Source organism: Enterobacter sp. Tr-810 (genome assembly GCF_011752765.1).
GTDB classification, from domain to species: Bacteria; Pseudomonadota; Gammaproteobacteria; order Enterobacterales; family Enterobacteriaceae; genus Enterobacter; species Enterobacter soli.
The window spans coordinates 284,635-340,117 of record NZ_VWWW01000002.1; the positions used below are offsets into that span (position 1 = coordinate 284,635).

The 55,483-nt window shown below is 53.6% G+C and carries 59 protein-coding genes and 1 pseudogene (2 of these 60 running past the window's edge); 27 read left to right on the forward strand and 33 right to left on the reverse strand.

What is annotated here, in order from left to right; genetic code table 11:
• From chbR to osmE, 5 genes and pseudogenes are all read right to left on the reverse strand, one after another.
• A pseudogene (gene chbR / locus F3J30_RS07910) lies at positions 1-530 on the reverse strand (transcriptional regulator ChbR) (its annotated part extends 307 nt beyond the left edge of the window); the annotation flags it as partial.
• An 11-nt stretch (positions 531-541) separates the two neighbouring features.
• On the reverse strand, positions 542-889 hold the full coding sequence (gene chbA, locus F3J30_RS07915) for a PTS N,N'-diacetylchitobiose transporter subunit IIA (RefSeq protein ID WP_166716889.1): 348 nt from the start codon (positions 887-889) through the stop codon (positions 542-544).
• A 47-nt stretch (positions 890-936) separates the two neighbouring features.
• Complete coding sequence (chbC, locus tag F3J30_RS07920; protein ID WP_014069883.1) at positions 937-2,295, reverse strand: PTS N,N'-diacetylchitobiose transporter subunit IIC; 1,359 nt, start codon at positions 2,293-2,295, stop codon at positions 937-939.
• A gap of 79 nt (positions 2,296-2,374) precedes the next feature.
• Entirely contained in the window at positions 2,375-2,692 is a 318-nt protein-coding gene (gene chbB / locus F3J30_RS07925; RefSeq protein ID WP_014069882.1) for a PTS N,N'-diacetylchitobiose transporter subunit IIB, read from the reverse strand.
• Positions 2,693-2,973: 281 nt separating this feature from the next.
• Positions 2,974-3,318: an osmotically-inducible lipoprotein OsmE gene (gene osmE / locus F3J30_RS07930; protein ID WP_014069881.1), complete on the reverse strand. Its 345-nt coding sequence runs from the start codon at positions 3,316-3,318 to the stop codon at positions 2,974-2,976.
• A 231-nt stretch (positions 3,319-3,549) separates the two neighbouring features.
• Here osmE and nadE point away from each other — a divergent pair, with 231 nt between their 5' ends.
• Both nadE and cho read left to right on the forward strand, forming a co-directional pair.
• The gene (nadE, locus tag F3J30_RS07935) at positions 3,550-4,377 is read left to right on the forward strand and encodes an ammonia-dependent NAD(+) synthetase (RefSeq protein WP_166716890.1); all 828 of its coding nucleotides are present in this window, start codon (positions 3,550-3,552) and stop codon (positions 4,375-4,377) included.
• A 117-nt stretch (positions 4,378-4,494) separates the two neighbouring features.
• The gene (gene cho / locus F3J30_RS07940; protein ID WP_166716891.1) at positions 4,495-5,373 is read left to right on the forward strand and encodes an excinuclease Cho; all 879 of its coding nucleotides are present in this window, start codon (positions 4,495-4,497) and stop codon (positions 5,371-5,373) included.
• Here cho and ves read toward each other — a convergent pair.
• The 7 genes from ves to F3J30_RS07975 form a co-directional block, all read right to left on the reverse strand.
• The gene (gene ves, locus F3J30_RS07945; RefSeq protein ID WP_014069878.1) at positions 5,351-5,908 is read right to left on the reverse strand and encodes an environmental stress-induced protein Ves; all 558 of its coding nucleotides are present in this window, start codon (positions 5,906-5,908) and stop codon (positions 5,351-5,353) included. The two genes, cho and ves, sit on opposite strands and share 23 nt — an antisense overlap.
• A gap of 298 nt (positions 5,909-6,206) precedes the next feature.
• Positions 6,207-6,701 carry an ATP-independent periplasmic protein-refolding chaperone Spy gene (gene spy / locus F3J30_RS07950; protein ID WP_166716892.1) on the reverse strand — a complete coding sequence of 165 codons (495 nt, stop codon included), beginning with the start codon at positions 6,699-6,701 and terminating at the stop codon, positions 6,207-6,209.
• 371 nt (positions 6,702-7,072) lie between these two features.
• Positions 7,073-8,038 carry a succinylglutamate desuccinylase gene (astE, locus tag F3J30_RS07955; protein ID WP_166716893.1) on the reverse strand — a complete coding sequence of 322 codons (966 nt, stop codon included), beginning with the start codon at positions 8,036-8,038 and terminating at the stop codon, positions 7,073-7,075.
• Positions 8,039-8,048: 10 nt separating this feature from the next.
• Positions 8,049-9,374: an N-succinylarginine dihydrolase gene (astB, locus tag F3J30_RS07960; protein WP_166716894.1), complete on the reverse strand. Its 1,326-nt coding sequence runs from the start codon at positions 9,372-9,374 to the stop codon at positions 8,049-8,051.
• Positions 9,361-10,848: a succinylglutamate-semialdehyde dehydrogenase gene (gene astD, locus F3J30_RS07965; RefSeq protein WP_166716895.1), complete on the reverse strand. Its 1,488-nt coding sequence runs from the start codon at positions 10,846-10,848 to the stop codon at positions 9,361-9,363. The genes astB and astD overlap by 14 nt, the downstream gene beginning before the upstream one ends.
• Complete coding sequence (gene astA, locus F3J30_RS07970; protein ID WP_014069872.1) at positions 10,845-11,879, reverse strand: arginine N-succinyltransferase; 1,035 nt, start codon at positions 11,877-11,879, stop codon at positions 10,845-10,847. The genes astD and astA overlap by 4 nt, the downstream gene beginning before the upstream one ends.
• Positions 11,876-13,096, reverse strand: coding sequence for an aspartate aminotransferase family protein (locus F3J30_RS07975; RefSeq protein WP_166716896.1), 1,221 nt, complete (start codon positions 13,094-13,096; stop codon positions 11,876-11,878). The genes astA and F3J30_RS07975 overlap by 4 nt, the downstream gene beginning before the upstream one ends.
• Positions 13,097-13,529: 433 nt before the next feature.
• Here F3J30_RS07975 and xthA point away from each other — a divergent pair, with 433 nt between their 5' ends.
• From xthA to F3J30_RS08005, 6 genes are all read left to right on the forward strand, one after another.
• A complete protein-coding gene (xthA, locus tag F3J30_RS07980; protein ID WP_014069870.1) occupies positions 13,530-14,336 on the forward strand; it encodes an exodeoxyribonuclease III in 807 nt (268 codons plus the stop codon).
• Between the two features lie 6 nt (positions 14,337-14,342).
• The gene (locus F3J30_RS07985) at positions 14,343-15,023 is read left to right on the forward strand and encodes a TVP38/TMEM64 family protein (protein ID WP_166716897.1); all 681 of its coding nucleotides are present in this window, start codon (positions 14,343-14,345) and stop codon (positions 15,021-15,023) included.
• Positions 15,024-15,045: 22 nt separating this feature from the next.
• Positions 15,046-16,209, forward strand: coding sequence for an ABC transporter substrate-binding protein (locus F3J30_RS07990; protein ID WP_166717144.1), 1,164 nt, complete (start codon positions 15,046-15,048; stop codon positions 16,207-16,209).
• The gene (locus tag F3J30_RS07995) at positions 16,182-17,717 is read left to right on the forward strand and encodes a thiamine ABC transporter permease (RefSeq protein WP_166716898.1); all 1,536 of its coding nucleotides are present in this window, start codon (positions 16,182-16,184) and stop codon (positions 17,715-17,717) included. The genes F3J30_RS07990 and F3J30_RS07995 overlap by 28 nt, the downstream gene beginning before the upstream one ends.
• Positions 17,717-18,337 (forward strand): ATP-binding cassette domain-containing protein, encoded by a 621-nt coding sequence (locus F3J30_RS08000; RefSeq protein WP_166716899.1) that lies wholly within the window; start codon positions 17,717-17,719, stop codon positions 18,335-18,337. The genes F3J30_RS07995 and F3J30_RS08000 overlap by 1 nt, the downstream gene beginning before the upstream one ends.
• Before the next feature lie 85 nt (positions 18,338-18,422).
• The gene (locus F3J30_RS08005) at positions 18,423-19,730 is read left to right on the forward strand and encodes a sulfurtransferase (protein ID WP_166716900.1); all 1,308 of its coding nucleotides are present in this window, start codon (positions 18,423-18,425) and stop codon (positions 19,728-19,730) included.
• Here F3J30_RS08005 and F3J30_RS08010 read toward each other — a convergent pair.
• Positions 19,727-20,344, reverse strand: coding sequence for a CDP-alcohol phosphatidyltransferase family protein (locus F3J30_RS08010; RefSeq protein ID WP_166716901.1), 618 nt, complete (start codon positions 20,342-20,344; stop codon positions 19,727-19,729). The two genes, F3J30_RS08005 and F3J30_RS08010, sit on opposite strands and share 4 nt — an antisense overlap.
• Complete coding sequence (locus tag F3J30_RS08015) at positions 20,337-20,906, reverse strand: carboxymuconolactone decarboxylase family protein (RefSeq protein ID WP_166716902.1); 570 nt, start codon at positions 20,904-20,906, stop codon at positions 20,337-20,339. Before F3J30_RS08015 ends, F3J30_RS08010 begins: the two co-directional genes overlap by 8 nt.
• Positions 20,907-20,981: 75 nt before the next feature.
• On the opposite strand from F3J30_RS08015, the gene F3J30_RS08020 reads away from it, so the two are divergent.
• Positions 20,982-21,398 (forward strand): pyrimidine (deoxy)nucleoside triphosphate diphosphatase, encoded by a 417-nt coding sequence (locus F3J30_RS08020; RefSeq protein WP_166716903.1) that lies wholly within the window; start codon positions 20,982-20,984, stop codon positions 21,396-21,398.
• Here F3J30_RS08020 and F3J30_RS08025 read toward each other — a convergent pair.
• Positions 21,358-21,630 (reverse strand): YnjH family protein, encoded by a 273-nt coding sequence (locus F3J30_RS08025; protein WP_166716904.1) that lies wholly within the window; start codon positions 21,628-21,630, stop codon positions 21,358-21,360. The two genes, F3J30_RS08020 and F3J30_RS08025, sit on opposite strands and share 41 nt — an antisense overlap.
• Before the next feature lie 227 nt (positions 21,631-21,857).
• Here F3J30_RS08025 and gdhA point away from each other — a divergent pair, with 227 nt between their 5' ends.
• Entirely contained in the window at positions 21,858-23,201 is a 1,344-nt protein-coding gene (gene gdhA / locus F3J30_RS08030) for an NADP-specific glutamate dehydrogenase (protein ID WP_166716905.1), read from the forward strand.
• Positions 23,202-23,270: 69 nt separating this feature from the next.
• Here the strand turns inward: gdhA and F3J30_RS08035 are convergent, their stop codons facing one another.
• The 3 genes from F3J30_RS08035 to F3J30_RS08045 all read right to left on the reverse strand — a co-directional run bounded on the left by F3J30_RS08035 (position 23,271) and on the right by F3J30_RS08045 (position 26,894).
• The gene (locus F3J30_RS08035) at positions 23,271-25,178 is read right to left on the reverse strand and encodes a DNA topoisomerase III (RefSeq protein WP_166716906.1); all 1,908 of its coding nucleotides are present in this window, start codon (positions 25,176-25,178) and stop codon (positions 23,271-23,273) included.
• Between the two features lie 4 nt (positions 25,179-25,182).
• Positions 25,183-26,226 (reverse strand): selenide, water dikinase SelD, encoded by a 1,044-nt coding sequence (gene selD / locus F3J30_RS08040; protein ID WP_166716907.1) that lies wholly within the window; start codon positions 26,224-26,226, stop codon positions 25,183-25,185.
• Positions 26,227-26,342: 116 nt separating this feature from the next.
• Positions 26,343-26,894 (reverse strand): NAD(P)H nitroreductase, encoded by a 552-nt coding sequence (locus tag F3J30_RS08045; protein WP_166716908.1) that lies wholly within the window; start codon positions 26,892-26,894, stop codon positions 26,343-26,345.
• A gap of 167 nt (positions 26,895-27,061) precedes the next feature.
• On the opposite strand from F3J30_RS08045, the gene sppA reads away from it, so the two are divergent.
• From sppA to F3J30_RS08065, 4 genes are all read left to right on the forward strand, one after another.
• On the forward strand, positions 27,062-28,918 hold the full coding sequence (sppA, locus tag F3J30_RS08050; RefSeq protein WP_014069856.1) for a signal peptide peptidase SppA: 1,857 nt from the start codon (positions 27,062-27,064) through the stop codon (positions 28,916-28,918).
• A gap of 60 nt (positions 28,919-28,978) precedes the next feature.
• On the forward strand, positions 28,979-29,995 hold the full coding sequence (gene ansA, locus F3J30_RS08055) for an asparaginase (RefSeq protein ID WP_014069855.1): 1,017 nt from the start codon (positions 28,979-28,981) through the stop codon (positions 29,993-29,995).
• A gap of 9 nt (positions 29,996-30,004) precedes the next feature.
• On the forward strand, positions 30,005-30,646 hold the full coding sequence (gene pncA, locus F3J30_RS08060; protein WP_166716909.1) for a bifunctional nicotinamidase/pyrazinamidase: 642 nt from the start codon (positions 30,005-30,007) through the stop codon (positions 30,644-30,646).
• A 198-nt stretch (positions 30,647-30,844) separates the two neighbouring features.
• Entirely contained in the window at positions 30,845-32,101 is a 1,257-nt protein-coding gene (locus tag F3J30_RS08065) for a glycoside hydrolase family 18 protein (protein ID WP_166716910.1), read from the forward strand.
• 59 nt (positions 32,102-32,160) lie between these two features.
• Here F3J30_RS08065 and F3J30_RS08070 read toward each other — a convergent pair whose 3' ends face one another.
• Complete coding sequence (locus F3J30_RS08070) at positions 32,161-32,439, reverse strand: YeaC family protein (protein ID WP_014069852.1); 279 nt, start codon at positions 32,437-32,439, stop codon at positions 32,161-32,163.
• A 41-nt stretch (positions 32,440-32,480) separates the two neighbouring features.
• Positions 32,481-32,894 carry a peptide-methionine (R)-S-oxide reductase MsrB gene (gene msrB, locus F3J30_RS08075; protein ID WP_014069851.1) on the reverse strand — a complete coding sequence of 138 codons (414 nt, stop codon included), beginning with the start codon at positions 32,892-32,894 and terminating at the stop codon, positions 32,481-32,483.
• A gap of 341 nt (positions 32,895-33,235) precedes the next feature.
• On the opposite strand from msrB, the gene gapA reads away from it, so the two are divergent.
• Together gapA and F3J30_RS08085 are read left to right on the forward strand one after the other, a co-directional pair.
• Positions 33,236-34,231, forward strand: a complete 996-nt coding sequence (gapA, locus tag F3J30_RS08080; protein ID WP_010430074.1) for a glyceraldehyde-3-phosphate dehydrogenase — start codon at positions 33,236-33,238, stop codon at positions 34,229-34,231.
• A gap of 75 nt (positions 34,232-34,306) precedes the next feature.
• Positions 34,307-35,191: a D-hexose-6-phosphate mutarotase gene (locus F3J30_RS08085; protein WP_166716911.1), complete on the forward strand. Its 885-nt coding sequence runs from the start codon at positions 34,307-34,309 to the stop codon at positions 35,189-35,191.
• 51 nt (positions 35,192-35,242) lie between these two features.
• Here the strand turns inward: F3J30_RS08085 and F3J30_RS08090 are convergent, their stop codons facing one another.
• Together F3J30_RS08090 and F3J30_RS08095 are read right to left on the reverse strand one after the other, a co-directional pair.
• Positions 35,243-36,097, reverse strand: coding sequence for an aldo/keto reductase (locus F3J30_RS08090; protein ID WP_166716912.1), 855 nt, complete (start codon positions 36,095-36,097; stop codon positions 35,243-35,245).
• 89 nt (positions 36,098-36,186) lie between these two features.
• The gene (locus tag F3J30_RS08095; RefSeq protein ID WP_166716913.1) at positions 36,187-36,933 is read right to left on the reverse strand and encodes a MipA/OmpV family protein; all 747 of its coding nucleotides are present in this window, start codon (positions 36,931-36,933) and stop codon (positions 36,187-36,189) included.
• Positions 36,934-37,365: 432 nt separating this feature from the next.
• On the opposite strand from F3J30_RS08095, the gene yeaG reads away from it, so the two are divergent.
• A complete protein-coding gene (gene yeaG, locus F3J30_RS08100; RefSeq protein ID WP_014069847.1) occupies positions 37,366-39,300 on the forward strand; it encodes a protein kinase YeaG in 1,935 nt (644 codons plus the stop codon).
• Positions 39,301-39,395: 95 nt separating this feature from the next.
• On the forward strand, positions 39,396-40,679 hold the full coding sequence (locus F3J30_RS08105) for a YeaH/YhbH family protein (protein ID WP_166716914.1): 1,284 nt from the start codon (positions 39,396-39,398) through the stop codon (positions 40,677-40,679).
• A 33-nt stretch (positions 40,680-40,712) separates the two neighbouring features.
• Here the strand turns inward: F3J30_RS08105 and F3J30_RS08110 are convergent, their stop codons facing one another.
• Positions 40,713-41,609: a diguanylate cyclase gene (locus F3J30_RS08110; RefSeq protein ID WP_166716915.1), complete on the reverse strand. Its 897-nt coding sequence runs from the start codon at positions 41,607-41,609 to the stop codon at positions 40,713-40,715.
• 161 nt (positions 41,610-41,770) lie between these two features.
• On the opposite strand from F3J30_RS08110, the gene F3J30_RS08115 reads away from it, so the two are divergent.
• Entirely contained in the window at positions 41,771-42,271 is a 501-nt protein-coding gene (locus tag F3J30_RS08115) for a YbaK/prolyl-tRNA synthetase associated domain-containing protein (protein WP_166716916.1), read from the forward strand.
• A 21-nt stretch (positions 42,272-42,292) separates the two neighbouring features.
• Here F3J30_RS08115 and yoaI read toward each other — a convergent pair whose 3' ends face one another.
• Complete coding sequence (yoaI, locus tag F3J30_RS22615; protein ID WP_088201837.1) at positions 42,293-42,397, reverse strand: small membrane protein YoaI; 105 nt, start codon at positions 42,395-42,397, stop codon at positions 42,293-42,295.
• Positions 42,398-42,545: 148 nt separating this feature from the next.
• On the opposite strand from yoaI, the gene F3J30_RS08120 reads away from it, so the two are divergent.
• On the forward strand, positions 42,546-42,992 hold the full coding sequence (locus tag F3J30_RS08120; RefSeq protein WP_014069842.1) for a DUF441 domain-containing protein: 447 nt from the start codon (positions 42,546-42,548) through the stop codon (positions 42,990-42,992).
• Here F3J30_RS08120 and F3J30_RS08125 read toward each other — a convergent pair.
• Positions 42,976-43,767 carry a helix-turn-helix transcriptional regulator gene (locus F3J30_RS08125; protein WP_166716917.1) on the reverse strand — a complete coding sequence of 264 codons (792 nt, stop codon included), beginning with the start codon at positions 43,765-43,767 and terminating at the stop codon, positions 42,976-42,978. The genes F3J30_RS08120 and F3J30_RS08125 overlap by 17 nt on opposite strands.
• Before the next feature lie 99 nt (positions 43,768-43,866).
• On the opposite strand from F3J30_RS08125, the gene F3J30_RS08130 reads away from it, so the two are divergent.
• Positions 43,867-45,057 carry a CynX/NimT family MFS transporter gene (locus tag F3J30_RS08130; RefSeq protein ID WP_166716918.1) on the forward strand — a complete coding sequence of 397 codons (1,191 nt, stop codon included), beginning with the start codon at positions 43,867-43,869 and terminating at the stop codon, positions 45,055-45,057.
• A gap of 31 nt (positions 45,058-45,088) precedes the next feature.
• Here the strand turns inward: F3J30_RS08130 and F3J30_RS08135 are convergent, their stop codons facing one another.
• Entirely contained in the window at positions 45,089-45,796 is a 708-nt protein-coding gene (locus tag F3J30_RS08135; RefSeq protein WP_014069839.1) for a CTP synthase, read from the reverse strand.
• A gap of 145 nt (positions 45,797-45,941) precedes the next feature.
• On the opposite strand from F3J30_RS08135, the gene F3J30_RS08140 reads away from it, so the two are divergent.
• Complete coding sequence (locus tag F3J30_RS08140; protein WP_166716919.1) at positions 45,942-46,295, forward strand: DUF488 domain-containing protein; 354 nt, start codon at positions 45,942-45,944, stop codon at positions 46,293-46,295.
• Here F3J30_RS08140 and F3J30_RS08145 read toward each other — a convergent pair.
• Complete coding sequence (locus tag F3J30_RS08145; RefSeq protein ID WP_014069837.1) at positions 46,288-46,593, reverse strand: hypothetical protein; 306 nt, start codon at positions 46,591-46,593, stop codon at positions 46,288-46,290. The two genes, F3J30_RS08140 and F3J30_RS08145, sit on opposite strands and share 8 nt — an antisense overlap.
• 73 nt (positions 46,594-46,666) lie before the next feature.
• Entirely contained in the window at positions 46,667-46,915 is a 249-nt protein-coding gene (locus F3J30_RS08150; protein WP_014069836.1) for a DUF333 domain-containing protein, read from the reverse strand.
• 316 nt (positions 46,916-47,231) lie between these two features.
• Here F3J30_RS08150 and F3J30_RS08155 point away from each other — a divergent pair, with 316 nt between their 5' ends.
• Together F3J30_RS08155 and F3J30_RS08160 are read left to right on the forward strand one after the other, a co-directional pair.
• Positions 47,232-48,260: a sensor domain-containing diguanylate cyclase gene (locus F3J30_RS08155; protein WP_166717145.1), complete on the forward strand. Its 1,029-nt coding sequence runs from the start codon at positions 47,232-47,234 to the stop codon at positions 48,258-48,260.
• Between the two features lie 45 nt (positions 48,261-48,305).
• Positions 48,306-48,404, forward strand: coding sequence for a YoaK family small membrane protein (locus F3J30_RS08160; RefSeq protein ID WP_014883431.1), 99 nt, complete (start codon positions 48,306-48,308; stop codon positions 48,402-48,404).
• Positions 48,405-48,533: 129 nt separating this feature from the next.
• Here F3J30_RS08160 and F3J30_RS08170 read toward each other — a convergent pair whose 3' ends face one another.
• Complete coding sequence (locus F3J30_RS08170; RefSeq protein ID WP_014069834.1) at positions 48,534-48,782, reverse strand: GlsB/YeaQ/YmgE family stress response membrane protein; 249 nt, start codon at positions 48,780-48,782, stop codon at positions 48,534-48,536.
• A gap of 435 nt (positions 48,783-49,217) precedes the next feature.
• Here F3J30_RS08170 and yncL point away from each other — a divergent pair, with 435 nt between their 5' ends.
• Complete coding sequence (gene yncL, locus F3J30_RS08175) at positions 49,218-49,310, forward strand: stress response membrane protein YncL (protein ID WP_071881227.1); 93 nt, start codon at positions 49,218-49,220, stop codon at positions 49,308-49,310.
• Between the two features lie 35 nt (positions 49,311-49,345).
• Here yncL and F3J30_RS08180 read toward each other — a convergent pair whose 3' ends face one another.
• A complete protein-coding gene (locus tag F3J30_RS08180; protein ID WP_166716920.1) occupies positions 49,346-50,878 on the reverse strand; it encodes an EAL domain-containing protein in 1,533 nt (510 codons plus the stop codon).
• Between the two features lie 260 nt (positions 50,879-51,138).
• Here F3J30_RS08180 and F3J30_RS08185 point away from each other — a divergent pair, with 260 nt between their 5' ends.
• On the forward strand, positions 51,139-52,650 hold the full coding sequence (locus F3J30_RS08185) for a cyclic diguanylate phosphodiesterase (RefSeq protein WP_166716921.1): 1,512 nt from the start codon (positions 51,139-51,141) through the stop codon (positions 52,648-52,650).
• On the opposite strand, the gene F3J30_RS08190 is transcribed toward F3J30_RS08185, so the two are convergent.
• The 3 genes from F3J30_RS08190 to icd all read right to left on the reverse strand — a co-directional run bounded on the left by F3J30_RS08190 (position 52,627) and on the right by icd (position 55,216).
• Complete coding sequence (locus F3J30_RS08190; RefSeq protein WP_166716922.1) at positions 52,627-53,325, reverse strand: hypothetical protein; 699 nt, start codon at positions 53,323-53,325, stop codon at positions 52,627-52,629. The two genes, F3J30_RS08185 and F3J30_RS08190, sit on opposite strands and share 24 nt — an antisense overlap.
• A gap of 260 nt (positions 53,326-53,585) precedes the next feature.
• A complete protein-coding gene (locus F3J30_RS08195) occupies positions 53,586-53,831 on the reverse strand; it encodes a YmjA family protein (RefSeq protein WP_166717146.1) in 246 nt (81 codons plus the stop codon).
• Between the two features lie 134 nt (positions 53,832-53,965).
• Positions 53,966-55,216, reverse strand: a complete 1,251-nt coding sequence (gene icd / locus F3J30_RS08200; protein ID WP_014069829.1) for an NADP-dependent isocitrate dehydrogenase — start codon at positions 55,214-55,216, stop codon at positions 53,966-53,968.
• Positions 55,217-55,333: 117 nt separating this feature from the next.
• Between icd and rluE the strand changes: the two genes are divergently transcribed.
• A protein-coding gene (rluE, locus tag F3J30_RS08205) for a 23S rRNA pseudouridine(2457) synthase RluE (RefSeq protein ID WP_166716923.1) crosses the window boundary here: on the forward strand, positions 55,334-55,483 show its start. It continues 504 nt past the right edge of the window; only the first 150 of its 654 coding nucleotides appear in the window; it begins with the start codon at positions 55,334-55,336; its stop codon lies off the right edge, out of view.

The window sequence follows — 55,483 nt, forward strand, 5'->3', positions numbered from 1 at the left end:
ACGGTGCCACGTAACCACTGTGGGATATCGTCAATCACCTGCTGCTCTTCACGATGGTGGCGCAGGCGGTTCATCACGTAGAAGGTTACCGTTTCAATAAATTCGTCGAACTCATTGTCGCGGAAGTTAAGCGAAGCTATGACCGTTTCTATCCAGGTCATAAACTCGTTTTTAACGCGATACACCTGCGACGCCACAAAGCAGAATGGCACCAGCGGCAGATAGTGTTTCTCAAAGAAGCGTTTGCTGACGCCGACATTGAGGATCCGCGTTGCGCCAAATTCGTAAAAGCTCTGGTGGTAAGAGCCCATCGGCAGGAAGACAAAATCACCACGCTCCAGCAGAACACGCTTACCGTTGATCTCCTGGTAGTAACGTCCGGTCAGAACAATCGTGAACTCGTAGTAGTCATGCTGGTGCAAGCCACTGGCGCTCTCCGTCTTGTTGTAAATAACCACGTGAAAATTCTTGCCATTAAACAGTTGCTGCTCAAGTGCGGTTTTAATTTCCATCGTGCTGACCTCCTGCTTACGGCTCTGACTTAGTGCATTTTTTCGTGAAGCTCGATTAACTCAGCCACCAGCTCGCGCGCCAGCATCGAGGTCATCAGGTGATCCTGGGCATGAACCAGCACCAGACTCACTTTCATTTTCCCTTCGCCCTGGTCGCCTTCTATGAGCTTTGTCTGTACCAGATGTGCTTCATTCAGTGCGGTACGGGACTGATCCATCATGGTTTTCGCTGCGACAAAATCGCCCTGCTTAGCCTGTTTGAGTGCGGCATAAGCCAGGCTGCGTGCTTGTCCGGAATTGATGATAAGGCCCATCACCACTTCTTCCAGATCGTTCTCTTCGGTTTCTTCAGCAACGATACTATCCAAATCTAACATCTTTTAGCTCCTTTTCGCTGGCGCGGGTTGCCCCGCGCCGGTCAAACTTAGAATTTCAGTGAGAGGGCAATATCCTCTTCGCTCTCTTCTTCATCGATGATGGTTGCAGCTTTGTTCGCAATCGCCACGAACGGCATGTAAAGCAGTGTTGCAATCCCGAGGTTGAATATCGCCAGCAGGAAGGCCGCGATGCTACCGTTGGTGTTGAAGAACGCACCCAGACCTGCCGGCATTGTCCACGGAGCAATGTTGGTGATTGGCGGGATAATGCCCAGGTAATACGCCGTCAGAGTAATAGCGGCCAGCAGCGGCTGAATCAGGATGAACGGAATGAACATTACCGGGTTCATGATGATTGGCAGACCAAACAGAATCGGCTCGTTAATCTGGAAGATGCCTGATGGCAGCGCCAGCTTCGCAACCTGACGGTAGTCAGCGCGACGAGAGACAATAAAGACCGCGATGATAAGACCCAGCGTAGCCCCTGTACCACCCAGGAAGATATAGGAGTCAAGCATCGGCTTCGCCCACACATGGAAGGTTTTACCGGCTGCCAGTGCCGCATCAACGGAACCGTACTGCTGGTAAAGCGCAACGTTTTCCAGTGCCCACGGGGTCATGATGCCGCTGTCCAGCGCTGCCAGTGCCAGTGAACCATGCACGCCGAAGAACCACAGCAGAGAAGTGAAAATCACGTACGCCCAACCGACCACGCCACCCATCGACGCCAGTGGCGTAGAGATAGAGTCCATGATGATCTGGTGGAAGTTTGTACCCCAGTGAGAAAGCGCCCAGGCAATAATCCCCATGATGGAGAGAATAATGAAGCCTGGAATCAACGCGGAAAATGAACGGGAAACAGATTCAGGAACACTGTCCGGCAAGCGAATAACCCAGTTGCGGCGGACAATAAAAGTGAACATCTCTGCAACCACCAGACCGATCACAATACCGGAAATAATGTTTGCACCACCTAACCAGTTAGCGCCTACAGCATACGCTTCGCCCACGCTGTAAGGAGTAACGGTCATAAAGGCAGCAACGGATAATAAGCCCGCTGCCAGCGGATCCACTTTACGCTCTTCTGCCAGCGCCATCCCGATAAAGAATGGCGCCATCAGCGACATAATACCCAACGTACCGTTGTATACGTTGCCGCCGATGGCTTTAAAACCATTAAGGGTTTCAATTGTAGAAGCGTCTAACCGAATTCCTAATGAATAAAAGAAGGAACCTTCACCAAAGCTCAGAAAAACGTTGTTAATTAAAACGAACATTGCCCCGGCCAGCGTCAACGGCATTAATTTAATAAAACCGTTTTTGATGGCATTAACGTGAGGCTGCTTTCCTATTTTAACAGCAAAAGGAAGGAGTACCTTTTCAAGTGAAGCGATGACTTTACTCATAGGAAAATACCCTTAAATGCCGCAACTCATGTTACGGCGTATTGTGTGTGAAATAACTCTTTGACGGGAAAAATAAAAATTAATTAGCAGCTTTTTTAATTGCTGCAACAGCAGCTTTCAATACACCTAAACCATCGATCTTGCCATACAGCCCCGAGTCGATAACTTCGACCGGTTTATTCGGTAACAGACGTTGAATTTCTGGCAACATGTAAGCGATTTGCGGCCCTAACAGGACAACATCGGCACTCTGGCCCTTTTCACCCGCCAGCGTTTCAGGAAACGCTTCAATCACCACAGGGACTTCATATTTTTCAGCCTGCGCACGCATCTTGGAAACCAGCAGTGAGGTTGACATGCCCGCAGAGCAGAACAGGTAGATATGTTTCTTTTCCATAGTAACTTCCCTCTTTTTTAACCACCCGACGTCGCGTTCTCACTCGACTCGCTATCCCGGCTGACGGATGGTTTGCTTACCATTGTTTGTCGTTGGAGTGAGTATACGCAATGGTACAGAGAGGGGATAATTCTGAACAGACTCAAATTGTCTCTCATTGACCTGGCTTGTTGACTACCTTCACATTTCGGGTAAATAATTCGCGCAAAGAAATAAGATTTCCCTATACATAAAAAAACCGGCCATCTGGCCGGTTTGTTAACATCCTCAGGCAAGCAGGGTTACTGCGCCTTAGGTGCCTGCGGATCGGTATCGTATTCGGCACAGGTCTGATAACCGGAATTGATCACGTGTCCAGTATCATCCAGTGCAACAAAGTAGGTTTCAGCCTTACCATCCCGTTGACCCAGGATATATGTCTGGCAGGTACCTTTTGCATGGATCATCGTGATCTCAGAAGAAGGTTTACCGGCAATCGCAGCAACCTGCGAACGCGTCATGCCTTTTTTGACATCCTTAACTACGGGCTGTGTGAACTGATCTTTGGTGCGATCATAAGCTGTACACCCTGCCAGCATAGTCAGAACCGCCGCTGCACTTAGAATTCCTGCTACATTCTTGTTCATATTCCGTCCTCTTGTATTTCAGCGTGTTACCTAAGCATGGGATAAAAAGTACTATTGTTCAACTTTGTGAGTTTCGCCAGAGGAATTTCGGAGGATTCCGCTAAAACAAAGATAACCTGCTAAATCGCCGTAAATTCCCGCACTCAAAACTGTGATCCTTGTCGTTTTACGCCCAAAGGGTTAGTTTTAACGGATCATACATTCTGTTTAGTTCTGCATATGGAGGGCGTAATGGCTCTGCAACAAGAGATTATTCAGGCGCTTGGCGTCAAGCCAGTGGTCGATGCACAGGAAGAGATCCGCCGTAGCGTCGATTTTTTAAAATCCTATTTAAAAACGAACCCTTTCCTGAAGTCACTAGTACTGGGCATCAGCGGTGGTCAGGATTCCACGTTGACCGGCAAACTGTGCCAGCAGGCCATTTCAGAACTGCGTGAAGAAACCGGAGACGTTGCGCTGCAATTTATTGCGGTGCGTCTTCCGTACGGTGTGCAGGCCGATGAACAGGATTGTCAGGACGCCATTACCTTTATTCAGCCCGACCGCGTGCTTACCGTGAACATCAAAGGGGCGGTGCTGGCGAGTGAACAGGCGCTGCGCGAGGCAGGTATTGAGCTGAGCGATTTTGTCCGTGGTAACGAAAAAGCGCGTGAGCGTATGAAAGCACAGTACAGCATTGCGGGTATGACCAAAGGGGTAGTGGTCGGGACTGACCATGCCGCAGAGGCCGTTACCGGCTTCTTCACCAAATATGGTGACGGTGGTACCGACATTAACCCTATCTTCCGCCTCAACAAGCGTCAGGGTAAGCAGTTACTTGCCGCGCTCGGTTGCCCGGAACATTTATATAAGAAAGCCCCTACAGCCGACCTGGAAGACGATCGCCCTTCCCTGCCGGATGAAGCCGCGCTGGGTGTGACCTATGAAAACATCGATGATTACCTGGAAGGTAAAACGCTGGATGCAGGTATCGCGAAAATTATCGAAGGCTGGTACCTGAAAACCGAGCACAAGCGCCACACGCCGATTACGGTGTTCGACGATTTCTGGAAGAAATAGCCACCTTTTGCCGGGTGAGTAAAAACGCCACCCGGCAATCCTCCCTGAACCACAGCCTCTTTTTTAACCACCCCACACCTGCTAGACTGTATACATAAACAGTATCCGGAGTGCTATGTGAGCAGGCGTCAATCTGCCCCGCGTCTTGAGTTTGAAGCGGCGGCAATTTATGAATATCCCGAACATCTTCGCCCCTGGCTTGAAGCGTTACCGAAGCAGCCAGGTGTGTATCTCTTTCACGGTGAAAGCGACACCCTGCCGCTGTATATCGGCAAAAGCGTTAATATTCGCAGCCGGGTGATGTCCCATTTCCGTACGCCGGATGAGGCGGCAATGCTTCGCCAGTCCCGGCGGGTCACTTTTATCCGGACGGCTGGCGAGCTGGGTGCACTGCTGCTTGAAGCCCGCCTGATTAAAGAACAACAACCGCTTTTCAATAAGCGCCTGCGCCGCAATCGCCAGCTCTGCTCTTTACAGGTCATCAACGGCAAGCCGCAGGTGGTTTACGCACGCGACGTCGATTTCGCGCACACGTCCAACCTGTACGGCCTGTTTGCCAGTAAACGCGCCGCGCAGCAAACGTTGCAGACGCTGGCTGACGATCTCCAGCTCTGTTACAGCCTGCTGGGGCTTGAAGCCACAACCAGAGGCCGCGCCTGTTTCCGCTCCGCGCTGAAGCGCTGTGCCGGAGCCTGCTGTGGAAAAGAGAGTATTGCGGATCACCAGGCACGATTTCTTGCCGGGCTGGAGGCCATCAGCATCACCTGCTGGCCGTGGGAAGGCGCCATTGCACTCAAAGAAGCCGGGGATGAAATGACGCAATATCACATCATCCACAACTGGCTATGGTTGGGGGCGGTCGATAGTTTAGACGACGCGACAACATTACTGCGCATACCCGCCGGATTCGATCACGATGGCTACAAAATTCTCTGTAAACCATTATTCACCGGCGAGTATGAGGTTATTTCACTCAGTGGCCTGCCAGCCAGATAATCTCGCCAAACAGCAGCGTGCCTTCGGATTCAAGCAGGCGCAGGGTATGCGTGCCGTCATCCCAGCTGGCGCCCTGATCCGCCGTCAGCAGTTTATCGCCAAGCTGCCAGGCACCGCTGAGCACAAACGCCACACCGCCGCGTGAAGCAAAAGTGGTGAAGGTACGGTCGGCCACACGCACTTTCGCTTTACAGCGATCCCGACGGGTCATGACGTTGAAGTCCATCGACATCTGGCCATCACTGAGCAGAGCCTTCACCGGCAGATCGCCTGTGAAGCTAAAGGGCTGGTGGTGCTTCAGGGTATGGCAAAATGCCTGACCGGCATCCAGCGTCACTTCCCCACCTTCCAGCAGGGTAATGACCCGGTCGACCCCCGGGAAAGACGAGAATTCGCCGTTGCTGGCGATAGTTGCAATACTGGCGCGCCAGGAAAAATCGCGCGTCGCGGGAGGAAAACAGCAAATTTCACGTGTCTCGCCGGCACCATTGCGCCAGAGACTGACCGGCATTTTACGGATATCAAAGAACTCCATCACCACTCCTGAAAGGCACAACATGTGCCAGGGCAGCAATATCACTATCGCTGCATTCTTGGTTGTTATCGTTGGGAACTCACAGACGTATTATCGGCAGCAGAACGCGCAGGCCTTAGACGGGCGTAAAGAAAAAAATAACGCCATGACTCTGCTGAACATTCTCTGGAGCGACTACAGGAGGATACCGCGCTTCTGGCGGCAGACAAGAGGCTGTAAAAGAAAAAACCGCCGGTCCTGTCCACAGCGTTTGCGCTTTTGTGGACAGGATCCCGGCGGTCTTAAGATGTTGAACCGATTATTCGGTTGGTGCTGGCATTTTACCTTCCGGCGCCGGGCGTTCTGTCAGACGCTTCTCAAAATTGGCATTAAATTGTTTTTTCTGTTCCGGGGTCAGAATGTTGTAGATCTTGTTCTGGGTTTCCATGCGAGCCAGCATTCCTGCTTTGTGCTGCTCAGCCATTTTGTCGATCTGCGCTTCGGCTTTTGCTTTATCGAAGCTATCGCTGGCGATGATGTCATGCATCGCGCGGCGTTCTTCCAGCGGCGGACGTTTCATCTGGTCACGCTGGCTTTTCATGATGTCGCGAACCTGCTGTTTCTGTGCATCGGTCAGGTTCAGGTCTTTAAACATCATGTCGTGGTGCATCCCCGGCTTGCCTTTATGATGCATCATCATTTTGCCTTCAGTTGGCGCGGCAGTCGTGGTGGTCGCGGTATCTGCGGCGAACGCCATGCCGGTAGCGCCCAGAGCCAGGGTAGAAGCAACAAACAGTGCAGTTAACTTACGCATAATTTATTTCCTTACTTTCAGTTATTCTTCGGCGCTATGCCGTGTTGACGAGATTAACTTTACGGGGTTTATCGTCAATAAGTCAGAGCAACGGTAAAACAATGAAAGTGTAAAAAACAAATTTTCGCCAAATGTGGAGGAATTAAGGATAAAGCGTGGAGAGTTGAAACGAAAATATACAACACGGTGATTTTAAAGAGATTATGAAGGAGTATATAGAATCGATGATTATTTTAAAAGCAAATAACCAGGAATAATCTGCAAAAAAATGCATTCCGCAATAATAGCTAAGAAAATAAGTTTGTTAGTGTCAGCAAAAATAAACATTCAGGACTGCGGCCCTCCGCCTGCTGTCGAGGGCCGCGACGGTATTAACTGATTTTCTCCAGCATCAGCCCTGCCCGCAGGCCAAACGCAACGGAAGGGTTTGGAAACAGCACATACTCTGTTTTTTCATGCACTTCATAACGCTCATCGCCATCCTCTGCCAGTAAAACCCCCTGACGAAACGGCGTAAAGTTCAGCGTATGTGCGGCCATGTGCAGCTGGAACGCTTCGCTGCGCCGCGTGATCTGTTGCACCACCCGATAGCGCTCAACATGTTCCTGACAATGTTCTGGTAAAGTTCCCCCCAGCAACGCCCGCAGCGCCAGATGCGTAGGGGCAAAACGTGAGAGGTCGTTCTGCCCGAACGGCAGCGCTTTGCCCAGCTCCAGCGTACAGGCCAGCGCGCCGAAATTGTCGCAGGTAAAGTGGGTAAACGTACCGCCGGGTGACTGATGGAATACCAGCGCCTCCAGGCCCGCATCCCCCAGCCAGGCCAGGAATGCCTCATCCCACGGCTGATTACGCTGCGGTAAAACACCAAATCGCACATGGTATGAAGCGCGAATCGCCGTATGCAGATCGAGATGCCAGCGGTTTTCCCCGGCAGTGGCAAAAAAATCTGACACGACATTTTCCAGCCACTGCGCGCGACCGGCTTCGTCACTTTGCGGGAACTGCGACCAGCGGCCACCAAACATCCGGTTAATGTCGCTCTCGACATAACGTTTGTTTTGCGCCAGCGCCTGCGGGTTGCCTAGCACCACCAACAGACGGCAATGCAGGGCAACCTCTCCGCGATACAGCGCGTGCAACAGCAAATCGACAATCTCAACCGGCGCAGTTTCATTGCCATGAATTCCGCAGGAGAGCACCAACGACCGATCGCTGGCCTCAAACGGCGCCAGTTCAAGCACGCCCCGCCCCAGCCATCGCCAGTGGAACGAGGGGCCGTCACCTTCAGGCTGTTCAGGTGTTTCATTAGCCAGCGTCAGCGCCAGTAAATTCTCCATAACGCCTCCTTTAACGCTGGAACGGGTAAACAGAGCCCAGTTGCAAAATAGTGGTGAGGTCATCCAGCGCCTCACGCCCTTCACGCAACAGTTGTGGGTCTACCAGATCAGCCTGCGTTAACCTGTCGCGGTAGTAGCGATCCACCCAGTTGTTCAGGGTGTTAAACAAGGTTTCATTCATCATCACCGCAGGGTTAACCGCCTGCATCTCCTGCTGAGTTAACACCACGCGCAGACGCAGACATGCGGGCCCGCCACCATTTGCCATGCTTTCGCGCAGGTCAAAGACCCGCAATTCATCGATAGGGTTATCCGCCTTCACCAGTTCGCTCAGATAACGCCATACACCGGCGTGATTACGCGACTCTTGCGGCAGCACCAGCACCATACTGCCGTCATCCCGGCTCAACAGCTGACTATTAAACAGGTAGGTTTCAACGGCATCCTGCACGCTTACCGCGTCCGTTGGCACCTGCACTGGCATAAAGCCGGGCACGCGTTCATGCAGCGTGGCCAGAAGTTTGTCCTGATGCGCAAATGCCTGTTCATGGCAGAACAGCACCTGGCGGTTAGACACCGCGATCACGTCGTTATGGAAGACGCCCTGATCGATAACATGTGGGTTTTGCTGGGCAAAAATCACCTGCTGCGGGTTCACCTGGTTCAGCCGCACTACCGCCTGGCTTGCCGCCAGCGTTTGACGCGCCGGATAGCGGGACGGCGCCGTACTGCCGCCCTCTTCACGCCCGTATATAAAGAGTTGCAGGCCCGGTTCCCCGTAGTCGCCGCCCAGACGATTGTGGTTAGCGGCACCTTCATCGCCAAACATCGCCACCTGCGGCAGCGCCGAGTGCACGCTAAAATGCGCATCATTACTGAAAATAGCGCGCAGGACACGCTCGGTAGTTTCTGCCTCAGTGGCGCGATGGAATTTGTTGTTCAGGTTTGCAACGGTCAGGTGCACTTTACCATCCAGCGTATCCGCTGATGGCGCGACGGTTGCGGCATTCGCCACCCACATCGAAGACGCGGAACTGGCCGCAGAGAGCAGAGAAGGCACCTGAGTTCCGGCTTTCTCTATCACCTGCTCATCAGTGCCGCTGAATCCCAGCTGACGCAATACTGGCACATTCGGGCGCTCCTGCGGCGGGATCACCGCCTGCGGGAACCCGGCATCTGCCAGCGCTTTCATTTTCAAAAGCCCCTGCTTCGCCGCCAGCTTCGGGTTAGAAACCTGAAAACGGTGCTTTGTTGAGGCTTCATTACCAAACGACAGCCCGGCGTAGTGGTGCGTAAGCCCCACCAGCCCGTCAAAGTTAACCTCACGCGCTTTCATGGCCATTCCCCTGCGTAAAATCCAGACCCGGGTTCAATGTTTCCGGCAGCGTCAGCGCAGGCGTTTCGAGGCTGGCCATCGGCCACGCGCAATAATCTGCGGCATACCACGCGCTCGCACGGTGGTTACCCGATGCCCCCACGCCACCAAACGGCGCGGTGCTTGCTGCACCGGTAAGCGGTTTATTCCAGTTCACAATCCCGGCTCGCGCTTCCAGCAGAAGCTGGTCAAATTTTTCCCGATGCGGGGAAATCAGCCCGCTCGACAGTCCGTAACGGGTGTTATTCGCCATCACAATGGCGCTGTCAAAATCGTCATAACGCCAGACGCACAACAACGGGCCAAACACCTCTTCATCCGGTACGTTGCTCGCACCGCTCATCTCAATAATGCCCGGCGTCAGCAGCGAGGCACCCGCCTGCACCTGTTTCGGCTCCAGCAGCGTTTTTGCCCCACGCGAAACATGATCCTGCCAGGCTTTCAGCACATTCAGCGCAGCCTGCTCGGAGATCAATCCGCCGATAAACGGTTGTGGATCGGCATCCCATTTTGCGGGCGTGAGACGCGCAGTAACCTCAACCAGACGTTTCAGGAACGCATCGCCCTGCGCGCCACGTTTTACCAGCAGACGACGCGCACAGGTGCAGCGTTGCCCGGCGGTAATAAAGGCGGACTGAATAGTGAGATGCACTGCGGCGTCGATGTCATCTGGATCTTCGACAATCAGCGGGTTGTTCCCGCCCATTTCCAGCGCAAGGATTTTCTCCGGCTGCCCCGCAAGCTGGCGATGCAGCTGATACCCCGTTCCGGCGCTGCCGGTAAACAGCAAACCGTCGATATCGCTGAGTGCGCTCAGCGCCTGCCCGGTTTCACGTCCGCCCTGCACCAGGTTCAGCACGCCAGGCGGTAAACCAGCCTGTTCCCAGAGTTTGACCACGGCTTCACCGGTCAGCGGCGTTAATTCGCTGGGTTTAAAAATCACGCTATTGCCCGCCAGCAATGCTGGCACAATGTGTCCATTCGGCAGATGGCCCGGGAAGTTGTACGGCCCAAACACCGCCAGCACGCCGTGCGGACGATGGCGCAGCGTGGCCGCACCATCCGGCATCTCTGTTTGTTGCTCACCGGTACGGGTATGGTAAGCCTTCACCGAAATGGCGATTTTATTGATCATCGCCGTGACTTCAGTGGTGGCTTCCCAGCGTGGTTTACTGGTTTCCAAAGCAATAATGCGCGTCAGTTCAGCTTTGTTGGCGTCGAGCAGTGCGGCAAATTTCTCAACGACCGCCTGGCGCACGGTAAAGGGCTGTTTGGCCCAGGCCGGGAATGCGCACCTGGCCGCCGTACAGGCCTGTTCCACCTGCGCGACACTGGCATCGTTCCCCTGCCATAGCACCTCTTTGCCCACCGGGTTGGTTTTAACGCGTTGTTCACCTTCGCCCGTTACCCAGTCACCATTAATCCATAAACTCATGCTGTTTTCTCCTCAGGGCAGAGTCTTACCAGGCGAACCGTGTCGCCGGCATTACATTTCAGGGCATCCAGTTGAGCAGGCGTCAGCACCAGACGTTCACATTTCGGGTTGGTGTGGACCAGCATGGCGCGGAAATTGTCATAGTGCTCGTTGGCAACCAGGCAGGCTGGCCACTCACCCGGCGCGGGCTGGCCTTCAGAAACGCCCACGAGGCGGCTTTTGCGGATCGCACGAACCCGGTCGATATCGCACTCAAGCGTTGGCCCACCGTCGAAGATGTCCACATAGTTGCGGTAACGGAAACCTTCTTTCTCAAGCACCGCGCGGGCAGGCGCAGTTTGCGGATGCACTTCACCGATCACCGCCTGCGCTTCGGGGCTTAAGAAATGGGTATAGATAGGATGTTTAGGCATCAGTTCGGCAATAAAGGCTTTCTGCCCGGTGCCGCACAGGTAATCCGCACGGCTAAACTCCATCGAGAAAAAGCGCTCGCCCAGGCTTTCCCAGAACGGGGAATACCCTTTGTCATCGATAACACCACGCATCTCGGCAACCACTTTTTCATTAAAACGATCGCGAAACGCGGCCATAAACATAAAGCGCGATTTCGACAGCAGATACCCATTGCCCTCTTTGCGCCAGGCCGGATCCAGAAACAGGGTACAAAGTTCGCTGGCCCCGGTGTGGTCATTACAGAGAAAGAGCGTGGGCAACGCGTTATAGACGTTCAGTTCTTTCGATGCATGAACCATGGTGCCAACACGGTAGTTGTACCACGGGTCATTGAGACCTACAGCCACCTCGATGGCACAAATCCCGGCAACGGTTCCCGTTTCAGTATCTTCCAGCACGAACACATAGCCCTGTTCGCTTTTTGGCAACGTCCCCTGCCAGGTATGCAGGGCGCGCTCAATGCGCGCCGACAGCGTTTTTTCATCAGCAGGAAGCGAGGTCAGCCCGCCTCCCGTCTTTCCGGCAAGCAGCATGAGCCCGGCGAGATCGCCGCGCTCAACGGGACGGATGACCATCATGATGACACCCCGGACTTCACATGTTCACAGGCCAGCGCAAAACGGTCTAAACCGGTTTTAACCTCTTCTTCGCTGACGATAAGCGCAGGGGCAAACCGCACCACGTTGGCACCGGCAATCAGCACCATCACGCCCATTTTTGCTGCTTCCTGTGAAATAAGTTTAGCTTTTCCGGCAAATTCCGGCGTGAGTTCGCAGCCAATTAACAGCCCCAGACCGCGGATCTCTTTAAACAAGCCCGTCTTGCTGTTGATAGCGTTCAGACGCTCGACAAACCAGTCATGGCGTTGCTTCACGCCATTAAGCACTTCTGGTGTATTGATGATATCCAGCACCTGTCCGGCCACAGCAGAGGCCAGCGGGTTACCGCCGTAGGTGGTCCCGTGGGTGCCCACTGTCATCACGCTGGCGAATTTATCGGTGGTCAGCATCGCCCCGACCGGGAAGCCGCCGCCCAGCGCTTTAGCGGTAGAGAGTACGTCCGGCGTCACGCCGTAGTGCATATAGGCATACAGTTCGCCGGTACGACCGACCCCGGTCTGCACTTCATCGAAAATCAACACGGCGTTATGACGATCGCACAGCTCACGCAGCCCTTGCAGGAAGGCTGTTTGCGCCGGAAGCACGCCGCCTTCACCCTGCATCGGCTCAACAATCACCGCACAGGTGGTATCGTCAATCAGCTCAGCGGCCGATTGCAGATCGTTGTAAATGGCGTGGCGGATATCCGGTGGCAGTGGTGCAAAATCCTGGGAATAGGACGGCTGACCGCCCGCGCTCACCGTGAAGAGCGTGCGGCCATGGAAGGCGTTCTTGAAGGCAACAATACCGCTCTTATGCGCGCCGAATTTATCATGGGCATATTTACGCGCCAGCTTCAGCGCCGCTTCGTTGGCTTCTGCCCCGGAGTTACAGAAAAAGACTTTTTCTGCGAAGGTCGCATCAATCAGTTTTTTCGCCAGGCGCAGCGCAGGCTCGTTGGTATAACCGTTACCGGTGTGCCAGAACTTCGCCGCCTGATCGTTCAATGCCTGACGCAGCGCCGGGTGCGCATGGCCCAGCGCGTTTACCGCAATCCCACCCGCAAAGTCGATATACTCTTTGCCCTGCTGATCCCACAGGCGCGAGCCTTCCCCACGAACTGGAATAAAAGCCGCCGGAGCGTAAACCGGCATCATCCATTCATCGAAATTTTCACGCGTAATTGACAGAGACATAGCGACCTCATCCGGTAAATAAAAGGTTGTTTAAATGTTAAATAATTGAGTGTTTGCACTGTGAATGTAGATTGCAGAGTTCGTGCCAGCCAGCGATAAAAGTGCATAAAAGGGATGATGGAACAGAATATCAACAAGTTACGATATGGAGTTATTCACTGTTATTGCATAAAAAGTGAATATTTTTACGATAAGCGGCGGTTTGCCGAACGAAAACGTGAAAGACTATTCACAGGCCAAATATAATTCTGGAATTGTGATCGCCAGCGAAATTTATTGGCCGTTTACGCACCGTTTGAGGGCGTGACGCGTTGGAATGGTGCAAATTTTGCACCGTTGGCATTATCTGTCGCAGTTATTGGTCATACCCGATAACAGATGCGCCAAATTCTGCTACCATCCATGCACTATTCACCTTGCATTGGCAGCGACTATGAAATTTGTCTCTTTTAATATCAACGGCCTGCGTGCCCGCCCTCACCAACTGGAAGCCATCGTTGAGCAACATCAACCGGATGTGATTGGCCTACAGGAGACAAAAGTTCACGACGATATGTTCCCTCTCGAAGAGGTAGCGAAACTGGGTTACAACGTCTTCTACCACGGGCAAAAAGGCCACTATGGCGTTGCGCTGCTGACCAAAGAAACGCCGGTTTCCGTACGTCGCGGCTTCCCGGGTGATGATGAAGAAGCCCAGCGCCGGATCATCATGGCGGAGATCCCCTCTCCGCTGGGAAATATCACGGTGATCAATGGCTATTTCCCGCAGGGAGAAAGCCGTGACCATCCAACCAAGTTCCCGGCAAAAGCGAAGTTTTATCAGGACTTACAGGATTACCTGAACACCGAGTTAAACAAGACCAATCCGGTATTAATTATGGGTGATGTGAACATCAGCCCAACGGATCTGGATATCGGGATCGGTGAAGACAGCCGTAAACGCTGGCTGCGCACCGGGAAATGTTCTTTCCTGCCGGAAGAGCGCGAGTGGATGCAGCGCCTGATGGACTGGGGCCTTGTCGATACCTTCCGTGCGGCTAACCCGGAAGCACAAGATCGCTTCTCGTGGTTTGACTACCGCTCTAAAGGTTTTGATGACAACCGTGGTCTGCGTATAGACCTGCTGCTGGCAAGCTCTCCGCTGGCCGAGCGCTGCGTTGAAACCGGTATCGATTATGACATCCGCAGTATGGACAAACCGTCTGACCACGCGCCGGTGTGGGCTAAATTCAAACTGTAACTGCATGTGAACATTCGAAAAATCCTCTTCCTGTGCGCCCTTCTGGGCGCCTTTGTTTTGGCATTTTCCTTTCTGCCACCGGGAATGCTTTCCCTCGATTCGGTACGAACCCATCACCAGGCGTTGCAAGCCACGGTTGCACACTCCCCGCTGCAAAGTGCGGCACTCTATTTCGCGGTGTATGTGGTGGTGTCTGCTCTGTCTATTCCCGGGGCAGCCATTCTGACGTTACTGGGTGGTGCGCTGTTCAGCGTATGGCAAGGGATTGTGCTGGTTTCGTTTGCGTCCACGCTTGGCGCCACACTGGCAATGCTCGTGAGCCGTTACCTGCTTCGCGACTGGGTACAGCAGCGCTTTACCCAGCAAATGAAAACCGTTAACGCCGGTATGAACCGCGATGGTGCTTATTACCTTTTTGCGCTTCGCCTGATGCCGCTGTTCCCCTTTTTCGTGGTCAACTTACTCGCCGGGCTGACCCGTCTTGGCGTGTGGCGTTACTGGTGGGTAAGCCAGCTAGCCATGCTGCCCGCCACGGCTATCTTTCTTAATGCCGGACGCGAACTGGGAAAACTGACCTCCCTGCGCGATATTCTGTCGCCGGGAATGGTAATCGCCTTTACACTACTGGGGTTATTACCGCTGGTCACTCGCTGGCTATTTTCTCGCTACTTTCACTCTTTGCATTAAACAGGGAGGCATTATGCGCCGTGTGCGTTTTTGCGCGTTTCTGACAGGCCTGCTGCTGGCAAGCTCATCCTTTGCCGCGGATAGCTGGCAAGACATTCAACATCAGGCCCGTGGGCAAACCGTCTGGTTTAATGCCTGGGGCGGCGACCCGGCGGTAAACCGCTACCTTGACTGGGTAAGCGGTGAGATGAAATCGCACTACGCCATCACCCTGAAAATTGTTCACCTTGCAGATGCGGCCGATGCGGTTAAACGCATCCAGACTGAATACGCTGCCGGACGGAAAACCAACGGGTCGGTCGATCTTCTGTGGGTGAACGGTGAAAATTTTCGCACCTTAAAAGAGGCCGGTTTACTGCAAACCCAGTGGGCGCAAACGCTCCCTAACTGGCGATTCGTTGATACCCGCAAACCGGTGACGGAAGATTTCTCCGTCGCCACAGACGGCGCGGAATCGCCCTGGGGTGGCGCACAGCTGACTTTTATCGCCCGTCATGCAACCACCCCGACGCCGCTGCGCGATCCGCAGGCATTGCTGGAATATGCGACACGCCATCCTGGCAAAGTCACCTATCCGCGCCCGCCCGATTTCACCGGCACCGCGTTTCTTGAACAGCTTCTGCTGACGCTCACCACCCAGCCGGATGCGCTAAAAACCGCGCCAGATACCCGTACCTTTGCGGCGGTGACCGCCCCGCTATGGGACTATCTCGATACACTGCACCCACTGCTGTGGCGTGAAGGGAAGGATTTTCCGCCCTCACCAGCACGTATGGATGCGCTGCTTGCCAGCGGAAGCCTGAATCTGTCGCTGACGTTTAACCCCGCCCACGCCCGGCAAAAAGTGACCAGCGGTGAGCTACCTGCCGACAGCTATAGCTTTGGCTTTGAGCAAGGGATGATTGGCAACGTCCATTTTGTTGCGATCCCGGCAAATTCCACGGCCAGTGCGGGCGCGAAAGTGGTGGCTAACTTCCTGCTTTCCCCTGCCGCGCAGACGCGTAAAGCCGATCCCGCTATCTGGGGCGACCCGAGCGTGCTGGATACCCGGAAATTACCGGCGGCCGAAGCTGCGCAACTGAACGCTCACACCACCGACGGGCTACCGAATATGCTGGCTGAGCCGCACGCCGCCTGGGTTAATGCACTGGAGCAGGAATGGCTGCGCCGCTACGGTACGCGCTGAGCGGGGTTGTCTGGCTGGCAATGGCGGTCATTTATTTACCGCTGATCCCGGCGGGCGTGATGCTGATAACGCCAGCGTTTTCAGCTGCCAACTGGCAATCCCTGCTGAATGACCCTCAGCTACCCCAGGCATTTATCGCCACCCTGGTATCGACCCTGATTGCCACAGCAGGCTCACTGTTTATCGCCCTGTGTATGGTTACCGCCCTTTGGCCTGGCAAGCACTGGCATCGGTTAAGCACGCGGCTGCCGTGGATGCTGGCGATCCCTCACGTTGCCTTCGCCACCAGCGCCATGCTGGTTTTTGCCGAAGGCGGCCTGTTTTATCAGTACGTTACTTTTTTATCGCCCCAGCAGGACAGCGCAGGTATCGGATTAGGGTTGACGCTTGCCATCAAAGAGAGTGCGTTCGTCCTGTGGGCCATTTACGCCGTGTTGCCGGAAAAACAGCTGGCGCAGCAAAACGTGGTATTGCAGAGCTTTGGCTACGGGCGTATTCAGCGCCTGTGCTGGCTGGTTCTTCCGACCATTGCTCCCGCGCTGGGTGCCGTGATGCTTGCCGTGCTGGCATGGTCACTTTCGGTAGTTGATGTGGCCATCGTTCTCGGGCCAGGGAATCCCCCGACACTTGCGGTGCTGGCCTGGCAGTGGCTGAATCAGGGTGACAGCGAACAACAAATCAAAGGGACCTTATTATGCCTGCTATTACTGTTGCTGCTGGCGATCCTGGCCGTGGCCGGGCTGTGCATCTGGAAAATGTGGCGGCGCACACTGCCGGACGTCAGCGGCGTTCGTCATAGCAGCCATCACGCTGTGCCGGTAAAAACGCTCGGCTGGTTAGTGCCGGGCTGCGGGCTGTTTTGCGCACTGGTGCTCGTTTTCCTCGCCAGGGGCAGTGATACCGCCCTCACCCCTTACGCCACCAGTTTCTCTCTGGGCATGGCATCCAGCCTGCTGGCGCTGATCATTCTCGTGTTGTGGCTGGAATGGGGGCCGCAACGTGGGGCCTTCTGGATCTGGCTTCCGCTGGCACTTCCTGCATTACCGCTGGTGTTCGGGCAATACGTTGTTGCACTGCGACTCGGGATCGACGGGCAATATGCCGCCGTCCTGTGGAGCCATTTGCTGTGGGTGATCCCCTGGATGTTGCTGGTGCTTCAGCCTGCCTGGCGCAGAATTGACCCGCGACTCATACTGATTGCCAGAACGCTGGGCTGGTCGCGCGCCAGAATATTCTGGTTAGTCAAATGTCCGTTGCTGGCTCGCCCGGCGCTGCTTGCCGTCGCGACGGGGTTTTCCGTCAGTATGGCGCAGTACATGCCTACCCTGTGGGTGGGTGCCGGACGCTTTGCCACGCTCACGACCGAGGCTGTAGCACTCAGCAGCGGCGGCAGCCCATCCATTCTCGCTAACCGCGCACTTGGCCTGCTGCTGCTCACGGGCACACTATTTGGCCTTGCAGCGCTCTTATCCCGGCTTGCAGGTCGCTACCGACAAGGACTACGTTAATGCTGAGCGTCAACAATCTCTCTATTGAGCCCCTCTTTCGCGAAGTTAACTTCAGCGTGCCGCGCGGAGAGATCGTGACGCTGATGGGGCCATCCGGCAGCGGTAAATCCACGCTTTTTTCCTGGATGATTGGTGCGCTGTCTGCGGATTTTAACGCTCAGGGCGAGCTTTGGCTGGATGAAAAACGCTGCGACACGCTTCCGGTCGAAAAGCGCGGTCTGGGGATTTTATTTCAGGACGCCCTGCTGTTTGACAGCTTTAGCGTGGGGCAAAACCTGATGCTGGCCCTGCCAGCGCATATTACCGGGCAACGACGCAAGGACGACGTGCAACATGCACTGCACTCTGCGGGGCTGGCCGGACACTACGCCAGCGATCCTGCAACGCTTTCCGGCGGGGAGCGCGCCAGGGTGAGCCTGCTGCGTGCTTTACTCGCGCAACCGCAGGCGCTGCTGCTGGACGAGCCCTTCAGTCGTCTTGATAAAACGTTACGCGCATCGTTTCGGGCCTGGGTTTTCGATGCCGTTCGCGCGCGCAATATTCCGGTGGTACTGGTCACGCATGATGAAGAGGATATCCCGCCCGGGGGTGACGTTATCCAGCTTTCTCGCTGGCAATAAACGCCCCGGCCCTGTGCTAACGCAATGTTTTCTGTTTCAGGTGAGATAACAATGAGCCCCTCTTTTACTGACGTCAGGCTTTTCGATGAAACGTGTTTCTCAACTGACTGCGCTGGCCCTGCTTTGCGGCCTCGCTTCTATGTCCTCTCTGGCGGCTGAGATGCCCCACTCCCTTACTCTGGAACAGATCCAGCAACAGCATGGCGCGGTGATCGATACGCGTGCCAGTGCGTTCTACAACGGCTGGCCGCAAACCCTGACCGGCACATCCGGGCACGAACCGGCGGCGCTTAACCTCTCTGCCTCCTGGCTTGGCGCAATGAGCGACGAGCAGCTTGCCAGCTGGGCGAATCAGCATCAGCTCACGCCTGAAACGGCAATTGCGCTGTACGGCAGCGATGCCGATAACAAGGCAATACAAGCGCGCCTGGAAAAAGCCGGATATCGCCATGTCTCACTGTTAAGCGATGCGCTGCAAACCGCTGACCGCCTGCAACGTTTACCGCACTTCGAGCAGTTGGTTTATCCGCAATGGTTGCATCAGTTACAGCAGAAAAAGCCAGTCGTCGCTGCCCCGACGGGAGACTGGAAAGTGCTTGAAGCGGGCTGGGGAGCTCCGAAATACTACCTGCTAAGCCATATTCCGGGTGCTGGCTATATTGATACCAATGAGGTTGAAAGCGAGCCGCTGTGGAATAAAGTCTCTGATGACAAACTCAAAGCGATGCTGGCCAAACACGGAGTCCGCCAGGACACCACGGTGATCCTCTACGGCCGTGACGTCTATGCCGCAGCACGCGTTGCGCAGATCATGCTCTACGCGGGGGTGAAAGATGTGCGCATTCTGGATGGCGGCTGGAAAACCTGGTCAGACGCCGGGCTGCCTGTTGAACGAGGTACACCAGCCGACGTGAAACCCGCCCCCGACTTTGGCGCACCGGTACCCGGTCAGCCGCAGTTGATGGTCGATATGGAACAAGCCCGTGGGATGTTGCATCGTCAGGATGCCTCGCTGGCCAGTATCCGTTCCTGGCCTGAGTTCACCGGCGTCACCAGCGGCTACAGCTACATTAAGCCAAAAGGTGAAATCGCCGGGGCGCGCTGGGGCCATGCCGGCAGCGATGCCACACACATGGAAGACTTCCATAACCCGGACGGCACCATGCGCAGCGCCGACGATATTGCCGCGATGTGGAAAACGTGGAATATTCAGCCTGAACAGCATGTTGCATTCTATTGTGGTACCGGCTGGCGGGCGTCCGAGGCCTTTATGTACGCGCGGGCAATGGGCTGGAAAAACGTCTCCGTTTACGATGGCGGCTGGTACGAATGGAGCAGCCACCCGCAAAACCCGGTTTCCACCGGGGAGCGCGGGCCGGAAAGCTCACGCTAGCGGGTGAGCGATTTTAACGTCACGTAACCGCTCCAGATGCGCGTTGTGGTGGTAAGCCAGCACAACGCGCCAAATACCCAGCCGAAGAGTGAAAAGTGCGCCGGAAACAGACAGCACAGCACGAACAGCGCAATGGTCTCCGTTCCTTCCGTTAATCCACCAATATAGTAAAACGACTTGTGCGCATAGCCGGGGTTATCAATATTGTGTTTTGCAGCCAGTGCCGCAAACGCCAGAAAACTGCTGCCCGTGCCCATAAAAGCAAACAACAGCCATGCCGCCGCCAGCGCATTTTCCGCAGGTGCTGCCAGCGCAAAGCCAAACGGTACCAGCGCGTAGAAAAGAAAATCGAGCGCGATATCCAGAAACCCGCCTGCGTCACTCAACCCGCGACGTCGAGCCAGTGCACCGTCAAGCCCGTCCAGCAGGCGATTGAGCGCAATCGCGACCAGCGCCGCCAGATAACTGTTCAGCGCCAGAAAGGGCAACGCCAGCACCCCAATGGCAAACCCCGCCAGTGTTAACCCGTCAGGAGAGATAAACGGCCTGTCGAGCAACGTCGCAAGCCGGTTCAGCGCCGGTTTCACGCGCGGATGCAGGTGTCGGTCAAGCATCAGGTTTCCCTTTGAATGTGGCGCACAACCCTTGCGCCGGGATATCCAGCGCGGCATTAAAACGCGCGGATAAGTTCTGAAAAGCAATTAACGCCGTCATCTCAGCAATCGCCTCATCGGTGTAATAGCGTTTGAGCTGCGTTTTTATCGTCTCTTCCACCTGCGGCGGCGTGGCGGTCACCGCTTCGGCATAGGCCAGCGCCACGCGCTCCTCTTCACTGAACATGTCGGCGTCGTGCCAGTGGCTCACCGCCTGCACTTTATCCATCGCCCCGCAGCGCTCGGCCAGACGCAGGCTATTGGCATCAATGCAGAAATCACAGTGGCAAATCTGAGAGACTCGCGTCATCAGCAGGGAGCGCAGTACAGGACTCAGGCGCGCATCACGACGCTCCAGAAAACCCACAAACAGAGCCACCAGCCAGAACAGGCGCGGCATTCGTCCCCACCAGCGGGTGGGATTCAGCACCGCGCCGTAGTGTTTTTTCTGCATCGCTACGATCGGTTTTAAACTGACGGGAAGGTTTTTTAAGGGGGCTACCCAGGCGGGTGTCTCTTTCACCTGACTCTCCTGATGGCTGGACTCTTTGAAAGGGCACGATAATATGTCGTTTTTCGTTATCAATTATTGACGACCATGCTGAAAACCATCGATGTAGTGGCAGCCATTCTTGAAAAAGAGGGCAAAATTTTGCTGGCGCAGCGCCCGCCCCATGCCGATCAGCCCGGCATGTGGGAATTCGCTGGCGGGAAAGTGGAAGCCGGAGAAACGCAGCCCGAGGCGCTTGTCCGCGAATTACGCGAAGAGTTAGGCATTAACGCCGAACCTGCACGCTATGTGGCAAGCCATCAGCGAGAAGTCTCCGGGCGACTCATCCACCTTCATGCCTGGCATGTCCCTTCGTTCAGCGGCGAGCTGACGGCGCATTACCACAGTGCGCTGGTGTGGTGTACGCCGCAGGAGGCGTTAACCTATGCCCTGGCGCCTGCGGATATTCCGCTGCTTAACGCCTTTATCCTTTTACGCGACGCCAGACCAGCGGATTCGTGCTAACGGCCCGTTCATCACGCTGACACTGCAACAGCACGCCGTCAGCCTTCACTACCGCCCCTTCTGAATAGTTTTGATCCTGATAGATACAACACTGGTTGCAGGGCTGCGAACTCTGACCGCTGGAGCTGAATACCTCCGGCGGGACATTGACCTGTACATCCGGGCGAATTCGGTCGGCCTGCGCGCCTGCGGATAAAACGGCAAACAAAGCGGTCATCACATAACGATTCATAGAAGTCTCTTCCTGTTGTCTCCTGATAATGACTATAACGGTAAACCTGGCAGAACCTTTAATTTCTCTCGTCATCGTTTTTTGTTATGACCCGGACGCGATGATGAATTTCCCTTTAGGGGGAAATTTCTGCTTGCCTCACAAAGCGGTGCGGGTGATATAGTCAAAAAAACGTCATAAAACGTCTACGCAACACACAGAAATTAAAATAAGAGGTTCTTATATCTATGGATCAGACACGCTCTCTGGAAACTTTTCTTGCCCACGTTCAACAGCGCGATCCGCACCAGAGCGAGTTTGCTCAGGCCGTTCGTGAAGTCATGACCACCCTGTGGCCATTCCTGGAAGAAAACCCGCGCTATCGCCAGATGTCACTACTTGAGCGCCTGGTCGAGCCGGAGCGTGTGATTCAGTTCCGCGTGACCTGGGTTGACGATCGCAATCAGGTACAGGTTAACCGCGCATGGCGTGTGCAATTTAACTCGGCAATTGGTCCGTTTAAGGGCGGGATGCGCTTCCACCCGTCCGTTAACTTATCCATTCTGAAATTCCTCGGCTTTGAGCAGACCTTTAAAAACGCCCTGACCACGCTGCCTATGGGTGGCGGCAAAGGCGGCAGCGATTTCGATCCTAAAGGCAAAAGCGAAGGCGAAGTGATGCGTTTTTGCCAGGCACTAATGACCGAGCTGTATCGTCATCTGGGCCCGGACACCGATGTTCCGGCAGGTGATATCGGCGTGGGTGGCCGTGAAGTGGGCTTTATGGCCGGGATGATGAAAAAACTCTCCAATAACAGCGCCTGCGTGTTTACCGGTAAAGGCCTCTCCTTCGGCGGCAGTCTGATCCGCCCGGAAGCCACAGGTTACGGGCTAGTCTACTTCACCGAAGCCATGCTGAAACGCCATGGTCTGGGGTTTGAAGGGATGCGCGTTGCGGTGTCTGGCTCCGGTAACGTGGCGCAGTACGCTATCGAAAAAGCGATGCAGTTTGGCGCGCGGGTTGTTACCGCCTCCGATTCCAGCGGGACTGTCGTCGACGAGGCCGGCTTTACGGCTGAAAAACTGGCGCGTCTTTGCGAAATCAAAGCCAGCCGCGACGGTCGCGTGGCGGATTATGCCCGTGAGTTTGGCCTGACCTACCTCGAAGGCAAGCAGCCGTGGGCGGTGCCGGTGGACATTGCCCTGCCGTGCGCGACCCAGAACGAACTGGACGTGGACGCCGCGCGTACCCTTATCGCCAACGGTGTGAAAGCCGTTGCCGAAGGGGCGAACATGCCAACCACCATCGCCGCAACCGATCTATTCCTGGAAGCAGGCGTGCTGTTTGCACCAGGCAAAGCCGCGAATGCAGGCGGAGTGGCAACCTCGGGTCTGGAGATGGCGCAAAACGCCGCGCGTCTGGGCTGGAAAGCGGAAAAAGTGGATGCGCGTTTACACCACATCATGCTGGATATTCACCACTCCTGCGTCGAGTTTGGTGGTGAAGCATCACAAACTAACTACGTGCGTGGCGCGAATATCGCCGGGTTCGTGAAAGTGGCGGATGCGATGATTGGGCAAGGTGTGATCTAAGTTTTATCGTGCGGCCGGGTGCCCTCACCCCGGCCCTCTCCCACGGGGAGAGGGAGAAAACCGGCGTTATCAGGCTGCACTTTTCTTCTTTTTGAACGGCTTCTTCGCACCGCCACCCGGTGCAACCATTCCTCTGAACGTCTTCACCGGCGTACTGCGCGCCTGATCTATCAACTGATAAAGCGTCCCCACCAGCGGCTGCATAAAGTCCTGGTAACGACACTGCTTCTCGCTGATTTGCGTCAGGATGGATTCCCAGTGCGCCGTCATGTCCGGCCTTGCCGCCAGCTCTGGCAGCGAGTGGATCAGCGCCCGACCAGGTTCCGTTGAATGGATATAACGCCCTTTTTTCTCGAGGAAACCCCGCTTAAACAGCAGTTCGATGATCCCTGCGCGGGTCGCTTCCGTACCCAGCCCGTCGGTGGCGCGGAGGATCTTCTTCAGGTCTTTATCCTGCACAAATCGGGCGATACCTGTCATGGCTGACAACAGCGTTGCATCGGTGAAATGGCGTGGTGGCTGAGTCTGACGTTCAACCACTTCGCCCTTTTCGCAAAGCAACTCATCATCTTTGGCGACCACCGGCAGCGGCGTGCCGTCGTTTTCTTCATCACGCTCTTTGTTGCCCAGCAGGGTACGCCACCCCGCTTCCGCAAGGAAACGCGCTTTGGCGACAAACTTACCTTTGGCAATCTCCAGTTCGATGACGCATTTGCGGAACACCGCATCCGGGCAGAACTGCATCAGATACTGACGGGCAATCAGGTTATACACCTTCGATTCGTTTTCCGTCAGATTCACATTACTGGTGCGTGCCGTAGGGATGATGGCGTGGTGGGCATCCACTTTTTTATCGTCCCAGCAGCGGTTACGCGTGTCCGGATTGACGGCGGGCTGTGGTAGCAGATCCGGCGCGTGAACACCGATCGCATTCATCACCGAATGGCGCCCGGCATAATGTTCTTCCGGCAGATAGCGGCTATCCGAACGCGGATAAGTGATCAGTTTATGGGTTTCGTACAGCTTCTGGCAGATATCGAGCACATTTTGCGCGCTCAGACCAAAGCGTTTAGCCGCTTCAATCTGCAATGCCGAAAGCGAGAACGGCAGCGGCGCAGGTTCTGATTCCCGTTTATCGTTATAGCTGGTGACGATGGCGGGCTGGCCGGTAATGCGGTTGACCACATGGTCTGCCAATGGGCGATGCAACAACCGCCCTTCTTCATCCTGATACGACTCACAAGCATCACTTGGCTGCCAGGTCGCCGTAAAACGTTCCTCTTTTGGCGTCACGATGTGAGCTTTGACTTCAAAGAAGTCTTTGGCGACAAAGTTTTCGATCTCTTCATCGCGACGCACCACCAGCCCCAGAACCGGGGTTTGAACGCGTCCGACCGAGAGCACGCCCTGATACCCCGCGTTACGTCCCAGAATGGTATACGCGCGGGTCATGTTGATCCCGTACAGCCAATCAGCACGGGCACGCGCCAGTGCGGAAACGCACAGCGGGATAAACTCGCTGTTGGCGCGCAGGCGTGAAATCGCCCGCTCCACGGCCTGCGGGTTAAGGTCGTTAATCAGGCAGCGCTGGACCTGCAGGCGCTTTTCCGGGGCCAGCTCCAGGTAATCCAGCACCTCGTCCACCAGCAGTTGCCCTTCCCTGTCTGGGTCACCCGCGTGGACGACTTCAGAGGCCTCATGCAGGAAACGCTTAATGACGTTGAGCTGTTTGGTGACGGACGGTCGAGGTTGCAGGCGCCATTTTTCCGGCACGATAGGCAGGTCGTTCAGATTCCAGCGGGCGTAGCGGCTGTCGTAGACATCCGGTTGCGCCTGCTCGAGCAGGTGTCCAATACACCAGGTCACCACCTGCCCGTTACCGCACTCGATAAAACCATCGCCTTTGCGGTGCGGCTTAGGCAGCACATCGGCGATGGCACGGGCCAGGCTCGGCTTTTCGGCAATAAACAACCGCATCGAATTAACGGATCTCGATCATCGGGCGGCCACCGCGGGCGTCCACCAGTTCGCCGATGGCCGTCAGAGTGATACCAAACTCCGCAGCCGTTGCCTGTACTTCTGCTTCCGCGTCTGGCGTGACCGCAAGCAGCAGGCCGCCAGAGGTTTGCGGATCGCACAGCAGGTCGCGCCACGCTTCTGGCATGTCACCCATCAGATGCCCATAGCTGGCAAAGTTACGCTGAGTACCGCCCGGCACTGCGCCCTGGGCAATGTAGTCTTCCACGCCCGGCAGCTTTGGTACGTCCTGATACCAGACCTGCGCCTGCACACCTGCGCCCTGGCACACTTCGCTCAGGTGGCCCAGCAGACCAAAGCCGGTGACGTCGGTCATCGCCTTCACGCCATCGATATTGGCAAACGCTGCACCGGCGAGGTTCATCTGGCACATCACTTCCGTTGCCAGGCCAACGTGTTCTGGTTTAAGCAGGGATTTTTTCTCGGCAGTGGTGAGCACGCCAATGCCCAGCGGCTTGGTAAGGAACAGTTTGCAGCCCGCCTGCGCGGTACTGTTGCGCTTAACGCGCTCGGTCGGCACCACGCCCGTGACGGCCAGGCCGAAGATAGGCTCAGGGGCATCAATAGAGTGGCCGCCAGCCAGCGCAATCCCCGCCTGCTGGCAGGCAAAGCGCCCACCTTCAATCACCTCGCGGGCGATTTCTGGAGCAAGGGTGCTGATTGGCCAGCCCAGAATGGCAATCGCCATAATCGGCTTACCGCCCATCGCGAAGATATCGCTGATGGCGTTGGTGGCCGCAATACGCCCGAAGTCGAACGGATTGTCGACAATCGGCATAAAGAAGTCGGTGGTGCTGATAATGCTGGTGCCGTTACCTAAGTCATAAACCGCTGCATCGTCACGCGTTTCATTGCCGACAAGCAGGTTCGGGTCGACAAACTTCGCCTGTTCACTGTGCAGGATGGTTTCCAGCACTTTTGGGGAAATTTTACAACCGCAACCGGCTCCGTGGCTGTATTGCGTTAAACGAATGGTTTGCTCGCTCATGGACATCTCCTGTCATTGCAATCGCGCTATGGTAGCGCTCATTCCATAAAGAGGTAAGTATGACTGTCTGAATTCTGCGGCAGATGCTCAGAATCCAGACAGTTTAGCGCGCGTTATCAGAAACGGCTGACGAAAGGCGTGGTGTCCGGCACGTTTATCGTGCTGGATGCTTTAAGCTGCGGGGTACCGAGATAGAGGAAGCCAACAATTTTATCGTGCTTGCCGCAGGACAACCCTTCGCGGACAACCGGGCTTTCGGTGAGTGCGCCGGTACGCCAGATGCCGTTAAAGCCCTGAGCGACCGCCGCCATTTGCATCGCCATGACGGCGCAGCCCGCAGACATTTCCTGTTCCCAGACCGGCACTTTATGTTCAGCCTGGCATTTTGCGACCACCGCGATGATCATCGGTGCACGGAACGGGCCGGTGCGCGCTTTTTCAATGCCCTTCTCGTCCTGTCCCGCGGCTACCGCACCCTGCTCCAGCAACGCGCTGAAACGATCGCGGCCTTCGCCTTCAATAATAAAGAAGTGCCACGGCTGTAATGTGCCATGATCTGGTGCGCGCATCCCGGCACGCAGAATGTTTTCCAGCTGCTCGCCCGCTGGCGCCGGTTCGGCCAGGCGCGAAGCACTACGACGGTTAACAAGCAGTTCAAGTGCGTCCATTGGTTAACTCCTGTCTTGAATTTTCCTAACAAAATTAACACGGCGGCAGATTTTGTTACAGCGTGACGGGCGATTCCTGCTGACAAGTGGCGGTCGGGTCATTACGATAACCTCACATTGCCGTCCACTGGCGACGGATACAGTCATTTTCTGGTTAGGGAGTATACATGCGAACCCTTTGGCGAATCTTTGCCGGTTTCTTTAAATGGACGTGGCGACTGCTCAACTTTGTCCGCGAACTGGTGATGAATGTGTTCTTCATCTTCCTGATTCTGGTTTGCGCGGGCATCTGGATGCACATCAGCAGCACAAGCCAGGCGCAGCATTCCACGCGCGGCGCATTGTTGCTGGATATCACCGGGGTCGTCGTCGATAAGCCCTCCACCAGCAATCGCCTGGGCGTGATTGGCCGCCAGCTGTTCGGCGCGACATCCGATCGCCTTCAGGAAAACTCCCTGTTTGATATCGTTGAAACCATCCGTCAGGCAAAAGACGATCGCAACATTACCGGGATCGTGCTTGATCTGAAAGATTTTGCCGGTGGCGACCAGCCTTCCATGCAATACATTGGTAAAGCCCTGCGCGAATTCCGCGACAGCGGTAAGCCGGTTATTGCCGTGGGCGACAGCTATACCCAGGGTCAGTACTACCTGGCGAGCTTTGCCAATAAAATCTGGCTCTCGCCGCAGGGCACGGTGGATTTGCACGGCTTTGCAACCAATGGGCTGTACTACAAGTCGCTGCTCGACAAGCTGAAAGTCACCACCCATGTCTTCCGCGTGGGCACGTATAAATCCGCCGTTGAGCCATTTATCCGTGACGATATGTCCCCGGCCGCCCGTGAAGCAGACAGCCGCTGGATTGGCGAACTGTGGCAAAACTATCTGGGCACGATCGCGGCCAACCGCCAGATTACGGCTGAACAGGTGTTCCCTGGTGCTCAGGGGATGCTCGACGGCCTGCGCAAGGTTGACGGTGACACCGCCAAATATGCACTTGAGAACAAGCTGGTTGATTCACTGGGTAGCAGTGCAGATATCGAAAAAGCCCTGACCAAACAGTTCGGCTGGAGCAAAGAAGACAAAAACTACAGCGCTGTTAGCATGTATGACTACACGACGAAAAAACCGAGTGAAAACGGTGATAGCGTGGCGGTGGTCTTTGCTAACGGTGCGATCATGGATGGTCAGGAAACGCCGGGGAACGTGGGCGGCGATACCACGGCTTCGCAGATCCGCGATGCGCGTCTTGATCCGAAAGTGAAAGCCATTGTTCTGCGCGTCAACAGCCCTGGCGGCAGCGTCAGCGCATCGGAAGTGATCCGTGCGGAACTGGTTGCGGCGCGTGCTGCGGGCAAACCTGTGGTTGTCTCGATGGGCGGTATGGCGGCCTCCGGTGGTTACTGGATCTCAACACCGGCTAACTATATCGTTGCTAACCCCAGCACACTGACGGGCTCAATTGGTATTTTCGGGGTCATCAACACCGTTGAGAACAGCCTTGATTATCTGGGCGTTCATACCGATGGGGTATCGACATCACCGCTGGCGGATGTGTCCGTGACAAAATCTTTGCCACCGGAAGTGTCAGAGATGATGCAGCTCAGCATCGAGAGCGGTTATAAGCGCTTTATCACCCTGGTTGCCGACTCCCGTAAGAAGACGCCAGAGCAGATTGACCAGATAGCTCAGGGCCACGTCTGGACCGGACAAGATGCCAAAAACAATGGTCTGGTAGACAGTCTGGGTGATTTTGATGACGCCGTCGCGAAAGCGGCTGAACTGGCAAAACTCAAACAATGGCATGTTGAGTATTACCAGGACGAGCCATCGTTCCTCGATTTGGTGATGGATAGCATGTCCGGCTCCGTTCGCGCTATGCTCCCGGAAGCTATTCAGGCGTACCTGCCTGCCCCTGTTGCCACCGCGGCTAAAGCGATGAAAGCAGAGGGTGATAAGCTTGCCGCCTTTAACGATCCACAAAGCCGTTACGCATTTTGCCTGACCTGCGCTAACGTCCGTTAAAACCCGTCCCCTCTTTTCGCGAAGAGGGGATTTTTCTTTGAAGCAAAAGAACTCACTATCATGCAGAAGAAATCAATTTATGTCGCCTACACCGGCGGTACCATCGGGATGCAGCGCTCTGAAAATGGCTATATTCCTGTGTCCGGCCACCTGCAACGCCAGCTGGCATTAATGCCAGAATTCCATCGCCCCGAAATGCCTGACTTCACCATCCACGAGTATGAGCCGCTGATGGACTCCTCCGATATGACGCCGGAAGACTGGCAGCATATTGCAGACGATATCAAAGCGCATTACGACGAATACGATGGCTTCGTGATCCTGCATGGCACCGACACCATGGCGTTTACCGCGTCGGCGCTCTCTTTCATGCTGGAAAACCTCAGCAAACCGGTTATCGTGACCGGCTCGCAGATCCCGCTGGCGGAGCTGCGCTCTGACGGGCAAATCAACCTGCTGAACTCTCTGTACGTGGCGGCCAATTACCCGATCAACGAAGTCTCGTTGTTCTTCAACAACCGTCTGTATCGTGGCAACCGTACGACCAAAGCTCACGCGGATGGATTTGATGCTTTTGCTTCACCAAACCTGCAACCGCTGCTGGAAGCAGGTATTCATATTCGTCGTCTGGGAACTCCACCTGCACCGCATACGGCGGGTGAACTGGTTGTTCACCCGATCACCCCACAGCCGATTGGCGTAGTCACCATTTATCCGGGGATTTCAGCGGATGTGGTACGTAACTTCCTGCGTCAGCCCGTTAAAGCGCTGATCCTGCGCTCCTACGGCGTGGGTAATGCCCCGCAGAACGGTGAGTTCCTGAAAGAGTTACAGGAAGCGAGCGAGCGAGGGATTGTGGTAGTTAACTTGACTCAGTGTATGTCCGGTAAGGTCAATATGGGCGGTTATGCCACCGGCAACGCCCTGGCTCATGCCGGTGTTATTAGCGGTGCCGACATGACCGTCGAGGCCACGCTGACTAAACTTCACTATTTACTGAGTCAGGATCTGGATGTTCAGGCCATTCGTACCGCGATGATGCAAAACCTGCGCGGCGAACTGACGCCAGACGAATAAGGAGTAGGCATGGCCCAACGAGCTCTGTTACTGGTTGATTTACAAAATGATTTCTGCGCGGGCGGCGCGCTGGCCGTGGCGGAAGGCGATAGCACCATTGATGTGGCTAATTCGCTGATCGCCTGGTGTAAAACGCGTGGTGACGCCGTTGTGGCAAGCCAGGACTGGCATCCAGCCAACCACGGTAGCTTCGCCAGCCAGCATAACGTTGCGCCCTACAGCCAGGGTCAACTCGACGGGCTGGCGCAAACCTTCTGGCCCGATCACTGCGTTCAGCAGACTGAAGGCGCGGAACTGCATCCGTTACTGAATCAGAAAGCCATTGATGCCGTTTTCCACAAAGGGGAAAACCCGTCCATCGACAGCTACAGCGCGTTTTTTGATAACGGACATCGTCAGAAAACGGCACTGGATGAGTGGTTGCGCCATCACGATATCGCCGAACTGATTGTGCTGGGGCTGGCGACCGATTATTGCGTGAAATTCACCGTGCTGGATGCGCTGGCGCTGGGTTACAGCGTTAACGTGATCACTGACGGGTGTCGCGGCGTAAACATTCAACCACATGACAGCACGCTGGCGTTTATGGAGATGTCCACCGCCGGTGCAACGCTGTATACGCTGGAAGACTGGCTGGAAACGCAGGCGTAGTCTTTTGGCTTCGCCTTACCCGGCCTACTTTCTCTGGTTTTGTGGGCCGGGTCCACCCGGAAACCCCCTCTCCGATCTCCCATAAAGTGAACTGCCTCGCATCGCAAGCGCAGCGGCAATGCTATTCTCTTCAGGTTGTTTTTTCGCCACGCCTTTTCCGTGGCGTGGTTATGTTTGATATGTCAAAGAGGAACTTATATGAAACGTTTGCCATTGCTGGCAGCATTACCCTTGCTTTGCGCGTCAGTTGCCTCCGCCAATACCCTGATGTCCGTGGGCTACTTTAACGGAGGTGGCGATGTTACCGCCGGCCCGGGCGGGGATATCAATAAACTCGACGTTCGTCAGATAACACACCTGAACTACTCGTTTGGCCTGGTCTATAACGACGAGAAAGACGAAACCAACGCCGCACTCAAAGATCCGGCAAAACTCCATCAAATCTGGTTATCACCAAAAGTGGCCTCTGATCTGGCGTTAATCCCTGCCCTGCGTAAACAGAACCCCAATCTGAAAGTGCTGCTTTCCGTCGGTGGCTGGGGGGCTCGCGGTTTTTCTGGCGCGGCGGCCACTAAAGAGACTCGCGCCGTGTTTATCCGCTCTGCACAGGAGATTGTTGATAAATACGGTCTGGACGGCATCGACCTCGACTGGGAGTATCCGGTGAACGGCGCGTGGGGGCTGGTCGCAAGCACGCCCGCCGACCGGGATAATTTCACCGCGCTGCTCAAAGAGATGCGCGAGGCCTTCGGGCATAAAAAGCTGGTTACCATTGCGGTAGGCGCTAATGCGGAAAGTCCGAAAAGCTGGGTGGATGTGAAAGCCATCGCCCCGCTGCTCGATTATATCAACCTGATGACTTACGACATGGCGTACGGCACGCAGTACTTCAACGCCAACCTGTATGACTCCAGCGCCTGGCCGACCGTTGCCGCCGCCGATAAATACAGCGTGGATTTTGTGGTGAACAACTACCTTGCGGCTGGGGTGAAACCCAAACAGATGAACCTCGGGATCGGTTTCTACGGGCGCGTACCGAAACGTGCGGTTGAGCCAGGCATCGACTGGACGAAACCGGATGCGCAAAAAAATCCGGTAACGCAGCCCTACTTCGGCCCACAGGAAATCGGCCTGTTCAAATCCCTCGGCTATGACCTGACCAAAGACACCTACGTGAAGTACAACGACATCGTGAAAAAACTGCTGAACGACCCGCAGAAACGCTTTACCGAACACTGGGACGATCAGGCAAAAGTGCCGTGGCTTTCAGTAAACTCAGCCGACGGAAAAGCGCTGTTCGCTATCTCTTATGAGAACCCACGTTCAGTTGCCATCAAAGCGGACTATATCAAGGAGAAAGGTCTTGCCGGGGCGATGTTCTGGGAATATGGCGCAGATGACAATAATCAGTTAGCGAAACAACTGGCGGAGTCGCTCGGGATCCCGCATAAGTAGTAAGACATCAAGCCCTCTCCCCGTGGGAGAGGGCTGGGTGCGGGCATCAGCCCGCACCGTTATTGCATTTTCAGGGTCGCAATCGGCTTTGGCGTGATGCCAAAATCTTCTTTCAGCTCGCGCTTGCTCTTCATCACCATCTGACCCTGGGTGTCGATGGTCATGTGCTGGGCATCGGTGTTGTTACGTGCCTGCCACAACATCACCAGCTGCAAACTGTTCTCTTTTTGATCCGGGGTAAGGGCGACACCATCAGGCCATTTTCCCAGTTCAACCGCCGTCACCAGACGCTGATAAACTTCCGGTGTCATGCCACTAATCATGTCATCAATATTCATGATGTCTCCCTTTCAAAGGAATAATTTGCTGAATCGTTTTTTCAACCTTTGGTCTGGTCGCCATTTTCGTCATCAGTGAAGCTTAATGACGCTGAGTTGACGCAGAAACGTTCGCCTGTTGGCTGAGGACCGTCCGGGAAGACATGCCCCAGGTGGGCATCACATTTGCCACAGCGAATTTCAATACGCTGCATCCCGTGCGACGAGTCATCCAGGTAGCGGATTGCGTCATCGCTAACCGGCTCGTAAAAGCTCGGCCAACCGCAGCCAGAATCGTACTTGGTCTGGGAGTTGAACAGGGGCGCATCGCACACCAGGCAGTGATAAACACCGTCTCGCTTATTGTGCAACAAACGCCCGGTAAATGGGGGCTCAGTCCCGTGATTCTGGGTCACGTAGAACTGCATTTCTGTGAGGTTATTTTTCAGGTCATCAGGGTTACGTTGGTTCGACATATGCTTACATCTCGCTGTAGAAACAGGCATCTTATATACCGGATTCTAACAAAACATTAACACCCACGCGTGCACTTTTGTTCTAAACTTATGTGTCGCGAAAAGGTGGTCAGCCAAATGTGATCTATTTCACATTTTTATACTGGCAGGCCTTTAAAATTCCGGGCGCAGCCCCCATGTGGTTGCTAGCTCAAAGGGAAAGTGAGGCGAGTCAGTCGCACAAACGTTAGTCACAGGATTGATTTGTCGCAATGATTGACACGATTCCGCTTGACGCTGCGTAAGGTTTTTGTAATTTTACACGCAACCTTTTATTCACTAACAAATAGCTGGTGGAATATATGACTATCAAAGTAGGTATCAACGGTTTTGGCCGTATCGGCCGTATTGTTTTCCGTGCTGCTCAGAAACGTTCTGACATCGAAATCGTTGGTATCAACGATCTCCTGGACGCTGAATACATGGCGTACATGCTGAAGTACGACTCAACTCACGGTCGTTTCGACGGCACCGTTGAAGTGAAAGACGGCCACCTGGTTGTTAACGGCAAAACCATCCGCGTTACTGCTGAGAAAGACCCAGCTAACCTGAAATGGAACGAAATCGGTGTTGACGTTGTAGCTGAAGCTACCGGTATCTTCCTGACCGACGAAACCGCGCGTAAACACATCACCGCTGGTGCGAAAAAAGTTGTTCTGACTGGTCCATCCAAAGACAACACTCCAATGTTCGTACGTGGTGCTAACTTCGAAAAATATGCTGGCCAGGACATCGTTTCCAACGCATCCTGCACCACCAACTGCCTGGCTCCACTGGCTAAAGTTATCAACGACAACTTCGGTATCGTTGAAGGCCTGATGACCACCGTTCACGCAACTACCGCTACTCAGAAAACCGTTGATGGCCCGTCTCACAAAGACTGGCGCGGCGGCCGTGGCGCAGCTCAGAACATCATCCCATCTTCTACCGGTGCTGCTAAAGCTGTAGGCGTTGTTCTGCCAGAACTGAACGGTAAACTGACTGGTATGGCGTTCCGCGTTCCAACTCCTAACGTTTCCGTAGTTGACCTGACCGTTCGTCTGGAAAAAGCTGCTTCTTATGAAGAAATTAAGAAAGCAATCAAAGCTGCTTCCGAAGGCGCAATGAAAGGCGTTCTGGGTTACACCGAAGACGACGTTGTTTCTACCGATTTCAACGGCGAAGTTTGCACCTCTGTGTTCGATGCTAAAGCTGGTATCGCACTGAACGACAACTTCGTTAAACTGGTATCCTGGTACGACAACGAAACCGGCTACTCTAACAAAGTACTGGACCTGATCGCTCACATCTCCAAATAAGTTGAGATGAGAAACTGATCCAAAAAGGCGACTTCGGTCGCCTTTTTTATTGCTTTAAAGACAGAGGATTGCGTAATGATTAATAAAATTTTTGCACTTCCGGTAGTCGAACAACTTACCCCTGTGCTCTCCCACCGCAAAATCGATGATGCCGATATTATCGTTGTTGATCACCCACGCGTTAAAGCGTCAGTGGCGCTCAACGGTGCTCACCTGCTCTCCTGGAAACCAGAAGGTGAAGCAGAAGGTCTGTGGCTGAGCGATATTACCTCGTTCAAAAAAGGCGCGGCGATCCGCGGTGGCGTACCGATCTGCTGGCCGTGGTTTGGCCCAGCGGCAGAACAAGGCCTGCCTGCGCACGGTTTTGCCCGCAATCAACAGTGGACGCTGAAAGCGCACAATGAAGATGACAACGGCGCGGTGTTGACCTTTGAGCTGCACAGCAACGATGAGACCCGTAAACTCTGGCCACACGACTTCACGCTGTATGCGCGTTTCAAACTGGGTAAAACCTGTGAAATTGAGCTGGAAGCCCACGGGGAATTCGAAACGTCTTCTGCCCTGCACACCTATTTCAACGTAGGTGATATCGGTGCAGTAAAAGTCAGCGGCCTTGGCGATACCTTTATCGATAAAGTCGATAACGCGAAAGAAGGGAAACTGAGCGATGGCGTGCAGACGTTCCCGGATCGTACCGACCGCGTTTATCTGCACCCGGAAGCGTGCAGCGTGATCCACGATGCGAACCTCAATCGCCGGATCGAGGTTATCCACCACCACAATAGCAACGTTGTAGGCTGGAACCCGGGCCCGGCGCTCTCTGTGAGCATGGGTGACGTGCCGGATGACGGCTATAAAACCTTTGTCTGTGTCGAAACCGCCTGCGTTTCACCACTGCAAAAAGCCAGCTCCGAGAAACCTTCTCGTCTGGCGCAGACCATTAGCATTGTTAAAGGCTAATCGTCTCCAGCAGCCTCTCTCCCCATTGGGGGGAGAGGAAACTCCACACCGTTAAACCACATCTAATGGCGTTTTATGAGCCGGTGCCGGGAATGCACGCTCCAGTTTGAGCAGCTCCTGCGCGGTAAGCGTAATATCTAACGCCCCAGCATTTTCTTTTACATGTTCCACTGATGCCGCTTTCGGTATCGCAATCACGCCCTGATGGCTAATGACCCATGCCAGCAGAATTTGTGCGGCGGTGGCGTGATGGTCGCGGGCAATCTCATTCACCACCCGATGATTCATTAACCCGCTGCGTAAGCGTCCGGCCTGGGCTAACGGGCAGTAAGCCATCACCGGTATGGCCTGTTGCTGGCACCAGGGCAGTAAATCGTATTCAATTCCGCGTGAAGCCAGGTGATACAGCACCTGATTAGTGGCACAGGCCGCGCCGCCCTCTACGCGCCATAATTCCTGCATGTCGCCGTAATCCAGATTCGACACCCCCCAGCGGCCAATTTTCCCCTGTTGCTGGAGCTTCTCCATCAGTTCAACCGTCTCTTCCAGGCCAAAACCACCGCGCCAGTGCAGCAGATACAGATCGATGCGGTCGGTGCCAAGCCGTCGCAGGCTGGCTTCACATGCCGCCATTCCCTTCTGCCCGCCGGCATTCCACGGGTAGACTTTCGACACCAGATACACGCTATCGCGCAGACCTTTAATTGCTTCACCAACAACCTCTTCAGCTCCGCCTTCAGCATACATCTCTGCGGTATCAATCAGCCTGAGGCCCAGGTCGATGCCCGCACGCAGTGCATCCGCTTCGGTTTTACGCAGGCTTGCTTTTTCACCCATATACCAGGTGCCCTGCCCGATGGCCGGAAGGGTACGTGCACCGGAAAATGTCACCGTTTTTGCGCTCATATCATTCTCCTGTTATCTGCACCACCGTAAAGCAAACGGGGCGCAAGCGCCCCGTTTTGATGCATAGATTGCACTGTGAAAATGCACAATCAGAATTTGTAGGTCACACCCACAGAGAAGATACCGGACCAGGATTTGTCGACCATCGGGCTATCTTTCACTTCATCGCTCAGACGCACATAGCGGCCAGTGCCGTACACGCTCCAGTCACCGAGGAAGTTATAGCTTGCGGTGAGTTCCAGGTACGGATCCCAGCCGTCATCAGCGCCATAGGTTTTCAGGCCGCTACGACGAGACTCGTTTTTGGACACGCCATAATAGTAGTCGTTGTAGTTCTCACTGCTGTACTGCACACCGATACCTGGCGTCAGGGTCAGTCCGCCGTTGGTGTAGCGGTACAGCCAGGCCAGATCCCAGATAAAGCCGTTGCTGTTATCCAGCGTATCGCCTGCCAGCGCGGTACGCAGGAAACCATACTGAGTGTTATGCACGTAAGAAAGCCCGGCCATCATGGAGCTTTTACGTTTGTCGAGGCGGCGCAACTGGTTGTTATCGCTATCGCCTGGTTTGAAATGCATTGGATCGTAGTACGCCATGACAGAGAGTTTGTCGGCGTTATCGTTCCACAGATAGTAGCCGCCACCCAGACCGTGGAACCAGAAGTTATCGCCTTCATAGGTCACGACCGGAACCGGATAAATATCGCGATCATACTGTTTGTACGGGCTGTTAATCACGCCTACGCCCGCGCCAACAGTCCACTGATCCTCCGCCTGCGCGGTGCTAACTGAGGTGGCGGCCAATAAGCCTAATGCCAGAAGTTTGAGTTTGGTCACAATCCATTCTTTCCTGTAGTCAAATAATCAGCGGGTGCAGTGTAACCGCCCTTCCCCTACAACCCAAAATTTTTTGCCTGCTAATGAGTTTGATAAACCCGGTATTTTCCATTTTTCAGATGACCGCCCGCTTTCATTTATGTGACGACAGGATGAAAAGCGCAAAAATGCCTTATAACAAAGGCGGAAATTTTTGGATGAGTTATTGATATGTCATTGAAATTAGATTTTGCCGACATGCAAGTTTTGCAAATGCCATCTACGCTTTAATTTAAGAGGAGAAATTCCTGAGCGCCTTGTGATTCCTGGCGACCGACCTGGCACACAGGTTGCTGCTCTGGCATTACGGTGCGAGAAATTCTCTTCCGGGAGCCTCCACTACTCATACGAACGGCTCTTATCCTGTGCTAAAAAACGAAAGGACGGCATGCCATGAATATATTCGATCACTATCGCCAGCGCTATGAAGCTGCCAAGGACGAAGAGTTCACACTGCAGGAGTTTCTTACCATCTGTCGGCAAGATCGCAGTGCCTATGCCAATGCGGCAGAACGGCTATTGATGGCTATTGGTGAGCCAAACATGGTTGATACTGCCCTGGAGCCACGGCTTTCCCGTCTCTTTTCGAATCGGGTGGTCGCCCGATATCCGGCGTTTGAAGAGTTCTATGGTATGGAAGATGCCATTGAACAAATCGTCTCCTATCTGAAACATGCCGCTCAGGGTCTGGAAGAGAAGAAACAGATCCTCTATTTATTAGGCCCTGTGGGTGGCGGTAAATCGTCGCTGGCCGAACGTCTTAAAGCGCTGATGCAGCGCGTGCCTATTTATGTGCTGAGCGCCAACGGTGAACGCAGCCCGGTTAACGACCATCCGCTGTGCCTGTTCAACCCGCAGGAAGATGCGCAGATTCTGGATAAAGAGTTTGGCATCCCGCACCGCTATCTCGGCACCATCATGTCGCCGTGGGCAGCGAAACGTCTCCACGAGTTTGGTGGCGATATCACCAAATTCCGCGTCGTGAAGGTGTGGCCTTCTATTCTGGAACAGATTGCCATCGCCAAAACGGAACCGGGTGATGAGAACAACCAGGACATCTCTGCTCTGGTCGGTAAAGTCGATATCCGTAAACTGGAAAACTACGCGCAAAACGACCCGGATGCCTACGGCTACTCGGGCGCACTGTGCCGTTCAAACCAGGGGATTATGGAATTCGTCGAGATGTTTAAAGCACCGATTAAAGTGCTGCATCCCCTGCTGACCGCCACCCAGGAAGGGAACTACAACGGGACGGAAGGTATTTCCGCCCTGCCGTTCAACGGGATTATCCTGGCTCACTCGAACGAATCCGAATGGGTCACTTTCCGTAATAACAAAAACAATGAGGCGTTCCTTGACCGTGTGTACATCGTCAAAGTGCCTTATTGCCTGCGGATCTCTGAAGAGATCAAAATTTATGAAAAACTGCTCAACCACAGTGAGCTGGTTCATGCACCTTGCGCCCCGGGGACGCTGGAAACGCTGTCGCGCTTCTCTATCCTCTCGCGCCTGAAAGAACCGGAAAACTCCAGCATTTACTCGAAAATGCGTGTCTATGATGGCGAAAGCCTGAAAGACACCGATCCAAAAGCGAAGTCCTACCAGGAATACCGGGACTACGCCGGGGTCGACGAAGGGATGAACGGTCTGTCCACGCGTTTCGCGTTTAAGATCCTCTCCCGCGTGTTTAACTTCGACCATGCGGAAGTGGCTGCGAACCCGGTTCATCTGTTCTATGTGCTGGAGCAGCAAATTGAACGTGAACAGTTCCCGCAAGAGCAAGCCGAACGTTACCTTGAGTTCCTTAAAGGCTACCTGATCCCGAAATATGCCGAGTTCATTGGCAAAGAGATCCAGACAGCTTATCTGGAATCTTACTCGGAATACGGTCAGAACATTTTCGACCGCTATGTGACCTATGCCGACTTCTGGATCCAGGATCAGGAGTATCGCGACCCGGATACCGGCCAGCTGTTTGACCGTGAATCCCTGAACGCTGAACTGGAAAAAATTGAGAAGCCAGCGGGGATCAGCAATCCGAAAGATTTCCGTAATGAGATAGTCAACTTCGTGCTGCGTGCAAGAGCGCACAACAGCGGGCGGAATCCGAACTGGACCAGCTATGAAAAACTGCGCACGGTTATCGAGAAGAAAATGTTCTCTAATACCGAAGAGCTGTTGCCGGTCATTTCGTTTAACGCCAAAACCTCAACCGATGAGCAGAAAAAACACGACGACTTTGTCGACCGTATGATGGAGAAAGGCTATACCCGCAAACAGGTTCGCCTGCTGTGCGAATGGTATCTGCGCGTACGCAAATCGTCTTAACACAAGTGCCCGGTAGCGCCTGCGCCTACCGGGCCTACAAAAAATGTCCGGCATTTCAGGACACTGCAAGTTGGCAAATGCAGTACGGGGGGTATATGACCTGGTTTATTGACCGGCGTCTTAACGGCAAAAACAAGAGCACGGTGAATCGCCAGCGGTTCTTGCGCCGTTATAAAGCGCAAATTAAACAGTCGATCTCCGAAGCCATCAACAAGCGTTCGGTGACTGACGTCGATAGCGGTGAATCCGTTTCTATCCCGACGGATGACATTAGCGAACCGATGTTCCATCAGGGACGCGGCGGCCTGCGCCATCGTGTCCATCCAGGTAATGACCACTTCGTTCAGAATGACAGAATCGAACGCCCGCAAGGTGGCGGCGGTGGTTCGGGAAGCGGTCAGGGACAGGCCAGCCAGGACGGTGAAGGTCAGGATGAATTTGTTTTCCAGATTTCGAAAGATGAGTATCTCGATCTGCTCTTTGAAGATTTGGCTCTGCCGAATCTGAAAAAGAACCAGCATCGTCAATTGAACGAGTACAAAACCCACCGTGCGGGCTACACCGCCAACGGTGTGCCTGCCAATATCAGCGTCGTGCGTTCATTGCAGAACTCACTGGCGCGACGTACGGCGATGACGGCAGGGAAACGTCGTGAACTGCGCGAACTGGAAACCAGCCTGAAAGTGGTTGAGAACACCGAGCCCGCGCAACTTCTTGAAGAGGAACGCCTGCGTAAAGAGATTGCCGAGTTACGTGCGAAGATCGACCGGGTGCCGTTTATCGACACCTTTGACCTGCGTTACAAGAACTACGAGAAGCGCCCAGAGCCGTCCAGCCAGGCGGTGATGTTCTGTCTGATGGACGTTTCAGGCTCAATGGATCAGGCCACGAAGGATATGGCCAAACGCTTTTATATCCTGCTCTATCTGTTCCTGAGCAGAACCTATAAGAACGTGGAAGTGGTTTATATTCGCCACCATACGCAGGCAAAAGAGGTGGACGAGCACGAGTTCTTCTACTCGCAGGAAACCGGGGGCACTATCGTATCAAGCGCCCTGAAACTGATGGATGAAGTCGTGAAAGAACGCTATGACCCGGCGCAGTGGAACATCTATGCAGCGCAGGCGTCCGATGGCGATAACTGGGCAGATGACTCACCGCTGTGTCATGAAATTCTGGCGAAGAAAATTCTGCCCGTGGTGCGGTACTACAGCTATATCGAAATTACCCGGCGCGCCCACCAGACACTGTGGCGTGAATATGAACACTTACAGTCGATGTTTGACAACTTTGCCATGCAGCACATCCGCGATCAGGATGATATCTACCCGGTGTTCAGGGAGCTGTTCCACAAACAATCCACTACCAGCAACGCGTAATCCAACAGCCAGCGACATCGCTGGCTGTTTTCTTTATGCGCTCACATTAAGACAATCCAGCCGCCGGTTAATCAAGATGGTGCAGTTTCGGCCGCTATTTTTGCCTTTATACAGAGCCATATCCGCCCGCTCCAGCACTTCCCGTAGCGGTTCATCCCGGTGGACTCGCGTTAACCCCGCCGAGAATGTAATGCGAATACGGTGTTCACCCGACACGGTTTCTACTGCGGCAATCGCCCGGCGAAGCCGTTCTGCCGCGACGGTCGCTGCGCGATCGCTCCCGGCCTGAAGCAGGATAATAAACTCTTCGCCCCCATAGCGATAAACGGACTCATCGCGACGAATATGGTCTTCCAGATTAATTGCCAGCGTTCGCAATACCATGTCACCCACTAAGTGGCCATAGGTATCGTTAATCTTTTTAAAATGATCGACATCGAGCAGCAGGAGATATAACCCATTTTCACTGTACTGGGCATTCATGCTGTCGAAAGACTCGTCCAGAATACGGCGCAGAGGCAGCCCTGTCAGCGCATCGTAGCTGGTTCGCAATTGCAGTAAATGTACTTTATACCGTGTCAGTGAATCGGTGAATTCCAGTAGCGCGGTTTCAAACCGGTCGAAATGACGCTGCCGCTGCGACGCACATTCCAGATCCGTAATAAGCTGACGGCAGGCCTGATGCACCGCGATATGTTTTTTATTAATATCGAGAAGGTAATTTCTGTCCACACCTTCCGCTGCGAGCTGTTCATTCAGCCAGCCTCCGAATTCGCAGTGATTATGTGCCTCACCGCAGGTGATTTCTGGCAGTTCAACATCTCGGCTGGCCACAAAACGTAGCACCTTCACCAGCCATTTGAAGTGGGCATCGGTCGCACGATTCAGCCCCCGTACAATTGCGTCTATCTCCTTGTATTTCCTGTTCATTACTTCACCACTCCTGTGATAATACCGGAGCTTGATAATAACAAACTGAATTTCAACTTTTGTCACTCTGCGTATATAACCGCCAATTCTGAGGTACGCACCGGCGAAAAAATCTGTGTTAATGTACAACTCTGCGATTGGCATAAAACAGGTAAAACGCGATGTCGGATGAAGTAAAAGGTACTGATACCCACCAGCAACTTATCGCATTATTAACCCAGCAACAGGTGCAGTTTCGCGTGGTGGAACATGACGCGGTGGGAAAATGCGAAGCAGTAAGCGAGATCCGCGGCACCGATCTTGGGCAGGGCGCAAAAGCGCTGGTCTGTAAAGTGAAGGGAAATGGCGTTAAAAAGCACGTGCTGGCGATCCTTGCCGCCGATCAACAAGCCGACCTCAGCCAGCTTGCCAGCCATTTTGGTGGGCTTAAAGCATCTCTGGCCAGCCCGGCGGAAGTGGATAACCTCACAGCCTGCGTCTTTGGTGCTATACCGCCTTTTAGCTTCCACCCGGATCTGACGCTGGTCGCCGACCCGCTGCTGTTCGAGCGTTTTGACGAAATCGCCTTCAACGCGGGTTTACTGGAGAAATCCGTAATTATGGATACCCAGGATTACCTGCGTATCGCCCGGCCTGAGCTGGTTGCTTTTCGGAAAATATAACGACTGCGGCTGGCTAATCAGTCAGCCATGTTTTTCCAGAAAAATAACGGACGCCACCAGAATGATTGCAATGGTAAAAAACGAAGACGAGATAATCAGCGTTTCGACAAACATTTGATCGTTCATCATGTATACCCTTTTGCTGTGACTGGTTCTTTTTTATCCTCCGCAAATGACAGTCACATGACAGCGATAAGATCTTTTTATAAAAGCTGTTTGCCGGAATTTTTACGCGTAAAGTAAGCAGGCTTACTTTTTTTGGCAAGGATGACACATGTTTGACCCTACCCTGTTAATTCTTATGGGGCTCGCTGCACTGGGCTTTATTAGCCATAACACCACGGTTGCCGTCTCAATACTGGTGCTTATTATCGTGCGCGTCACCCCGCTAAATACCTTTTTCCCCTGGATTGAAAAACAAGGCCTGACGGTCGGGATTATCATTCTGACGATTGGGGTGATGGCGCCGATTGCCAGCGGCACGCTCCCGGCATCGACGCTGCTGCATTCGTTTGTGAACTGGAAATCGCTGGTTGCCATTGCCGTCGGTATTTTTGTCTCCTGGCTTGGCGGGCGCGGGGTAACGCTGATGAGTTCCCAGCCATCGCTGGTCGCCGGGCTTCTGGTGGGAACCGTCCTGGGCGTGGCTCTGTTCCGCGGCGTGCCGGTTGGCCCGCTGATTGCCGCAGGCCTGGTGTCACTCTTTATTGGGAAGTCCTAGAAAGCCCCGCCACATATCGGGCAGGGGTTTGCCCTAACCCTTTTCTGAACATCGTAATAAACGCGGTGGTGGAGTCATAGCCAAGTGACTGCGCCACCTGCTGCACGGATCGCCCGCTAATAAGCAGCTGTAGCGCCACAATGAGCTGCAACTGATGCCGCCAGCGCCGAAAGCTCAGCCCGGTTTCTTTTACCACCAGCCGCGCCAGGTTGCGTTCGCTCATCGCAAAGTGGTGCGCCCATTGCGCCAGGGTCTGCCACTCGGCGGGCTCCTCGGCCATTCGTTCACTCATAAAGCGGATTTTAGGATGCAGTGATACTGGCAGTTGCAGGTGTTCCTGCGGCTGTTGCTGCAGTTCGTCAAACAGCACATCAACCAGCCGTGACGTGGCCGGTAACTGAAGTTCTTCCCGGGTTCGTGAAGCAAGCGTCAGGATAAGCTCCCGCACCAGCGGCGATATCTTGAGCGTACAGCAGCGGTCCGGCAGGCTGACCGCTCCGGGTTCGATAAACAAAAAACAGAGCTGGGCGCTTGGCGTGGCTTTATTGCTGTGGGGAACCTGACCCGGGATCCACACTGCATACTGCGGTGGCACCATCAGCATGGCGCTTTCAACTTCACACGTAATTGCGCCGCCTAACGCCAGTATCAACTGCCCTTTGCGATGCTGGTGTTGCGGTATGTGTTGCTCTTCTGCGACAACACGAATTCGAAACGCCACCGCAGCATCATGCTGGCTGTCGGGGTCGTAACCATCAAGTCCCAGGCCGATCATAAAGTTGTCCGATATTAGCGATAAACTGTCATTTTAGCTTGATTTCAACACGCAAAAAAATCGGTATCGTGTGCCCTCGCCTCAACGCTAGAGAAAATAATGACGACTGCTGATATTCGACCTTCAGGGAAACAGGGAGCACTGCTGATCGCAGGCATCCTGATGATTGCCACTACGCTGCGCGTGACCTTTACCGGCGCGGCCCCCTTGCTTGACACTATTCGCCATGATTACGGTCTGAGCACCGCGCAAACCGGCCTGCTCACCACGCTTCCGCTGCTGGCGTTTGCGTTAATCTCCCCGCTGGCTGCGGGTCTTGCCCGGCGTATTGGCATGGAGCGAAGCCTTTTTGTCTCTCTGCTGCTGATTTGTGCCGGTATTGGCATTCGCTCTTTGCCTTCCGCTGCCCTGCTGTTTACCGGCACCGCGATTATTGGTTGCGGTATTGCGCTTGGAAACGTGTTGCTGCCCGGGCTTATCAAACGTGATTTCCCAGGCCAGGTCGCCAGGTTAACCGGCGCTTACTCGCTGACCATGGGCGCATCAGCAGCGCTTGGTTCTGCGCTGATTGTTCCGCTGTCACTGGGAGAGGCAGGATGGCACGGGGCGTTACTCATGCTGATCGCCTTCCCGCTGGTGGCCTTGCTGCTCTGGCTGCCGCAGTGGAGACGCACTCCTGTTGCCACAGTGACCGGTGCCGGGGCGCTGCATAACCGCGCCATCTGGCGCTCTGCCCTCGCCTGGCAGGTGACCTTATTCCTTGGCATCAACTCACTGATTTATTACGTCATCATCGGCTGGCTACCGGCCATTTTGCAAAGCCACGGCTACAGCGAAACGCAGGCAGGCTCCATGCATGGCGTGTTACAACTTGCCACCGCAGTACCTGGGCTGGCCGTGCCGCTGATCCTTCATCGTCTGAAAGATCAGCGAGGGATCGCAGGATGCGTAGCGTTGATGTGCGCTGTCAGCGGGGCAGGTTTCTGGTTTGCCCCCGGACTCGCCCTCGTCTGGACAGTGGTGTTTGGCTTTGGCTCAGGCGCCACGATGATCCTCGGCCTGACGTTTATCGGCCTGCGCGCCAGCTCGGCGCACCAGGCAGCGGCATTGTCGGGGATGGCACAGTCGATTGGTTATCTGCTGGCAGCGTGCGGCCCACCTCTGATGGGGAAAATTCACGATTCGGCGGGCGACTGGCGAATTCCGTTGATGGCCTGTGCACTAGCTTCCATCGTGATGGCCGGATGCGGCGTGCTTGCCGGGCGCGATCGGGAAATCACACCCCGCTAAGCACAGGGCAGACCGGGAGGTCTGCCTTTCTTTACCCACGCGCTGCGCGCAGCATGGCCTGCGCCAGCACCACAGGACGGCCGTCCAGTGCCGCGCGTTCGTGCTGGAACAGCGTGATCACAAAGAACGGATGCGTGACCAGCTCTGCCGCGCGGATCTCGCCCTGCTCGTCCCAGCCCGTGACGCGCATATCGCCACTTTCAAGCTCCTGGGCGAATTCTGGCGAGACGCCGTAGTTGCAGTGATACCCTTCCTCAATCTCAGGTTTGCCGTAGGCTTTTGCGATAAGCGTATTGTTGCGCAGTTCGATGGCGTCGGTTTTTTCCACCAGCGAACAGGTTAATGGTGCAATCACCATCGTCCCTTCGGTATCGGTTTCCGCATGTCCGGCGTCATCCCAGCCCAGCACGTTGCGGGCATACTCAATCAGCGCGTGCTGGAACCCACCGCATGTCCCAAGGAATGGCACGCTGTTTTCACGTGCATAACGCGCGGCAATAAAAGCGGCTTCGGCATTTTTATACGGGCTTGCAGGAACCAGCCAGATGGCATCGTAACCCACCAGGTCTTCCGGGCTGGTTAATTCCGTTGTGGCAAGCCAGTCATAATCGGCGGTGAGTTCAAGTACAGCGGCAGCGTCATCAATTGCCAGCGGGATCGCCTGATGCGCAATCACGTCGGGATTGTAATCGCCAACCAGGGCAATACGCAGCGTGGTTTTAACCGGGGAGAGTTCCATGAAAGGTTCCTTATGCCAGAGTATTATCAGATAACATAAGGAACCTCAGACTACCGATCTTTTGCAATAATCACAATACCTTAAAATTAGTTGGTAAAAACCGTAGTGCTATAGTGTGTAGGCCGACACATCATGGAGAGAGACGATGATTCAATGCAAACGTGTATACGCCGAGGCGAGCTCAGAGGACGGTTATCGGGTTCTGGTAGACAGATTATGGCCGCGCGGGATCAAAAAAACAGACCTCGCCTGCGATGAATGGTGTAAAACGCTCACGCCGTCGAACGAGCTGCGCAAAGCGTTTCACAGTGAAGTAATTGATTTTGACGCCTTCAGTCAGGCGTATCGGGAAGAGCTGGCGCAGCATCAGGATGAAGGGCTCCGCCTGGCCGAACGGGCAAAAAAACAGACCGTCACGCTGCTGTATGGCGCTAAAAATACGCAGCAGAATCACGCGCTGGTGTTAGCCGACTGGCTGCGCCATCTTAAAATCAGCTGATCGCCAGCTCGTTGTGGGTTTGCGGCGCTTCGTCAGGCTGAAGTGGCATCAGGTGTTCGGGGCGCACAAACGCAAAACCATGCTGATTGTCGAAGGCGTAGACATCACCCGTCACCAGCCAAAGCGCACGGTCGGCTGTCGCCGGCAGTTGGGTCATTACGCCGTTTACCGGGTTCACAAAACGTAAACCCGGCTGGCACAGACCAAACAGCTCAACAGATTTACCGATATTACGACGACCAGCAGTGGTACGCGCGCCAATAATCATGGCCAGGCTGCCCGGTTTTAACTGAAACATACTTCTCTCGCAGTGAGTATTGTTAGGTAAGAATAATCCTAAAGAGAAGTGTATCGCAGTCCTTATACTGCTGTCACCTGGCAGGTTGCGGGTGGTCGCGACGATACAGATCCCATTCATCAATCACTTCGCCGCCCGGTAATTTGCACTCCGTGCGTACCCCTTGCGGGCTTTGCACCGGAACCTGAACGCCCCCTTTTTGCAGGCAGTAAACCGAGGCAGGATTAGCCATCCCCACTTGCGGTGGTTTTGGGGCGTCTGGTGGCGTTGCTGTTGAACAGGCCGCAAGCGGCAGCATCAGCGCAAGTAACAGATATCTCATTCTTTATCCTTTTTTTATTTACGAAACCTTAGCCTAATCAACTGGCGCTATTTTCTCCATGATTTCTCCATTAAACCTGCACTTTTCAACTTTATAGTGTGCTGGTTCTCGATATGACCAGAGAACATCATTCCGTAATCAAGATGTCTTTGCCCCGGTCTCAACAACGGGGCTTTTTTTTGCCCTTTTTCCCGCCCCCCGCCTCAACCAGAAATATATTAAATTTTGTATATTCATGTTTTACTATGGCTGGAGCCGAAAATTTCAGCATAACATGCAGATGCAGACGTCTTCTGCATGGGAGTCTACCTACGTCATGTCGGATATTATCCTTGCCCATGTTTCAGAAACTCTCGCGACGGAACAATCCCTGGAAAGTCTGGTACGTCAGTTACTGGAGATGCTGGAGATTGTGACCGAAATGGAGTCGACCTATCTGACGAAGGTCGATATCAGCGCGCGATTGCAGCATATTTTGTATGCCCGTAATAGCAAGCAGATGCAGATCCCAGAGGGGCTGAGCGTTCCCTGGGGTGACACGCTGTGCAAGCGCGCGATTGATAGCGATACGATTTTCAGTAACGAGGTGGCTGAACGCTGGGCTGACTGTGATGCCGCAAAAGCACTCGGTATCACCACTTACATGAGTATTCCCATCCATCTGGCTGACGGTTCGCTTTACGGCACACTGTGTGCAACCAGTACCGAGAAAAAACAACTCAGCGAGCGCGGCGAGCAGGTGTTGAGACTGTTTGCCGGGTTGATTTCCCAGTACATCCAGAAAGAGTCCCTGGTTGCTCAGTTGCGCGAAGCCAATGCGGCCCTGATCGCACACTCATATACGGACGCCCTCACCGGCTTACCTAACCGTCGTGCTATTTTTGAAAACCTCACTACCCTGTTTTCACTGGCGCGCCACCTTAATCGCACTGCCATTATCGCCTTTATCGACCTGGACAACTTTAAATTGATTAATGACCATTACGGGCATGAAACGGGCGATCAATTTTTAGTTGAGGTGGGTAAAAGGCTGACTCAGGAACAGACTCAGGACGAAATCATCGGCCGACTGGGTGGTGATGAGTTTCTGGTTGCCTGCCTGAGTAAAGGTGAAAACAAAAGTGACGACACGCAGATAAACGTGCTCAAAACCCGTATCAGCGCCCGGATAGCTGGGGAATACTGGCTTGGAAACGTCCATATTGTCTATCCTGGAGCCAGTCTTGGCGTGGTGGAAGTTGACCCCAGCAGCACGGACGCCGACAGCGCATTACGCGCCGCAGACGTTGAGATGTATCAGGATAAAAAAGGAAAGAGCAAAACACGCTTTCTCACTCTGGATTAACCCCGTACACTCTACGGCGTTATGTAAACCGAGACAGGTGATGGTATGAGAATTGGAATACTCTTTCCGGTCGTTATTTTTATAACGGCAGTGGTTTTTTTAGCATGGTTTTTCGTTGGCGGTTATGCCGCCCCGGGGGCGTAAATGAGAAAAACAACCATCATTATGTTGATCATTGCCATCGTGGCCGTTGCCGGAACCCACTTTGGCTGGTGGTAATGCTGCCCAGTAAAAAGGCCGCCATCGGGCAGCCTTTTTTAACGCTTGTCAGGTTTAGCTTTTGATTTTTCTGTAGATAAACAGAACAACCAGCGCGCCAATCACCGCAACGGCAAAGCTGCCAAAGTTGAAACCATCAACTTTACCAAAACCGAAGAGGGTGCTAATCCAGCCCCCAACGACCGCACCCACTATCCCCAGTACTACGGTTACAATAAAACCACCGCCATCTTTGCCTGGCATAATCCACTTCGCCAGAATCCCCGCAATCAGCCCAAAGATAATCCAGGATATGATTCCCATAGTCTTCCTCTCTGTATGGTTTTTTTGTCATTAAATCAACGACACAGAAAAGGATAGCACAGGATGCATAAAAGGAAATTTGTGATAAGCATCACAAATGCCTTTTTGTTGGGTAAAGCATGCTTTACATGTCAGCCACAAGACGCGGGAAAACATCTCTTTTGGAAACACACAATAAACGCGGGGTTGCATCTTTTATTGAGAAAGATTATCTTTCTCAATACTGAATAGTTGAGCAAAACACTCAGGTATTCAGTACGACATTGCTCACATTGCTTCCAGTATTTCTTGCCCACTTTTTAGTGGGCTTTTTTTTGCTTTTAGCACGCCCCTTCTCTGGCTGACCTGCGCAAAACCAATGCAATTTACCGTTTATTCCCGCAGAGTTTGGCGCTATCCTTAGCGGCCTGTGCACAAAGGAATGTCTTTGATAACATGAACGTATCAAGCAAGTTTGTGATTTGCCTTAACCTTGTTTCTGCCAGCACGCTGCTGTTGTTGCTGTCTGCCAGGTTTGAGTGGTTCTGAGCCGCCAACGCCCGGGCGGTTCCCCTGCCCGGCGTTCAGACCTTTTCTTCCTCGTACACCCTGATCTCCTCTTTAGGTTTCGAGAGCAGGAATTTAATGAACTCAACATACGAAACGGGTTTACCGAAATAGTACCCTTGCAACAGGTTGATTTGATTACGGTTCAGATACTCTAACTGTTCTTTTGTTTCAACGCCTTCCGCCACAATGCTGAGCGACAATTTCTTTGCTATCTCAATCACGCAGTCCAGCAGAATAGTTGAATCTTTCTGTTCCGATACCCGGCTGACAAAACTTTTATCGATCTTGATATAGTCAATGGCCAGCGCATCGAGGCATGACAGCCCTGAATAACCGGTACCAAAATCGTCCAGAGCAATCACAAACCCCGAATTATGCAGCGTATTAAGATTTTCGATGAGTTCAGGGTTGTCGAGCAAGGGCTCCCGCTCGGTCACTTCCAGAACCAGCTTGATCTTTTTCCCCTTGAACCCCTGGCCAAAGGTGTTGCAGTCCCCGATAAATGTCGGGGAATTAATATGCCGGGCGCTAATATTCACCCCAATATGAAATCCATCCGGTAATTTCGGAAGCAACGGTTTTAGCTGGCTGACCACTTTTTCCATCAGCCCCTTCGTCAGCGGGATGATTAACCCACTGCGCTCAGCAATAGGAATAAACACGTCAGGGGGAATATAGCCTGATTTCGGATGTTTCCACCTGGCCAGCACCTCAACACCGTATAGCCCACCGGTCTTGCCATTCATAATCGGTTGATAGAAAGGCACGATGTCGCCTCTGATGATGGCTTTGCGCAGGTCCTCTTCAAAGGTGGTGCTTTTACCTGCATAGCGGCGCCACAAAATACCCACCGCAACGGAGAGGATAAAGACCAACAGCATCAGGCTCCACCCCTGCTGGACCAGCCGCGTCATATCAAAGAACGCAGGGGCTTGCCAGGCCATGCTGAAAGGAAAGAGAGCTGATGACGCAAGCGTTGTCGACGGTTGCGACGTCGGCAGTGGGCTAACATCACCTATGCGCGCAAGCTGCTGTTTATTCACCACCAGCGCCAGGTTTTCGGATGTCCCTGCGATCACGTCACGCAAATGAGCATCGCTGACGCTAATGATGACCCGCCCACCAGGTATCGGACGCTGGAAAACCAGCACCGGGACACCATTAATTAATCGGTTCCCGGACAACAGCATTAATTTTTCGTCCGGTAAGGTTTCGGGATGAATAATTAACACCCCATTACCCGGCAAAGAGGTACACATAATAGTACCGCCCTGCTCGATCATAATTGCGCGCAGATGGGGTTTAAGCGCTGCCTCTGTACCTAATTCCAGTTGCCCACCGCTGGTACAGCCCTGCGCCGCAACGCGTTGTGCAGTATCAGCTGCATTCACCGCTTCATTGAGGATGGCATCGATTTTAAAGGTGCTGGACCTGGCTGCCCCGGCGGAGTTTAACGTCGCCATGTGCCACAGCTGCCAGTTGATTGTCAGCATTCCCACCAGAAAGAGGAAGACTGCACTCAGGATTGGGATAAAAGCGTTGCGCACGATTTTTCCTTAGAAAAGAAAAAACAAGCATTTAGTTATGTTGAATTAGAGGGTTAGGCTAACTCAGCGCCGCTTATGAAGATAAATACAGCATAGCTGAGATCTCACCCACGAGCCTCGGGGAAACAGGAAAACTGATAGCGCCATCGCGGAACAAAACGCCATCCCGTAAAGTAACCTACCGTTATTACCAGGCTTGTGCCTTTTACTGCCTGTGTTAAGATTCTGAAAATCAGGAGGCAGAAAGGACGCAGAAAAAAATGAAGAAGATCATTGCGGTTTCACTCATTGCAATTTTTCTGGTCCTTCTCTCTTTTTATGCTGTGAATGCCATTATTCTGGAGCAACAGAAAAACAAGCAGCTTGAGATTTCAAATACCCTCCTGCAATACTCCGAAGGTTTATCCCAAAGCGTAGCAACCGCACTAAAAAGCGTGACCACACAGGGATGTGATAAAGCAAGCCTGGATAATTACCGAAAGTTAAAACTTGATAGTCTCTACTTCGGTGATATTGGTTTTATTGAGAACGGTAAAATTGCCTGTACCGCCTTCTGGGGAAAACTGACCACGCCCGTTAGCCTTCCTTCTGAATTACATAAAACGTCCAATGGTTTTATCCTGGCGCAGTTCTCGCAAAAAGATTTCTTTACCGGTAATGCGGCGATTTACAACAATATTATTATATTCACCTCACGCTATGCCTACGATAAATTTACCCCGGTCACCGCAAGCTACTCGTTAAGCTCAACCACCAAAGACCTCGGCAGAACATTTTTCACCGTCAATCCGGTTATCGAAAAAAGCAGCTGGCTTCCCTCTCGATTCTTTACCCTGACGATTACCCAGTGCAGCTCACGGTGGGATTTATGTGTGATTGTAAAGCATCATGATGCGGGTCTGGCGTCGTTATCCATAGCCATATTTATCCTGCTGACGGTCGTCTTATACTTTATCTGGATATCCATTTCGCTCTATTCGTTTCGGCTTTACGAAGACCGTTTCTCGCTGGAAAAGACGCTGGTCAAAGCCGTGAAAGCGAATACCATCGGCGTGCACTACCAGCCCATCGTCCGTCCGGGTGATAAAAAAATCGTCGGCGTTGAGGTGCTTTCCCGCTGGCAGGACAGTAACGCTATGGATGTATCACCCGAACTCTTTATCCCTCTCATTGAGAAGTTCGGGCTTTATGATAATTATTACACCAACATCATCAAGAAATCTTTCGCTGAGATATCCAGCCTCGCGAATGAACATCAGCTATTAATTTCATTGAACGTCGGGCGTATCGAAATTGAAGACGGGATGTTCAGTAAAATTTTGCGCCGGGAGTGCCTGCTCAACAACATTCCGTTGTCGCTGATAAAAATCGAGCTTTCTGAAAAAGCAGTTGCCCACCACGATATTCTTATTGATTTCTGTAAAGAGTTGAAATCAGTGGGGGTTAAAATATCTATCGATGATTTCGGCGTACAAAACTCGAATATTGCACGGCTGGCCAACCTCGAATATGACGAAATTAAAATAGACAAATCTCTCGTAGATGGCATTAATGAAAGCTATAAAAAAGATATCTTCGTTATCTTTTGCGATGCACTGTTAAAACTGAATAAAACGCTCGTTTTTGAAGGGGTGGAGAATGAAACACAATATGCGTTTATCTCTGAACGCTACCGAGACTCACTGATCCAGGGCTGGTATTTTTCAAAATCACTCAGCCGAGATGAACTGGCGAAAATCCTCACAGGCTCAGTCGACTTCCCCAACCGCTAGCGCAACGGGGTAACAGCGCGTCCAGTTGTAATTGATGCGCACCAGTTTGAGTTTTCCTGCAACCTCTCCGTACCGCTGTGATTCACGCTCGAGGAAGAACGACCTCAAAGACTCGGGTAAACGTTCCGCTCCATAGCGCAGCAGGGTCGTATGCCAGAATGGCGCGGGTAACGGTGTTTTCGCGTGACGCAGCAGCAATTCGTCTTTCCAGGTGGAATTCAGGATCTGCTCGCAAAAAGTCTGGCGAAGTGCTGGCGCGGGATTTTCGGGTATTCCGGCGAGCAGTAACTGCCCCGGCAGCGCCACCAGTCGTAAATCCCGGATAGTGATAGTTTGCCCCACAAAAGGTGGCCAGGCCCCAATCAGGCGATCTATCTTCGCGGGTAACGGTTCATTTTCTTCATATAACGGCAGCGTCAGCGGCACAAACGTGAAATGAAAACCACTCACCGGTTGAAGATCGGCCAGGCTGTCGTTTCGGGTCAAAGAATGGAGTTCACTGAACAGCGCTTTAATGAGGCCAGACATCTGCGGCTGAAAACCGGTCGCCAGCGCAAATTTCTGCGGTGCATAATACGCTTGTATCGGGTTGCCAGGATCGATACTCTCACGCCAAATCGCCCGCGTTTTCAGGTTGGTTGCGCTGTAGAGGTTGTCTAACTCAGGCATTTGCATTTCATATTCCAACAATAAAGCCGTCATATTCAGGCTGTAGATTAGCCTGGCAAAATCACTCATTTGGTAAAAACGTGAAACTATCTTTAGCGGTTCCCTTGATACTGTTTTTCCTGACGCTGATGTTCGCCCTGTTCGTCGAACAGCCCTCTTCGCACGTTGTACGAAAAAAATGCCTGTGGTCCGATAGCGTTATGCTGAGCTGCATAGCAAAACATCAGGGCAAAACGTTTTAAGCGTACGGCACGGCGCTTTCGCCGTTACTCGTTACCCCATTGATTCAGGAAGTTGGCGATATCATCAATGCGCAACGCATTAATGCCAGCTTCTCTGGCCATCTCTTGCTGCGCTTCTTCGCTGATTTCTTCGTTGTTCATTAAACGGGTCAGCAGCAGCTGGAAATAGTTCGCAAGCGAGTCACGCTCCACCTCGCTCACCGTCTCCGCGGCTTCTGTCGAATACTCATCTACGATGTCGTAGTATTTCAGGGGGATGTCGTTGTTCATCTTGTCTCTCATCTGGCGGTTAGCGGGTTCTACACTGCGCATCTTAAGGGTAAACGCCTGCTCCTTACAGATAAACAATACGAAAAAAAACGGGAACCCATCGGCTCCCGTTCTTGTTTAACCCAGAATCTGGATTACATGTTCGCGATAATCGCGTCGCCAAACTCTGAACATTTCAGCAGCTTAGCGCCTTCCATCAGACGTTCGAAATCGTAAGTTACGGTTTTCGCGTTAATCGCGCCTTCCATACCTTTAACGATCAGGTCTGCGGCTTCGAACCATTCCATATGACGCAGCATCATTTCTGCGGACAGGATGATAGAGCCTGGGTTCACTTTGTCCTGGCCTGCATATTTAGGCGCAGTACCGTGGGTCGCTTCGAACAGCGCGCACTCGTCACCAATGTTCGCGCCAGGGGCAATACCGATACCGCCAACCTGCGCCGCCAGGGCGTCAGAGATGTAGTCACCGTTCAGGTTCATACAGGCGATCACGTCGTACTCAGCAGGACGCAGCAGGATCTGTTGCAGGAACGCATCGGCGATCACATCTTTAATGATGATCTCTTTGCCGGTGTTCGGGTTCTTAATCTTCTGCCATGGGCCGCCGTCGATCAGCTCGCCGCCGAACTCTTCGGTCGCCAACTGGTAGCCCCAGTCTTTGAACGCGCCTTCGGTGAACTTCATGATGTTGCCTTTGTGAACCAGAGTCACAGAGTCACGGTCGTTGGTGATTGCGTATTCGATTGCTGCACGCACCAGACGCTTGGTCCCTTCTTCGGAGCACGGCTTGATGCCGATACCGCAATGTTCAGGGAAGCGGATTTTCTTCACGCCCATCTCTTCGCGCAGGAATTTGATCACTTTTTCTGCGTCGGCAGAGTCAGCTTTCCATTCGATACCTGCGTAGATGTCTTCTGAGTTTTCACGGAAGATAACCATATCGGTCAGTTCCGGGTGTTTCACCGGGCTTGGGGTGCCCTGGTAGTAACGCACAGGACGCAGACACACATACAGATCCAGTTCCTGACGCAGAGCCACGTTCAGGGAACGGATACCGCCACCGACTGGGGTGGTCAGTGGGCCTTTGATAGCAACACGGTAATCGCGGATCAGGTCCAGCGTTTCTGCTGGCAGCCAAACGTCCTGGCCATAAACTTGAGTAGATTTTTCACCGGTGTAAATTTCCATCCAGGAAATTTTACGCTCGCCTTTGTAGGCTTTCTCAACAGCGGCATCAACCACTTTCAGCATTGCAGGAGTAACGTCTACACCGATACCGTCACCTTCGATGAACGGGATTACCGGGTTGTTTGGAACGTTAATTTTGCCGTTTTGCAGGGTGATCTTTTTACCTTCCGCCGGAACAACTACTTTGCTTTCCATTAACCTCTCCTTCGAGCGCTTCTGGTTGTTACTGATCTTATGTTAATAAATTGTAATGAGCCTTTCGATAGTACCTGATTGTCTGCCGCCATGAAAGGTCTTCGTTATTAGGCTATAATGCGGCAATTGATAGAGCCTGAAAATACCATGAAGAAAACTTCTTTTAGAAATCACCGGGTTGAGCGATTCAGCTCACGACAAGACACCAGAAGAAAGCAAGAAACCCAGCCAAAGCGGGTGATTCTGTTCAATAAACCCTACGATGTT

Excerpts from the sequence above, each read along its gene's own strand:
- yncL (WP_071881227.1), top strand. The coding sequence starts at position 49,218 with ATGAACGTATCAAGCAAGTTTGTGATTTGCCTTAACCTTGTTTCTGCC.
- yoaI (WP_088201837.1), bottom strand. The coding sequence starts at position 42,397 with ATGAACGATCAAATGTTTGTCGAAACGCTGATTATCTCGTCTTCGTTT.
- F3J30_RS08140 (WP_166716919.1), top strand. The coding sequence starts at position 45,942 with ATGATTCAATGCAAACGTGTATACGCCGAGGCGAGCTCAGAGGACGGT.
- yeaG (WP_014069847.1), top strand. The coding sequence starts at position 37,366 with ATGAATATATTCGATCACTATCGCCAGCGCTATGAAGCTGCCAAGGAC.
- F3J30_RS08130 (WP_166716918.1), top strand. The coding sequence starts at position 43,867 with ATGACGACTGCTGATATTCGACCTTCAGGGAAACAGGGAGCACTGCTG.
- F3J30_RS08145 (WP_014069837.1), bottom strand. The coding sequence starts at position 46,593 with ATGTTTCAGTTAAAACCGGGCAGCCTGGCCATGATTATTGGCGCGCGT.
- F3J30_RS08135 (WP_014069839.1), bottom strand. The coding sequence starts at position 45,796 with ATGGAACTCTCCCCGGTTAAAACCACGCTGCGTATTGCCCTGGTTGGC.
- F3J30_RS08010 (WP_166716901.1), bottom strand. The coding sequence starts at position 20,344 with ATGCTTGACCGACACCTGCATCCGCGCGTGAAACCGGCGCTGAACCGG.
- osmE (WP_014069881.1), bottom strand. The coding sequence starts at position 3,318 with ATGAACAAGAATGTAGCAGGAATTCTAAGTGCAGCGGCGGTTCTGACT.
- F3J30_RS08150 (WP_014069836.1), bottom strand. The coding sequence starts at position 46,915 with ATGAGATATCTGTTACTTGCGCTGATGCTGCCGCTTGCGGCCTGTTCA.
- selD (WP_166716907.1), bottom strand. The coding sequence starts at position 26,226 with ATGAGCGAGCAAACCATTCGTTTAACGCAATACAGCCACGGAGCCGGT.
- ves (WP_014069878.1), bottom strand. The coding sequence starts at position 5,908 with ATGGAGTTCTTTGATATCCGTAAAATGCCGGTCAGTCTCTGGCGCAAT.
- nadE (WP_166716890.1), top strand. The coding sequence starts at position 3,550 with ATGGCTCTGCAACAAGAGATTATTCAGGCGCTTGGCGTCAAGCCAGTG.
- F3J30_RS08115 (WP_166716916.1), top strand. The coding sequence starts at position 41,771 with ATGTCGGATGAAGTAAAAGGTACTGATACCCACCAGCAACTTATCGCA.
- F3J30_RS08195 (WP_166717146.1), bottom strand. The coding sequence starts at position 53,831 with ATGAACAACGACATCCCCCTGAAATACTACGACATCGTAGATGAGTAT.
- astE (WP_166716893.1), bottom strand. The coding sequence starts at position 8,038 with ATGGAGAATTTACTGGCGCTGACGCTGGCTAATGAAACACCTGAACAG.
- xthA (WP_014069870.1), top strand. The coding sequence starts at position 13,530 with ATGAAATTTGTCTCTTTTAATATCAACGGCCTGCGTGCCCGCCCTCAC.
- ansA (WP_014069855.1), top strand. The coding sequence starts at position 28,979 with ATGCAGAAGAAATCAATTTATGTCGCCTACACCGGCGGTACCATCGGG.
- F3J30_RS08125 (WP_166716917.1), bottom strand. The coding sequence starts at position 43,767 with ATGATCGGCCTGGGACTTGATGGTTACGACCCCGACAGCCAGCATGAT.
- F3J30_RS08090 (WP_166716912.1), bottom strand. The coding sequence starts at position 36,097 with ATGAGCGCAAAAACGGTGACATTTTCCGGTGCACGTACCCTTCCGGCC.
- F3J30_RS08185 (WP_166716921.1), top strand. The coding sequence starts at position 51,139 with ATGAAGAAGATCATTGCGGTTTCACTCATTGCAATTTTTCTGGTCCTT.
- astD (WP_166716895.1), bottom strand. The coding sequence starts at position 10,848 with ATGAGTTTATGGATTAATGGTGACTGGGTAACGGGCGAAGGTGAACAA.
- F3J30_RS08160 (WP_014883431.1), top strand. The coding sequence starts at position 48,306 with ATGAGAATTGGAATACTCTTTCCGGTCGTTATTTTTATAACGGCAGTG.
- gdhA (WP_166716905.1), top strand. The coding sequence starts at position 21,858 with ATGGATCAGACACGCTCTCTGGAAACTTTTCTTGCCCACGTTCAACAG.
- sppA (WP_014069856.1), top strand. The coding sequence starts at position 27,062 with ATGCGAACCCTTTGGCGAATCTTTGCCGGTTTCTTTAAATGGACGTGG.
- F3J30_RS08155 (WP_166717145.1), top strand. The coding sequence starts at position 47,232 with ATGTCGGATATTATCCTTGCCCATGTTTCAGAAACTCTCGCGACGGAA.
- F3J30_RS08065 (WP_166716910.1), top strand. The coding sequence starts at position 30,845 with ATGAAACGTTTGCCATTGCTGGCAGCATTACCCTTGCTTTGCGCGTCA.
- F3J30_RS07995 (WP_166716898.1), top strand. The coding sequence starts at position 16,182 with ATGGCTGCGCCGCTACGGTACGCGCTGAGCGGGGTTGTCTGGCTGGCA.
- F3J30_RS08120 (WP_014069842.1), top strand. The coding sequence starts at position 42,546 with ATGTTTGACCCTACCCTGTTAATTCTTATGGGGCTCGCTGCACTGGGC.
- F3J30_RS08105 (WP_166716914.1), top strand. The coding sequence starts at position 39,396 with ATGACCTGGTTTATTGACCGGCGTCTTAACGGCAAAAACAAGAGCACG.
- F3J30_RS08005 (WP_166716900.1), top strand. The coding sequence starts at position 18,423 with ATGAAACGTGTTTCTCAACTGACTGCGCTGGCCCTGCTTTGCGGCCTC.
- spy (WP_166716892.1), bottom strand. The coding sequence starts at position 6,701 with ATGCGTAAGTTAACTGCACTGTTTGTTGCTTCTACCCTGGCTCTGGGC.
- F3J30_RS08035 (WP_166716906.1), bottom strand. The coding sequence starts at position 25,178 with ATGCGGTTGTTTATTGCCGAAAAGCCGAGCCTGGCCCGTGCCATCGCC.
- icd (WP_014069829.1), bottom strand. The coding sequence starts at position 55,216 with ATGGAAAGCAAAGTAGTTGTTCCGGCGGAAGGTAAAAAGATCACCCTG.
- F3J30_RS08025 (WP_166716904.1), bottom strand. The coding sequence starts at position 21,630 with ATGAATCGTTATGTGATGACCGCTTTGTTTGCCGTTTTATCCGCAGGC.
- F3J30_RS08110 (WP_166716915.1), bottom strand. The coding sequence starts at position 41,609 with ATGAACAGGAAATACAAGGAGATAGACGCAATTGTACGGGGGCTGAAT.
- F3J30_RS08045 (WP_166716908.1), bottom strand. The coding sequence starts at position 26,894 with ATGGACGCACTTGAACTGCTTGTTAACCGTCGTAGTGCTTCGCGCCTG.
- F3J30_RS08070 (WP_014069852.1), bottom strand. The coding sequence starts at position 32,439 with ATGAATATTGATGACATGATTAGTGGCATGACACCGGAAGTTTATCAG.
- pncA (WP_166716909.1), top strand. The coding sequence starts at position 30,005 with ATGGCCCAACGAGCTCTGTTACTGGTTGATTTACAAAATGATTTCTGC.
- astA (WP_014069872.1), bottom strand. The coding sequence starts at position 11,879 with ATGATGGTCATCCGTCCCGTTGAGCGCGGCGATCTCGCCGGGCTCATG.
- F3J30_RS07975 (WP_166716896.1), bottom strand. The coding sequence starts at position 13,096 with ATGTCTCTGTCAATTACGCGTGAAAATTTCGATGAATGGATGATGCCG.
- chbC (WP_014069883.1), bottom strand. The coding sequence starts at position 2,295 with ATGAGTAAAGTCATCGCTTCACTTGAAAAGGTACTCCTTCCTTTTGCT.
- F3J30_RS08170 (WP_014069834.1), bottom strand. The coding sequence starts at position 48,782 with ATGGGAATCATATCCTGGATTATCTTTGGGCTGATTGCGGGGATTCTG.
- F3J30_RS08190 (WP_166716922.1), bottom strand. The coding sequence starts at position 53,325 with ATGCAAATGCCTGAGTTAGACAACCTCTACAGCGCAACCAACCTGAAA.
- msrB (WP_014069851.1), bottom strand. The coding sequence starts at position 32,894 with ATGTCGAACCAACGTAACCCTGATGACCTGAAAAATAACCTCACAGAA.
- astB (WP_166716894.1), bottom strand. The coding sequence starts at position 9,374 with ATGAAAGCGCGTGAGGTTAACTTTGACGGGCTGGTGGGGCTTACGCAC.
- F3J30_RS08000 (WP_166716899.1), top strand. The coding sequence starts at position 17,717 with ATGCTGAGCGTCAACAATCTCTCTATTGAGCCCCTCTTTCGCGAAGTT.
- chbA (WP_166716889.1), bottom strand. The coding sequence starts at position 889 with ATGTTAGATTTGGATAGTATCGTTGCTGAAGAAACCGAAGAGAACGAT.
- F3J30_RS08020 (WP_166716903.1), top strand. The coding sequence starts at position 20,982 with ATGCTGAAAACCATCGATGTAGTGGCAGCCATTCTTGAAAAAGAGGGC.
- chbB (WP_014069882.1), bottom strand. The coding sequence starts at position 2,692 with ATGGAAAAGAAACATATCTACCTGTTCTGCTCTGCGGGCATGTCAACC.
- gapA (WP_010430074.1), top strand. The coding sequence starts at position 33,236 with ATGACTATCAAAGTAGGTATCAACGGTTTTGGCCGTATCGGCCGTATT.
- F3J30_RS08085 (WP_166716911.1), top strand. The coding sequence starts at position 34,307 with ATGATTAATAAAATTTTTGCACTTCCGGTAGTCGAACAACTTACCCCT.